This is a genomic window from Lachnoclostridium sp. An14, from assembly GCF_002160755.1.
GTDB lineage: Bacteria > Bacillota > Clostridia > Lachnospirales > Lachnospiraceae > Lachnoclostridium_A.
Window position 1 is genome coordinate 1 of record NZ_NFLE01000026.1, and the last position, 56,232, is coordinate 56,232.

The 56,232-nt window shown below is 53.8% G+C and carries 58 protein-coding genes and 1 pseudogene (1 of these 59 only partly in view); 43 read left to right on the plus strand and 16 right to left on the minus strand.

Annotation, left to right across the window (positions count from 1 at the left end; translation table 11 throughout):
• Window positions 1–418 precede the first annotated feature (418 nt).
• From B5E84_RS21310 to B5E84_RS13875, 8 genes and pseudogenes are all read left to right on the plus strand, one after another.
• Window positions 419–562 carry an ATP-binding protein gene (locus B5E84_RS21310; protein ID WP_330374267.1) on the plus strand — a complete coding sequence of 48 codons (144 nt, stop codon included), beginning with the start codon at window positions 419–421 and terminating at the stop codon, window positions 560–562.
• Window positions 563–567: 5 nt separating this feature from the next.
• Window positions 568–1,274 (plus strand): annotated as a pseudogene (locus tag B5E84_RS13845) (winged helix-turn-helix domain-containing protein).
• Between the two features lie 28 nt (window positions 1,275–1,302).
• A complete protein-coding gene (locus B5E84_RS13850) occupies window positions 1,303–2,169 on the plus strand; it encodes an EamA family transporter (RefSeq protein WP_087223754.1) in 867 nt (288 codons plus the stop codon).
• 64 nt (window positions 2,170–2,233) lie between these two features.
• Window positions 2,234–2,785: a helix-turn-helix domain-containing protein gene (locus B5E84_RS13855; RefSeq protein WP_087223756.1), complete on the plus strand. Its 552-nt coding sequence runs from the start codon at window positions 2,234–2,236 to the stop codon at window positions 2,783–2,785.
• Window positions 2,786–2,961: 176 nt separating this feature from the next.
• Window positions 2,962–4,413: a Na+/H+ antiporter NhaC family protein gene (locus B5E84_RS13860; RefSeq protein WP_087223758.1), complete on the plus strand. Its 1,452-nt coding sequence runs from the start codon at window positions 2,962–2,964 to the stop codon at window positions 4,411–4,413.
• A 20-nt stretch (window positions 4,414–4,433) separates the two neighbouring features.
• A complete protein-coding gene (locus tag B5E84_RS13865) occupies window positions 4,434–5,210 on the plus strand; it encodes an alpha/beta fold hydrolase (RefSeq protein ID WP_087223760.1) in 777 nt (258 codons plus the stop codon).
• 26 nt (window positions 5,211–5,236) lie between these two features.
• Window positions 5,237–6,577, plus strand: coding sequence for a D-serine ammonia-lyase (locus B5E84_RS13870; protein ID WP_087223762.1), 1,341 nt, complete (start codon window positions 5,237–5,239; stop codon window positions 6,575–6,577).
• Window positions 6,578–6,701: 124 nt separating this feature from the next.
• A complete protein-coding gene (locus B5E84_RS13875) occupies window positions 6,702–7,679 on the plus strand; it encodes a ComEC/Rec2 family competence protein (protein ID WP_087223764.1) in 978 nt (325 codons plus the stop codon).
• Here B5E84_RS13875 and B5E84_RS13880 read toward each other — a convergent pair.
• Together B5E84_RS13880 and B5E84_RS13885 are read right to left on the minus strand one after the other, a co-directional pair.
• Window positions 7,645–8,364 carry a DUF554 domain-containing protein gene (locus B5E84_RS13880; protein ID WP_087223766.1) on the minus strand — a complete coding sequence of 240 codons (720 nt, stop codon included), beginning with the start codon at window positions 8,362–8,364 and terminating at the stop codon, window positions 7,645–7,647. The two genes, B5E84_RS13875 and B5E84_RS13880, sit on opposite strands and share 35 nt — an antisense overlap.
• A gap of 31 nt (window positions 8,365–8,395) precedes the next feature.
• Entirely contained in the window at window positions 8,396–9,667 is a 1,272-nt protein-coding gene (locus tag B5E84_RS13885; RefSeq protein ID WP_087223768.1) for a CapA family protein, read from the minus strand.
• A gap of 195 nt (window positions 9,668–9,862) precedes the next feature.
• Here B5E84_RS13885 and B5E84_RS13890 point away from each other — a divergent pair, with 195 nt between their 5' ends.
• The 7 genes from B5E84_RS13890 to B5E84_RS13920 all read left to right on the plus strand — a co-directional run bounded on the left by B5E84_RS13890 (window position 9,863) and on the right by B5E84_RS13920 (window position 15,349).
• Complete coding sequence (locus tag B5E84_RS13890; RefSeq protein ID WP_087223770.1) at window positions 9,863–10,390, plus strand: nitroreductase family protein; 528 nt, start codon at window positions 9,863–9,865, stop codon at window positions 10,388–10,390.
• Window positions 10,387–11,334 carry an LD-carboxypeptidase gene (locus B5E84_RS13895; RefSeq protein ID WP_087223772.1) on the plus strand — a complete coding sequence of 316 codons (948 nt, stop codon included), beginning with the start codon at window positions 10,387–10,389 and terminating at the stop codon, window positions 11,332–11,334. Before B5E84_RS13890 ends, B5E84_RS13895 begins: the two co-directional genes overlap by 4 nt.
• Window positions 11,335–11,356: 22 nt before the next feature.
• Window positions 11,357–12,358 (plus strand): 3'-5' exonuclease, encoded by a 1,002-nt coding sequence (locus B5E84_RS13900; RefSeq protein ID WP_087223774.1) that lies wholly within the window; start codon window positions 11,357–11,359, stop codon window positions 12,356–12,358.
• A complete protein-coding gene (locus B5E84_RS13905) occupies window positions 12,355–12,999 on the plus strand; it encodes a TlpA disulfide reductase family protein (protein WP_087223776.1) in 645 nt (214 codons plus the stop codon). Before B5E84_RS13900 ends, B5E84_RS13905 begins: the two co-directional genes overlap by 4 nt.
• Entirely contained in the window at window positions 12,996–13,205 is a 210-nt protein-coding gene (locus B5E84_RS21505; protein WP_087223778.1) for a CD1871A family CXXC motif-containing protein, read from the plus strand. Before B5E84_RS13905 ends, B5E84_RS21505 begins: the two co-directional genes overlap by 4 nt.
• Complete coding sequence (locus B5E84_RS13915; RefSeq protein ID WP_087223780.1) at window positions 13,198–14,094, plus strand: 4Fe-4S binding protein; 897 nt, start codon at window positions 13,198–13,200, stop codon at window positions 14,092–14,094. The genes B5E84_RS21505 and B5E84_RS13915 overlap by 8 nt, the downstream gene beginning before the upstream one ends.
• A gap of 283 nt (window positions 14,095–14,377) precedes the next feature.
• Window positions 14,378–15,349, plus strand: coding sequence for a helix-turn-helix transcriptional regulator (locus B5E84_RS13920; protein ID WP_087223782.1), 972 nt, complete (start codon window positions 14,378–14,380; stop codon window positions 15,347–15,349).
• 112 nt (window positions 15,350–15,461) lie between these two features.
• Here B5E84_RS13920 and B5E84_RS13925 read toward each other — a convergent pair whose 3' ends face one another.
• The gene (locus B5E84_RS13925; RefSeq protein ID WP_087223784.1) at window positions 15,462–16,553 is read right to left on the minus strand and encodes a hypothetical protein; all 1,092 of its coding nucleotides are present in this window, start codon (window positions 16,551–16,553) and stop codon (window positions 15,462–15,464) included.
• A 353-nt stretch (window positions 16,554–16,906) separates the two neighbouring features.
• Here B5E84_RS13925 and B5E84_RS13930 point away from each other — a divergent pair, with 353 nt between their 5' ends.
• The 4 genes from B5E84_RS13930 to B5E84_RS13945 all read left to right on the plus strand — a co-directional run bounded on the left by B5E84_RS13930 (window position 16,907) and on the right by B5E84_RS13945 (window position 20,164).
• Entirely contained in the window at window positions 16,907–17,497 is a 591-nt protein-coding gene (locus tag B5E84_RS13930) for a DUF3793 family protein (protein WP_087223786.1), read from the plus strand.
• A 161-nt stretch (window positions 17,498–17,658) separates the two neighbouring features.
• Window positions 17,659–18,093 (plus strand): flavodoxin, encoded by a 435-nt coding sequence (locus tag B5E84_RS13935; protein WP_204248591.1) that lies wholly within the window; start codon window positions 17,659–17,661, stop codon window positions 18,091–18,093.
• Between the two features lie 314 nt (window positions 18,094–18,407).
• Entirely contained in the window at window positions 18,408–19,364 is a 957-nt protein-coding gene (locus B5E84_RS13940) for a nucleoside hydrolase (RefSeq protein WP_087223790.1), read from the plus strand.
• A complete protein-coding gene (locus B5E84_RS13945) occupies window positions 19,361–20,164 on the plus strand; it encodes a MerR family transcriptional regulator (RefSeq protein ID WP_087223792.1) in 804 nt (267 codons plus the stop codon). The genes B5E84_RS13940 and B5E84_RS13945 overlap by 4 nt, the downstream gene beginning before the upstream one ends.
• Before the next feature lie 35 nt (window positions 20,165–20,199).
• Here the strand turns inward: B5E84_RS13945 and B5E84_RS13950 are convergent, their stop codons facing one another.
• Complete coding sequence (locus B5E84_RS13950; RefSeq protein ID WP_242963382.1) at window positions 20,200–20,667, minus strand: hypothetical protein; 468 nt, start codon at window positions 20,665–20,667, stop codon at window positions 20,200–20,202.
• Between the two features lie 135 nt (window positions 20,668–20,802).
• Here B5E84_RS13950 and B5E84_RS13955 point away from each other — a divergent pair, with 135 nt between their 5' ends.
• Together B5E84_RS13955 and B5E84_RS13960 are read left to right on the plus strand one after the other, a co-directional pair.
• A complete protein-coding gene (locus B5E84_RS13955; protein WP_242963386.1) occupies window positions 20,803–21,495 on the plus strand; it encodes a DUF554 domain-containing protein in 693 nt (230 codons plus the stop codon).
• Between the two features lie 15 nt (window positions 21,496–21,510).
• A complete protein-coding gene (locus B5E84_RS13960; RefSeq protein WP_087223796.1) occupies window positions 21,511–22,086 on the plus strand; it encodes an HD domain-containing protein in 576 nt (191 codons plus the stop codon).
• 151 nt (window positions 22,087–22,237) lie between these two features.
• Here B5E84_RS13960 and B5E84_RS13965 read toward each other — a convergent pair whose 3' ends face one another.
• Entirely contained in the window at window positions 22,238–23,059 is an 822-nt protein-coding gene (locus B5E84_RS13965; protein ID WP_242963383.1) for an Rpn family recombination-promoting nuclease/putative transposase, read from the minus strand.
• Window positions 23,060–23,360: 301 nt separating this feature from the next.
• On the opposite strand from B5E84_RS13965, the gene B5E84_RS13970 reads away from it, so the two are divergent.
• From B5E84_RS13970 to B5E84_RS14040, 15 genes are all read left to right on the plus strand, one after another.
• Complete coding sequence (locus B5E84_RS13970; protein ID WP_087223798.1) at window positions 23,361–24,323, plus strand: beta-ketoacyl-ACP synthase III; 963 nt, start codon at window positions 23,361–23,363, stop codon at window positions 24,321–24,323.
• Window positions 24,324–24,503: 180 nt separating this feature from the next.
• The gene (gene acpP, locus B5E84_RS13975; RefSeq protein WP_087223800.1) at window positions 24,504–24,737 is read left to right on the plus strand and encodes an acyl carrier protein; all 234 of its coding nucleotides are present in this window, start codon (window positions 24,504–24,506) and stop codon (window positions 24,735–24,737) included.
• Entirely contained in the window at window positions 24,737–25,666 is a 930-nt protein-coding gene (gene fabK, locus B5E84_RS13980) for an enoyl-[acyl-carrier-protein] reductase FabK (RefSeq protein WP_087223802.1), read from the plus strand. The genes acpP and fabK overlap by 1 nt, the downstream gene beginning before the upstream one ends.
• Window positions 25,667–25,669: 3 nt before the next feature.
• Window positions 25,670–26,596, plus strand: a complete 927-nt coding sequence (gene fabD / locus B5E84_RS13985; protein WP_087223804.1) for an ACP S-malonyltransferase — start codon at window positions 25,670–25,672, stop codon at window positions 26,594–26,596.
• A 36-nt stretch (window positions 26,597–26,632) separates the two neighbouring features.
• Window positions 26,633–27,373 (plus strand): 3-oxoacyl-[acyl-carrier-protein] reductase, encoded by a 741-nt coding sequence (gene fabG / locus B5E84_RS13990; protein ID WP_087223806.1) that lies wholly within the window; start codon window positions 26,633–26,635, stop codon window positions 27,371–27,373.
• Between the two features lie 61 nt (window positions 27,374–27,434).
• A complete protein-coding gene (fabF, locus tag B5E84_RS13995; protein ID WP_087223808.1) occupies window positions 27,435–28,673 on the plus strand; it encodes a beta-ketoacyl-ACP synthase II in 1,239 nt (412 codons plus the stop codon).
• 12 nt (window positions 28,674–28,685) lie between these two features.
• Entirely contained in the window at window positions 28,686–29,138 is a 453-nt protein-coding gene (accB, locus tag B5E84_RS14000) for an acetyl-CoA carboxylase biotin carboxyl carrier protein (protein ID WP_087223810.1), read from the plus strand.
• 109 nt (window positions 29,139–29,247) lie between these two features.
• A complete protein-coding gene (fabZ, locus tag B5E84_RS14005; protein WP_087223812.1) occupies window positions 29,248–29,670 on the plus strand; it encodes a 3-hydroxyacyl-ACP dehydratase FabZ in 423 nt (140 codons plus the stop codon).
• A gap of 10 nt (window positions 29,671–29,680) precedes the next feature.
• The gene (locus B5E84_RS14010; RefSeq protein ID WP_087223814.1) at window positions 29,681–31,036 is read left to right on the plus strand and encodes an acetyl-CoA carboxylase biotin carboxylase subunit; all 1,356 of its coding nucleotides are present in this window, start codon (window positions 29,681–29,683) and stop codon (window positions 31,034–31,036) included.
• A gap of 24 nt (window positions 31,037–31,060) precedes the next feature.
• Complete coding sequence (locus B5E84_RS14015) at window positions 31,061–32,758, plus strand: acetyl-CoA carboxylase carboxyltransferase subunit alpha (protein ID WP_087223816.1); 1,698 nt, start codon at window positions 31,061–31,063, stop codon at window positions 32,756–32,758.
• Entirely contained in the window at window positions 32,758–33,852 is a 1,095-nt protein-coding gene (locus tag B5E84_RS14020; RefSeq protein WP_087223818.1) for an NAD(P)H-dependent flavin oxidoreductase, read from the plus strand. Before B5E84_RS14015 ends, B5E84_RS14020 begins: the two co-directional genes overlap by 1 nt.
• A 578-nt stretch (window positions 33,853–34,430) precedes the next feature.
• Window positions 34,431–35,474, plus strand: coding sequence for a BMP family lipoprotein (locus B5E84_RS14025; protein WP_087223820.1), 1,044 nt, complete (start codon window positions 34,431–34,433; stop codon window positions 35,472–35,474).
• 13 nt (window positions 35,475–35,487) lie between these two features.
• Window positions 35,488–37,017 carry an ABC transporter ATP-binding protein gene (locus tag B5E84_RS14030; RefSeq protein WP_143469240.1) on the plus strand — a complete coding sequence of 510 codons (1,530 nt, stop codon included), beginning with the start codon at window positions 35,488–35,490 and terminating at the stop codon, window positions 37,015–37,017.
• Window positions 37,002–38,039, plus strand: a complete 1,038-nt coding sequence (locus B5E84_RS14035; RefSeq protein ID WP_087223824.1) for an ABC transporter permease — start codon at window positions 37,002–37,004, stop codon at window positions 38,037–38,039. Before B5E84_RS14030 ends, B5E84_RS14035 begins: the two co-directional genes overlap by 16 nt.
• Window position 38,040: 1 nt before the next feature.
• Window positions 38,041–38,931 (plus strand): ABC transporter permease, encoded by an 891-nt coding sequence (locus B5E84_RS14040; RefSeq protein ID WP_087223826.1) that lies wholly within the window; start codon window positions 38,041–38,043, stop codon window positions 38,929–38,931.
• 47 nt (window positions 38,932–38,978) lie between these two features.
• On the opposite strand, the gene B5E84_RS14045 is transcribed toward B5E84_RS14040, so the two are convergent.
• Window positions 38,979–39,677 carry a Crp/Fnr family transcriptional regulator gene (locus B5E84_RS14045; protein ID WP_087223828.1) on the minus strand — a complete coding sequence of 233 codons (699 nt, stop codon included), beginning with the start codon at window positions 39,675–39,677 and terminating at the stop codon, window positions 38,979–38,981.
• 72 nt (window positions 39,678–39,749) lie between these two features.
• Here B5E84_RS14045 and B5E84_RS14050 point away from each other — a divergent pair, with 72 nt between their 5' ends.
• Entirely contained in the window at window positions 39,750–41,387 is a 1,638-nt protein-coding gene (locus B5E84_RS14050; RefSeq protein ID WP_087223830.1) for a sulfatase family protein, read from the plus strand.
• Window positions 41,388–41,519: 132 nt separating this feature from the next.
• Here B5E84_RS14050 and B5E84_RS14055 read toward each other — a convergent pair whose 3' ends face one another.
• The 4 genes from B5E84_RS14055 to B5E84_RS14070 all read right to left on the minus strand — a co-directional run bounded on the left by B5E84_RS14055 (window position 41,520) and on the right by B5E84_RS14070 (window position 44,391).
• Window positions 41,520–41,912 carry a cytidine deaminase family protein gene (locus tag B5E84_RS14055; RefSeq protein WP_087223832.1) on the minus strand — a complete coding sequence of 131 codons (393 nt, stop codon included), beginning with the start codon at window positions 41,910–41,912 and terminating at the stop codon, window positions 41,520–41,522.
• Between the two features lie 40 nt (window positions 41,913–41,952).
• Window positions 41,953–43,128: a metal-dependent hydrolase family protein gene (locus tag B5E84_RS14060; RefSeq protein ID WP_087223834.1), complete on the minus strand. Its 1,176-nt coding sequence runs from the start codon at window positions 43,126–43,128 to the stop codon at window positions 41,953–41,955.
• Between the two features lie 40 nt (window positions 43,129–43,168).
• Window positions 43,169–43,507 carry a cupin domain-containing protein gene (locus B5E84_RS14065; protein ID WP_087223836.1) on the minus strand — a complete coding sequence of 113 codons (339 nt, stop codon included), beginning with the start codon at window positions 43,505–43,507 and terminating at the stop codon, window positions 43,169–43,171.
• Window positions 43,508–43,764: 257 nt separating this feature from the next.
• On the minus strand, window positions 43,765–44,391 hold the full coding sequence (locus B5E84_RS14070; RefSeq protein ID WP_087223856.1) for an HAD family hydrolase: 627 nt from the start codon (window positions 44,389–44,391) through the stop codon (window positions 43,765–43,767).
• Between the two features lie 420 nt (window positions 44,392–44,811).
• Between B5E84_RS14070 and B5E84_RS14075 the strand changes: the two genes are divergently transcribed.
• Both B5E84_RS14075 and B5E84_RS14080 read left to right on the plus strand, forming a co-directional pair.
• Window positions 44,812–45,396 (plus strand): nucleoside recognition domain-containing protein, encoded by a 585-nt coding sequence (locus B5E84_RS14075; RefSeq protein WP_087223838.1) that lies wholly within the window; start codon window positions 44,812–44,814, stop codon window positions 45,394–45,396.
• Between the two features lie 174 nt (window positions 45,397–45,570).
• Entirely contained in the window at window positions 45,571–46,488 is a 918-nt protein-coding gene (locus tag B5E84_RS14080; protein WP_087223840.1) for a LysR family transcriptional regulator, read from the plus strand.
• A 109-nt stretch (window positions 46,489–46,597) separates the two neighbouring features.
• On the opposite strand, the gene B5E84_RS14085 is transcribed toward B5E84_RS14080, so the two are convergent.
• Complete coding sequence (locus B5E84_RS14085; RefSeq protein WP_087223842.1) at window positions 46,598–47,779, minus strand: amidohydrolase; 1,182 nt, start codon at window positions 47,777–47,779, stop codon at window positions 46,598–46,600.
• 171 nt (window positions 47,780–47,950) lie between these two features.
• Between B5E84_RS14085 and B5E84_RS14090 the strand changes: the two genes are divergently transcribed.
• Window positions 47,951–49,138, plus strand: a complete 1,188-nt coding sequence (locus B5E84_RS14090; protein WP_087223844.1) for an amidohydrolase — start codon at window positions 47,951–47,953, stop codon at window positions 49,136–49,138.
• A 349-nt stretch (window positions 49,139–49,487) separates the two neighbouring features.
• Here B5E84_RS14090 and B5E84_RS14095 read toward each other — a convergent pair whose 3' ends face one another.
• Window positions 49,488–50,666: an amidohydrolase gene (locus B5E84_RS14095; protein WP_087223846.1), complete on the minus strand. Its 1,179-nt coding sequence runs from the start codon at window positions 50,664–50,666 to the stop codon at window positions 49,488–49,490.
• 367 nt (window positions 50,667–51,033) lie between these two features.
• On the opposite strand from B5E84_RS14095, the gene B5E84_RS14100 reads away from it, so the two are divergent.
• From B5E84_RS14100 to B5E84_RS20645, 3 genes are all read left to right on the plus strand, one after another.
• A complete protein-coding gene (locus tag B5E84_RS14100; RefSeq protein ID WP_242963384.1) occupies window positions 51,034–52,287 on the plus strand; it encodes a hypothetical protein in 1,254 nt (417 codons plus the stop codon).
• Window positions 52,288–52,428: 141 nt separating this feature from the next.
• The gene (locus B5E84_RS14105) at window positions 52,429–53,616 is read left to right on the plus strand and encodes a M20 family metallopeptidase (protein WP_087223848.1); all 1,188 of its coding nucleotides are present in this window, start codon (window positions 52,429–52,431) and stop codon (window positions 53,614–53,616) included.
• Between the two features lies 1 nt (window position 53,617).
• The gene (locus B5E84_RS20645; protein WP_162612867.1) at window positions 53,618–53,791 is read left to right on the plus strand and encodes a hypothetical protein; all 174 of its coding nucleotides are present in this window, start codon (window positions 53,618–53,620) and stop codon (window positions 53,789–53,791) included.
• A gap of 239 nt (window positions 53,792–54,030) precedes the next feature.
• Here the strand turns inward: B5E84_RS20645 and B5E84_RS14110 are convergent, their stop codons facing one another.
• From B5E84_RS14110 to B5E84_RS14125, 4 genes are all read right to left on the minus strand, one after another.
• Window positions 54,031–54,597 (minus strand): GerMN domain-containing protein, encoded by a 567-nt coding sequence (locus B5E84_RS14110; RefSeq protein WP_162612868.1) that lies wholly within the window; start codon window positions 54,595–54,597, stop codon window positions 54,031–54,033.
• A gap of 29 nt (window positions 54,598–54,626) precedes the next feature.
• A complete protein-coding gene (locus B5E84_RS14115; RefSeq protein ID WP_242963385.1) occupies window positions 54,627–55,061 on the minus strand; it encodes a MarR family winged helix-turn-helix transcriptional regulator in 435 nt (144 codons plus the stop codon).
• A 183-nt stretch (window positions 55,062–55,244) separates the two neighbouring features.
• Window positions 55,245–55,766 carry a nucleoside recognition domain-containing protein gene (locus tag B5E84_RS14120; protein ID WP_087223862.1) on the minus strand — a complete coding sequence of 174 codons (522 nt, stop codon included), beginning with the start codon at window positions 55,764–55,766 and terminating at the stop codon, window positions 55,245–55,247.
• 63 nt (window positions 55,767–55,829) lie between these two features.
• Window positions 55,830–56,232, minus strand: partial view of a DUF885 domain-containing protein gene (locus B5E84_RS14125; protein ID WP_087223852.1) — the final stretch only. The gene runs 1,460 nt beyond the window's last position; 403 of the gene's 1,863 nt are visible here — the last part of the coding sequence; the start codon falls outside the window, past its right edge — the gene reads right to left on this strand; it ends in the stop codon at window positions 55,830–55,832.

Below are 56,232 nucleotides of genomic sequence, written 5' to 3' on the forward strand. Positions count from 1 at the left end.
ATTTGCAAATGTATTTCTATAGCCGTTACGAGCGCTTTATAAGCAAGCCATTGTGAGCACTGTGAGCCGTTGCAAGCGATGGATTTCCGGCTTGACGAATGGGAAATTTCTGATATAATAATATTGTTGCGGTTTCTGTGATGGAAACCGTGAGAATGCTTCCATAGTTAAATGGATATAACGGGGTCCTCCTAAGACTCAATTCCGTGTTCGATTCACGGTGGGAGCATTAAATATAATGAAAGACCGCCAAAGGTGAAATTGATCAGAGGATCAAAAAAGCCTGGGCGGTTTTTTGTTGTAAAAATGTTTTTTCAAAAAAATGTTTCACGTGAAACATTTTTTTGAATACAGCGCGTTCATATCAGCTGATCTTTGCAAATTTTAAAATTAGCACATGAATACACGTTAAAATTTTATTTGTGATAAAGCCAGAACCACAAAAGGCAGCGGAGTAGGGCTTTATGTGGTAAAATGGATTGCAGAACAGTACGGAGGAAAGGTGACAGCCGCAAATGAAGGCGGTCTGGCAATCCGGCTGTATTTTCCCATGGGAGAGTGATAGAAATGGAACGGATACTGATTGCGGAAGACGATGAAAAAATTGCTCCACTGGAGCAGGATTATTTGAAAATAAACGGATTTGAGACAGAGGTGGTAGGCAAGAGGCGCTGGTCATTCCCAGACTGCAAAGCGGGGAATTTGATTTGGCGCTTTTGGATGTAATGCTGCCGGGGATAAACGGATATGACATCTGCCGCAGGATTCGGGATGAAATAGATATTCCAATTTTAATGGTGACGGCCAGAACAGAGAGCGCGGATGTGATCCGTGGACTGGGGCTGGGAGCTGATGACTATATTACCAAGCCCTTTGATCCGTCTCAGCTGGTGGCCAGAGTGCGTTCTCACTTAAAACGATACCAGCGGCTGACCGCAGGGCGGGGAATGGGAGAAAATGAAAAACAGGCTGCGGATATTATTCAAATCCAGGATCTGGTGATTGAGACGAAAACATGGAAGGTGAGAAAAGGAGCTCAGGAAATCAAACTGCCGAACCGGGAGTTTGAGCTTTTGTGTTTCCTGGCGGAGAATCCCAACCAGGTGTTTTCAAAAGAAAAACTTTTTGAGGCCGTATGGGGATATGATTTTGTCTCTGACGCAGCTACCGTGTCAGTCCATATCAATCGTCTGCGGGAAAAAATCGAGGATGATTCCAGAAATCCAAAGATTATCGAGACGGTGTGGGGAGCCGGTTACCGGCTGAATACGTGATGGAGAAGGCGCAGAGGGGGAAAGAGAAATGTGGTTAATGTTTGCGGCCGGATCGGCTTTTTTTGCCGGCGTGACTTCTATTTTGGCAAAATGTGGGATTCGAAACACGGATTCCGATGTGGCGACGGCTATACGCACAGTGATTGTGCTGGCGTTTTCCTGGATTATGGTGTTTCTCGTGGGATCGCAGGGAACCATAGGAGAGATTGGGGCGAAATCCATGCTGTTTCTCATCCTTTCCGGCCTGGCCACAGGAGCGTCCTGGCTTTGCTATTTTAAAGCACTCCAGTTGGGAAATATCAATCAGGTGGTATCCATCGACAAGTCCAGCACCGTGATGACCATTTTGCTGGCACTCATTTTCCTGGGGGAGGGAATCACCCCTATGAAGGGAGTCATGGCCGCGCTGATTGCGGTGGGAACGCTTTTGATGGTGGAAAAAAGGGAGGCGGAGAAAGTGCCAACAGCGGGAAAAAGCTGGATCTTTCTGGCGGGTTTGTCCGCTTTTTTTGCAAGCCTGACCTCTATTCTGGGAAAAGTGGGAATCTCCGGGGTGGAATCTAATCTGGGGACGGCAATCCGCACCATAGTAGTTCTGATGATGGCGTGGCTGTTGGTATTTGTGGAAGAAAAGGGGAAAGAGGTTTTTCAGGTAAATCGCAGGGAACTGTGGTTTATCTGTCTCTCCGGCCTGGCTACAGGAGCGTCCTGGCTTTGTTACTACCGCGCGTTACAGGACGGGCCGGCCAGCGTGGTGGTACCGGTTGACAAACTGAGCATCCTGGTGACCATTCTGTTCTCCAGGATAATGTTTCACGTGAAACTTTCCGGACGGGAGGCTGTGGGATTGGGGTGTATGGTTTTGGGGACGGTTGGGATGGCAATGATGGCGTAAGAAAGTCCTTTGAAAAATCTCCCAGTATTGATATAATTGTAGAAAGAAGGGAGTAGTTATACAGATGCAGGATATTAATATCGGAGCGAAAGTACAGGAATTCAGGACGCAGAAAAAAATAAGTTTGCGTCAATTGGCAGGAAAAGCGGGAATGACCCCGTCCATGTTAAGTCAGATTGAAAATAATGTGGTAAATCCGTCTATTAATACATTAAAGGAAATTGCTAGAGCGTTGGAAGTGCCCATGTTTAAATTTTTTCAGGATGATTCTCTTCCCGAAAAAATGATCGTAAGAGATGGACAGCGAAAAATTATAGGAAATCCAGGGCAGGAAGTATTTTATCAGCTGCTGACGCCGGATACCAGCGGAGCGATTGAGTTTTGCTTGATGGAAATTCCACCTCATTCGGAATCAGCAAACCAACCCCATGAGCATGAGGGTGAGGAAGTGGCATATGTCATCGAGGGAAAAGTAAAAATCATCGTAGGATCAAGAGAGGAATGGCTGAATACCGGAGACAGTATTCGGATTCCGGCGTTAAGTCCTCATAAATGGGTAAATGAAGATGAGATTTCGGTGCAGGTTGTATTTGCGGTGACACCGCCGGGATTTTAGTAGATTTAACAAAATATACCAGTATTTTTTAGAACAAAGCGTTGACTTTTACTTTACATATGTTAAATTATACTTAACAGCTGAGTAACTCTCTGAGTAAAGCAAAAGGAAATACTGATTGGCCGGCCCTTTTGCAGTACAGAGGAAAAATGTTTTGTATAGCAGGAGGAATGGCTATGGAAAGTGAAAGAAAACTGGAGTTTATTGGGGGAAACGGAATTTCGTTGCTCCCTTTTATTGTATTCATTGTTATTACCATCGGTCTGTCGTTTATTAACGCCGCCGATCTGAACATGATGATAGCCTCTGGTGTAATCGGTTTAATCGCAGGAATGCTGTTTTGTAAAAATAAGGATCATTATTGGGACGTAGTGCTGGAAGGCCTTGGTGATAAAATGGCTATGACCGCCGTACTCATCTGGTTGGTTGTGGGAATTTACGGCACGATTTTAAGACAGGGACAGTTGGTGGAAGGACTTGTATGGCTTTCGGTAAAGCTTCATCTTTCCGGATCCGCATTCTGTGTAGCCGCATTCCTGTTTTCGGCAGCGTTTGCGTTGGCGACAGGTGCCGCTTTCGGTACAGTGGCAGCAATGACACCGATTCTATATCCGGTGGGAGTTATCATGGGCTGTGATCCGGCGGTGCTGGGCGGCGCTATCATTTCCGGGGCAATTTTTGGAGATAACATTGCCCCTGTTTCGGACACGACCATTGTTTCTACCACAGGACAGCTTTACACGAAGAAACAGGGTTCCGCGGAGATCGGCGGCGCAGTGAAAGACCGTTCCAAATACGTGATTCCCACATTTGCAATCTCCGTAGTTTTATGCTTCCTCTTTGGTGGCGCGTCTGGAAATACAGCCCTGGACGCCTCCGTGGCAGACAGCCTGGTGGCGGCTCACCAGAATCCAGCCGGACTGCTGATGATGATTCCCACAGTGATTGTCATTGGTATGGCAGTGATGGGAAATAATCTGTTTGTCACTCTGCCGGTAGGCATCATCGTTGCAACTGCTGTGGGATTGGGAGCCGGTTTATTCGGTTTGGAGGATCTGTTCCGGATCCAGGACGGCGTAGCGGAAGGTGCTCTTCCGGCAGGTGTAGCGGGAATGTTAAATGTCTGCATTCTTCTAATGGTAGTGGTTTCCATGGGAAATCTGTTGATTAAAAGCGGCTATATGGGGGAACTAGTGGAAAAACTGTCTGGAAATATCAAGACAACAAAAGGTGCGGAATTGCTGATCTTTTTATTCTCCACTGCGTTTTCCGTACTGATCAGTGCCATTAACACTATTCCAAATATCTGCGCGTCTCCGTTAGTAAACGCTCTGGGACAGAAGGCAAAGCTGCATCCATATCGCAGAGCAAATTTCCTGGCGGTGGCCTGCGATTCCTTTAATGCTTGTATGCCTTTTGGCGGTTCTGTGCTGCTGCTGCTAGGCTGTGTGAAGACGCTGGCGGCAGACGCCGCGTATATTACGGTACCGTCTCCCAGTGCATTTTTGACTACCTGTTTTTATCCCTGTGTGCTGTGGGTGGTAATGTTTATTGCTGTGCTGACTGGCTGGGGCCGTATTTATGAAGGACCGGACGGAAAACCTGTGAAGGAGATGCCGGAAGATTGATCGGGCGAGGAGGAAAAGACATGATAGAGGCGAATATTATAAACAGCCGTGGGAAGGACATGGTCTGTCTGGTGGAATACCGGGAGCCGGCGGTGAGAGGGAAAAACATCGTTCTTTACAAACACGGTTTCTGCGGCAATAAGATCACACCCCACAGAATGATGGTGAATCTGGGGCATGAGCTGGTGGAAATGGGATATACGGTCATCCGTTTTGACTGCGTCGGAGCCGGAGACAGCGAAGGTGACTGGTCCTATATGACGATTCAGGGAGAGATTGAGGATTATAAAAAGGTGCTGCACTGGGTGAAAGATGAGCTTCAGCCGGAGAAAATGATGGTATTGGCTTACAGTATGGGCGGCCTGGAGACAGCCATTTGCTGCCGTGAGGTGCCGTTGGAGGGAATCCTGTTTTGGAGCCCTTGCAGCAGCGGCTATGACTGTTTCCGTCATTTGCTGGGAGAAGAACGGTTTGAAAAAGGAATGGCGGGATTTGATGTGGACTTTATGGGAGACCGGGTAGGAAAAGAATTTTTCCGCGGTTTGCAGGATGAATCCCTGGACGGAGTAAAGGCCATCCGCGGCTTTGAGAAACCGGTATTTTTCATCCATGGAACGGCGGATACGGACGTCCTTCCCGCCAATTCCAAACGGTATGTGGAGGCGTTGCCAGGCTCGGAAGTACATTTTGTAGAAGGAGCCGGTCATGGATATGATGGCTGGGAGTTGCAGGATGAGCTGTGGAGCTATTCTAAAAAATACATTGAAAAAATTATGGGTCATATGGCGCCGCAATAAATTTGAGAGACAGAGAGGACAATGACATGAAACTGGAAGAGCTGGAACAAAAAAATTCGCTGATCAGAAAAATGGCCTGCGGACAGGAGATTACATGGATAAATCCGGAACTGACAGACAGTAAAAAGGCAATGAAGGGCATTTCTGTCACTCCGGAGGAAGTGGCGGACGCGGAGGCGCGGCTAAAACGGTTTGCTCCTTTTATAAAAATGTGCTTTGAGGAAACGGAGGAGACGGACGGTCTGATTGAATCTCCGCTGCGGGAGATTCCGGCCATGAAGGAGGCCATGAACAGGCAGGGAAACTGCGGTATTGAGGGCCGGATGATGTTAAAGATGGATAGCCATCTGGCGGTGGCAGGGTCCGTGAAAGCGCGAGGCGGCATTTATGAAATTCTCAAATATGCGGAAAGTCTGGCGCTGTCCCAAGGTATGATAAAGAAAAGTGACGATTACACCCGGTTTGCCAGTCCGCAGATGAAACAGTTTTTTTCCCAGTATTCTATTCATGTCGGTTCCACAGGAAATTTGGGGCTTTCCATTGGGATCATCAGCGCTGCTCTGGGATTCCAGGTAAATGTACATATGTCGGCAGATGCCAGGGAATGGAAGAAAGCGCTGTTGCGGTCAAAGGGAGTTCGGGTGATCGAGTATTCCGGTGATTACGGACGAGCAGTGAAAGAGGGACGGGCCCTTGCAGAGAAGGATCCCAGAGGATATTTTGTGGATGATGAAAATTCCAAAAATCTGTTTTTAGGCTATGCAGTGGCAGCGGGGAGGCTGAAAAAGCAGCTGGAGGAACAGCAGATTCCGGTGGATCCGGAACATCCGTTGATGGTGTACATTCCATGTGGAGTGGGCGGAGCGCCGGGAGGGATCACCTATGGACTGAAACTGGAGTACGGAGATAATGTTTATGTCTTTTTTGTGGAGCCGACCCAGGCTTGCTGTATGGTACTAGGAATGATGACGGGGCTGCACGATGAAATCTGTGTGCAGGATATCGGCCTTTCAGGAAAGACGGAGGCGGACGGTCTGGCGGTGGGACGGCCTTCCAAGTTTGTTGGCCGGACAATCAGCCGTATGCTGGCCGGGGAATTTACCATAGAAGATCGAAAACTGTATCAATACATGAAACTGCTGATGGATACAGAAGGGATTTTCATAGAACCCAGCGCCTGCGCGGCTTTTGAAGGACCTGCACGGCTGCATACTGACGGGGAAACCAGGGATTTTCTGCGAAAAAATGGACTGGAAACCAGAGAAACATCCACCACTCACATCGTCTGGGCCACAGGAGGTAGTCTGGTGCCGGAGGAAGTTCGGAACCAGTATTACGAAAGGACGGACAAAAACGAATTATCATAAGAAATAATCATTCATCACATGGCAGGGGCGTTTTAAATTTATAAATTGTTTAAATTTTCTCACCCAATTATTTAACTTCAAAGGCTACCATAAAAGAAATCAGATTATCAGGAGGGCCTTTGCCATGTGGAAGAAGAGGAAGAAAATGAGCCGCTGGGCGTCGATGGTGTGCGTCCTGGCGGCTGTTTTTATATGCGGATTTGCCGCGGAAACGAAAAACAACGCTTTTATAAAGGAAAATGCAGCAGAAACCAAGCTCCCAAAAACGCTTTGGATGCTTGCCTCGTCGGGAAATGCTCAGATGCTCAGCGCTGTGATGCAGACGGAGACCGGCGGATTGGTCGTGGTGGATGGGGGATGGGAGGCAGACGGAGACCGGCTTTGCAGCCTGTTAAAGGAGCATGGCGGTCATGTGATGGCCTGGCTGCTCACTCACCCCCATTCCGACCACGTGGGGGCGCTCTGCGACATTTTAAAGAATCGGGCGGGAGAACTTCAAATCGACCATATTTATTACTCTTTTGGGGATCCGCAGTGGTATGAGACGGCGTCTCCGAAAGATCCAGGCATGGCCCGTCAGCTCTTAGAGACATTTCAAACGCTGCCGAAGGGTGTGGCGTACGGCAATATTGGAAAAGGAGATGTGATCCAGGCGGACGGCATTTCCATTCGCGTGTTAAACGACCGATATGAGCTGCAAAGTGATCCGGTAAACAACAGCGGCATCGTCTACCAGGCGGAAATGGACGGCACGAAAATCCTGTTTCTGGGGGATATGGGATACGAGGGCGGGAAACGCCTTCTGGAGGAGTGCGGGGCCAAACAGCTGCGCTCGGAGATTGTTCAAATGGCCCACCACGGCCAGAATGGGGTGGGAAAGGAGGTGTATGAGGCTGCGGCACCGAAACTCTGCCTCTGGCCCACACCCGCCTGGCTCTGGGACAACGACGGAGGCCAGGGGCCGGGCAGCGGGCCCTGGGATACCCTGGAAACCCGCCGGTGGATGGAAGAACTGGGGGCGGAGGCGCAGGCCTGCACAAAGGACGGCGACATCGCTGTGGATCCGGTTACCCGATCAGTCCGGTATATAAAATGGCGATGACCAGGGATGGCAGCAGGTTGGCAACTTTGATTTTTACGGGGAAAATCATGTTTACTCCCACACAGAAGATGAGCATGGAGCCAATCATGGACATATTGTCGATCATTGCTGTGGTGAGAAAGGCCTGGATTCCCCGTGCCAGAAGGGTGATGCTGCCCTGAAACAAAAACAGCGGGATAGCGGAAAAAATGGCACCCACGCCGAACGCGGCGGAAAAAATAGCCACAATGATACCGTCCAGAATCGCTTTCGTAAACAACATGGACGGATCTCCTGCCAGCCCGTCCTGCAGAGGGCCAATGACAGCCATGGCGCCTATGCAGATGGTGAGAGTGGTCATTACAAAGCCGTCGATGAACATGGAATCCTTTTCCCGTCCAGCCCGTTTCCGTAGCCAGTCGCCGAAAACGACAAACCGTTTTTCAATGTTCATCCATTCTCCCAAAACGGCGCCTGCCGCCAGGGACACGGCGCACAGCATGGTGCCGCCGGAGGTCAGTGCTGCCCCGTCAATAGAGAGCATTTTCTCCAGGGCCCCGGCAATTCCGATAAACATGACCGCTAGGCCAATGGCCTGCATGATGGTGTCCTGAAACCGTTGGGTCAGCCCTTTCTTACAGATCATTCCGAAAATTCCGCCGGCGATCACTGCGCCGGTGTTTGCGATTGTACCAATTCCTATCATGTTTAAAATCCCTTCTCTTCCTATGTCTCATTTATGTCCGGGGCGCGACGGTCCCGTTTTCCCCGATGGAAATGTCAAAGGAAATGCTTTCTATGTACTGGTAAAAATTCGCGATTTCCCCGGCGTCCGTGAGTTTCCTGGTGTATCCGGCAGAGGATGTGCCGGGAATCAGGCGCAGGGACGCGTTAAAAGGCGCGGTGTCGGAATCTTCCTCAAGCGTCAGCTCCAACAGCATGGTTTTGGGAATGCTGCTTCCGAAAATAAAGTTCCCCAGGCTGTAAACAATAGGTTTTCCGTCATAGTATTCCAGACCCTGGAGTACATGAGGGTGGCTGCCGATTACCAGGTCGGCGCCTGCGTCAATGCAGCGGCGGCCCAGGGTGGTTTGGTGATCCACCGGCATTTCTGCCCGTTCTACGCCCCAGTGAAGGTAGACGATGAGGTAGTCGCAGAGAGGCCTGGTTTCCTCGATGGTCTGGCGCAGCAGGGTATCGTCGTAGGCGGTGAGCATACCGGGAGTGCTGGAGCCGGCGGTCCAGGAGGCTACAGGAATGACGCGGGAGGCGCCGATAAAGCCCACGCGGATGCCGTTTAGCTCCACAATCCGCGGCTTTCTGGCCTCCTCCGAATTGGCGCCGGCGCCCACGTGGAGAATGCCGGCCCCGTCCAGGGTGGAGCAGGTGTCTAAAAGGGCGTCTGTCCCGAAGTCCAGGGCATGATTGTTTGCAAGAGTGACCAGATCCACGCCCAGCTCATTCATCATGGACACCTTTTCCTCCGGCAGGCGGAAGGTATACTGTTTGTCCGGGGCAGCCTGGCCGCGGCTGCTGAAGGGAAACTCCTCGTTGGCGACAAAGTAGTCGGCGGAGGAAATGTCGTTTAAATAGCCTTCGTCCAGCACGCCGGTGATGGATCCGGCCTTTTCGTACGCGTTCAGGACGTGGTCGGAAAACAGGATGTCGCCGGCGAACAGGATGCGGGCGGAGGAGAGAGTGTCTGAATTGAGAGAATTGGTTCCGATTTCCGTTTCTTCCGTTTCCGCTCCGCCAGTTCCATTTTCACGATCGCTATCTTCACCGAATGCCTGCGGTTCGGACAGCGGCGATTCGGATGACGGTACATCGGAAACGGAGATTCCGGAGCCGGATACTTCTCCGGGTTGCAGCTCTGCTGAATTCTCAGCTCCCGTCTCCGTTTCCGCAAAGGCGGCTGTAAGCTCCGGATCGTGATATTTTGAGGACTTGCAGCCGGCAATCGCGGCTGCCGCAGCCAGAAAGAATAAAATTTTCACAGGTAATTTCATGTCTGTTCTCCTTATCCGTCAGTGATGTGGACACAGGTCTATTTTCCAATATGTGGGGGCATTCGTCAATGGGGGAAACTTTTTATTTTTCACTTTCCTCTATTTTTAGCGGATGTAAAAATGAGAAGAGGAGACTGGCGCCCGCCCCCCAAATCGTCTATAATGATCCTATCGAACCAAAAAGGAGGTCATTCTATGGAAAATCAACTTCTCACCCTGTTTGCCCAGCGCCGTAGCGTGCGCGCCTATACGGATGAGCCTATCCCGGAGGAGAGTTTAAAGGCCATTCTCCAGGCTGGTCTGCTTTCCCCGTCGGGGAGAGGACTGCGGCCGTGGGAGCTGGTGATTGTACGGGACAGACGGACATTAGACCGGTTGGCAGAGTGCCGGGACGGGGCGGCTCAGATGTTAAAGGGGGCGTCCTGCGCCGTCGTCGTTTTGGGAGATTCTGAAAAAACGGACGTGTGGACAGAGGACTGTTCCAACGTGATGATGAATATGCACCTCATGGCGTCTGCCCTGGGTGTAGGGAGCTGTTGGATCCAGGGACGCTTGCGCACTGCCGGCGGTGTGAGCACGGAGGAGATCGTGCAGGAAATCCTGGGTTTCCCGGAGCATCTGAAACTGGAGGCCATTCTGTCTCTGGGAATGCCGGCGGCACAGCCGGAGGCCCGCAGCCTGGATGAGCTTCCGGAGGAAAAACTCCACTGGGAGAAATTTTGAGACGGGGAGACCGGGTCGCCCTCGTCCGCTGTTCCAATCCTCAGCCGTCCCAAAATAGAGACCGCTTTAAGGCCCTGGCGGAAACGCTCCGCCGCCTGGGATTAGAACCGGTGGAAACGCCGTTTCTCTATGGGGGCGGCGCCCGGGAGAGAGCGGAGGCGCTGATGGACTGCTACCGGGACGAGAGCATTCGCGCCCTGTTTGACATTTCCGGCGGGGATATGGCAAATGAGGTTTTGCCCTATCTGGACTATGACATCATTCGGGAGAATCAGAAACCGTTTTGGGGCTACAGCGACCTGACCACGGTGATCAATGCCATCTATGCCAAAACCGGCGCCCCGTCCATGCTGTACCAGGCCCGCAACCTGTTGGGCTGGACCATGAAAGGAAATCTGGACGGGGAAACCGCCCGTCTGCAGCAGGATCGTATGGGACGTTTTCTTGCGGGAGACGAGGCGGCGCTGACCGGATTTCCGTATCGGATGGTGCGGGGCACTGCCATGAAGGGAACGGTGGTGGGAGGAAATATCCGCTGCCTGCTAAAGCTTGCCGGGACGCCTTACTGGCCGGATTTGCGGGGAAACATCTTGCTTTTGGAGGCTCACGGCGGGAAAGAGCCGCAGATGCGGACGTATTTGAGCCAGCTGAAGCAGTTGGGAGCCTTTCAGCAGGCGGCAGGAATTCTCCTGGGAACCTTCACCGTGCTGGAGGAAGAAGGAAAAGGGCTGTCCATGGAGGACCTGGTGCTGGAATACGCGGACGGCGGTTCTCTGGAAACAGAAAGTTCCAGTCCGCTGCGGAAAGACATCCACGCCCATCCGAAAACGGACGGCATTCTTCCCATCGCCAAAACCTGCCACATCGGCCACAGCGCCGCCGCCATGGGCATCTGGATCGGCAGAGAGCTGGAATTATCCGCTGCGCCTTGTCATTCCTGCTGATATATTATATAATGCAGACATTATGAAAGAGTTTGTAGTATTTGATTTAGAATGGAACCAGAATCCCTACGGGAGAGAGACGGCAGTGGAAAGTCTGCCCTTTGAAATCATAGAAATCGGCGCGGTAAAGCTGAATGAAAAGCTGGAAATCATTTCCAGTTTCTGCCGTTTAGTGCGGCCCCAGGTCTATCCGGAGCTGCACTTTAAAATTGCTGAGGTCACCCATATGACCATGGAGGAGCTGCGGAAAAAAGGGAAACCGTTTCCGGAGGTGATGAAGGAGTTTGAGGAGTGGTGCGGAAAATGCGCCGTCTACTGCACCTGGGGGCCGATGGATCTGACGGAGCTGCAGCGGAATGTGGCCTATTTTGGGCTGGAAAATCCATTTCCAAAGCCATTGCTCTACTACGATGTACAGAAACTGTACAGCCTTTTCCGGGAGGAGGGAAAGGAAAAGAAAGCGCTTGATACGGCAGTGAAGGAGCTGGGCCTGAAGGAGGACCGGCCCTTTCATCAGGCCTTTGACGATGCCTGCTACACAGCGATGGTGATGGAGCGTCTGGACTGGGAAAAAGCGGAGCCATACATTTCCATGGACTATTATCAGCTACCGGAAAACCGGAAGGAGGAGGTGCTGCTCCGTTTCCCAGGATACACAAAGTACGTTTCCAGGGCGTTTGAGACCAGAGAAGATGCCATCGCGGATAAAAAAGTGACGGACATGGTGTGCAGCCAGTGTAAACGCACCATGCGAAAGAAAATTCGATGGTTTCCTGCCAGCCAGAGGGCCTATTTGTGCCTGGCCTTCTGCAAGGAGCACGGCTTTTACAAAGGAAAAATCCGCATCAAAAAGGCAGAGGACGGTCGCGTGTTCGCGGTAAAGACCATCAAACCGGTGGACGAGGCAGGAGCGGCGGAAATCAGCCGCCGCAAGGAAGAAAACAGGATCAAGCGCAACGAGAGGAACCGGCAGAAACGCCAGGAAAAGAGAAGACATCAAAAGGAGGCAAAACAGAGCGAATGACAGTATTTAGAAAAAAACCTGGAAACGGAAGACCCGCGGGAGCGCGAAAAGACAGAGGCAGAGGGACGGAAGCGGCAGCTTTCGCGGCGGTGGTGTGCGCTGTTTTATTAGGAATGTCCGGCTGCGGCCAGTCCAAGACGGCGGCAGAGGAAAGCGGCGGCAGCCGCCAGGTCATGGTGTTTGAGGATTTTACCGCCCAGGATCTGGACGGAAATGAGGTGGATGAGAGCTTATTCGCCGACTATGATCTGACGATGATCAACCTGTGGGGAACCTTCTGCGGCCCTTGCCTGCAGGAGATGCCGGATCTTGGAGAAATCGCGGACGAGTACAAGGACAAGGGCTTTCAGATTGTGGGAATCTGCACGGACGCGGTGGGAAACGATGGGACATCTCTGCCGGACGTGGTGAGCGAGGCGAAGGAGATCGCGGAGGAAACAGGAGCCGATTATCTCCACATTCTTCCCACGGGAGAAATTTTCACAGATCTGCTCCCCAGAGTCAGCGGCGTGCCCACCACAATTTTTGTGGATCGGGAAGGAAAACAGGTGGGCTTGGCCGATATGGGAGCCAAGAGCAAGGACGGCTGGCTGAAGGTAATAGATGAAAAGCTGGCCCAGGTGCAGCAGGAGGCAAAATGAGAGAGCGGGGAGAAACGGAAACGGGGATAAAGGACGGAAAACAGCAGAAGTATTCGCCGGTTTTCTGCCGGTCTCTGCCGCTTGTTCGCGCGGTACTCCTCCTGGCTGGGGCACTTCTTCTGACCATTGGAGTGTTCCGGGGAGAGGCCGCTCTGGTATTTACAAAAGCCGCCAATATCTGTCTGGAGTGCATCGGCATTGGGTAAGAGGAAAAAGGGCAGCGCAATCCGCCATTGGTGCCAGGCCGCCTGGTTTGCCCTTACCAATGGCTACGCCGTGGGATTTCTGGAAGGACGGATCTACCGCGGAACATCGAAAACCATCTGTGTGCCGGGGCTGAACTGCTATTCCTGTCCCGGCGCTTTGGGGGCCTGTCCCATCGGCGCCCTGCAGGCCGTCATAGACAGCGGAAAATTCAAATTTTCCTGCTATGTGTTCGGGTTCCTGCTGTTGTTTGGCTCCCTTTTGGGGCGGTTTATCTGCGGCTGGCTGTGCCCCTTCGGGCTGGTTCAGGACCTGCTGCACAAAATTCCCCTCTTTCGGAAACGGAAAAACCTCCCCGGCCACCGGGTGCTCATCTGGCTGAAATACGCGGTCCTGGCGCTGTTCGTTCTCATTCTCCCCGCCGCCGTAGCTGTGACGGTGACGGGAATGGGAGAACCCTGGTTCTGCAAATACATTTGCCCCAGCGGAACGCTTTTTGGAGGTCTGCCCCTGCTGGCGGCGGATCCCGGTCTGCGCGGGGCGGCGGGAGGGCTGTTTGGCTGGAAATTATTCCTGCTTTTGCTGGTGGTGGTACTGTCCGTAAAATGGTACCGGCCATTCTGCAAATACGTGTGTCCTCTGGGAGCCATATACGGGTTTTTCAATCCCATCGCCCTGTACCGGTTCCGGATCGACGGGGAAAAATGCGTGAAATGTTCTGCCTGTCAAAAAGCCTGCGGGATGGACATTCCGGTGTGGGAAAAACCAAACAGCATGGAGTGCATTCGCTGCGGCGACTGCCGCCGGGCCTGCCCCACTGGGGCGATTGTGTGCGCTGTAGGCGGACATAAGGCGGGGAAAATGGTCAAATCCGCGAAAGGCGGAAAATAGATCCCATATAGATCGAATCAATCATCTCGAATACTTAGATTTCTGCTGCGCAGTATATGAAACAGAAACTGCCGCTGGAGGCAAACGGTTTGTTTTTATGATGAAGAAATGGATACCGTTTGCTTTCAGCGGTTTTGTGTTTTTGGAAATCAAAATGGAGACCGGCCGCATTTTCCCGGATCATGGGAAGTCAGCGGAAGAAAACAGCAAGTAAGGTCAGGAAACTGGGATCCGGTTTCGTTATAATACCATTCAGAGAACATAATACGAGGAGGCCGATAAAATGTATGAATGGCAGAAACAAATCCAACAGATCGTAAACGAAATAGACGGCTGCCTGGCAGACCGGCGGGATGAGGCGCTCACTCTCCGTGACCTGGCGGGAAAGCTGGGATATTCGGAGTTTCATATGACCAGAAAGTTTCGGGAAATCACGGGAATGGGGTTTCGGGACTACCTCCAGGGCAGAAAGCTGGCGTTTGCGCTGAAGGAAGTGCGGGACAGCGAGAAAAGTATGCTGGATATTGCTCTGGACTATGGATTTTCCTCAAATGAGGCATTTACCAGGGCCTTTAAGCGGAGCTACGGGGTAACGCCCAGCCAGTATCGGAAATCTCCCCGGCCGGTGGTTCTCCGCACAAAAATCAGTCCCTTTGACCGCTATTTTCTGGGGCTGGGGGAGATCGGCATGGTGAAGTCGTCGGAGGATGTGAAGATCTATTTTGTGACCATACCAGCCCACAAATTTCTGCACATTAAAAATTACGAGAGCAATGGCTACTGGGATTTCTGGCAGCGGCAAAACCGCATTCCGGGACAGGATTATGAGACCGTTTGCGGCCTGTTGGACAGCATCGGGGGGAAACTGGATGATGACGGCGGTCAGGAGATCAACTGCGGCAGCGGCCAGATCATGGCTTACATCAACGACCCGAAAGGCCGCCTCTGCGCTTGGGGGATTCCGAGGACGGAGTGCTGGGGGATTCGGCTGCCTGCGGATTACAGCGGGGAAATACCTTCCCAGATGTACCTGGCGGATGTCCCGGAAGGGGAGTACCTTGTATTTGAGCACGGGGCATTTGACTACGAGCAGGAAAATTGTACGGTGGAGGAAAAAATTGAGGAGGCAATGGCCGGGTTTGACTATGAGGGCGCTGGCTGCCGGCTGGACACTGCGCCGGGGAGAGTGATGTATTTTTACTATGATCCGCAGCGGTATTTTAAATATGTGCGGCCAGTGCGGAGGGAGAAATGAGGGGAGAAAAACGAAAAAAGAGCTGCGCCGCAAGGAGGCGCACTCCGCGAGGAGGAAAATGGCTGCTGGCGCAGCCGCGCTCCGGCGCGAGTGTGCGCTAAGCGCACACTTTTTAAATGATTTCCACAGAAACGCCGTTTTCCCGTTTCCAGTAAAACTGTAACCGCCATTCTACCTGCTCTGCCGGTTCAAAATGCAGAGAGGAGCAGGCCAGCCGTGTCGAGGTTTGCTTGCTGCCGGCGCGGTTCGTTTCTGTATTTTCATTCGTTCTGGCCCCGGAGGAGCCACAGATGACGGCGATTGACGCCGCGGCCTTTCTGCCGGAAATGGACTCCGATTTTGCACGCGGCCGGTCGCTTTCCGCGCAGTCGAGTACGGCGAAGGCTTTCTCAGACAGCTCCGGGGTCACGGTATAAGTCATTTCCACGTAGTGAGACGGAAAATCGTAGAGCGAAAAAGCAGGGGCAAGGTCTTCTATACCAGATTTTGAGGGAGAGCCGTGATCCAGCGTCCGCGGCTGCAAATCCCCCACGGTCAAGGTGTGTTCCTGGCCTGTGGGAGGAAAGACAAAGGAAAAGGAGACGCCAGGCTCCGCCGCCTGGAAATGGGGCCCCGGGACGGCGGTCGGATTCTGGTCCAGAAAGACCGACAGCGTCTGTACCTGAGGCCGCCGCTTGGCTGCCCACGGAAACGAGGTGCGGCAGATCATCCATCCGCAGGAGGGATCCAGGCGGTAATGTTCCACGGCCTGCAGGGCATCTAACTGACAGAGAACCTCATCCGGCCATAGCGGGTTATAGGTGACTCCGCAGCTGTGAGAGGGGCGCAGCTTTCTGCCATTGACCACCGCCTCGGCGGTAAAGTCAAATGTCAGGGGATTTTCCGCGTCCATAATCAGGAGATCTTCTCCGGTGAATTCCTTGAGGTGTTCATTTTCTGGAGTCAAATCCCATTTTTCTACAAATTCCCGGATTCGTTCCGGCTCGATCCGCATACAAAACTCGACTACCAGTCCCCGGGCGCAAAGATACACTGCCGGGACGCGCCAGAGCGAGCCGCCCCAGTGAAACTCCCGGTCTACGGCAATTTCCTGTCCTTTTCGCTCTCTCCCGTGACTGCCGCAGAAATTTCCGTCAAAATAGACAGTCCACGGCGAGGGGCGGCGGGAAGAAATCCGTTTGCTGTTTTTACTGTTTTGATTCATGAAATTCTGGCCTCCTTTTGGGTGCTGCTGTGCCACAGCGCCCACGTTTCTTTTTGTGCTGTGTATCCATATTTCTCTGCCACTGATTATATCAGGTTTCCCGCTGGCCAACAATTCCCTTGTCGGCTTTCTTGTCTGTCTTTGTCTGTATACGGTTTATTTCTGATGTCTTACTTTATAGTTATAGATTTGGATAGAAATCCCTCACGTACAATAAATAATGAAAATCATTCTCAAAAATATTGACAAATCAATTTCTCTATGCTATCTTATAACAAGAAGTTAGTTAGGACTAACAACAAAGCAAACCACTAATCCAAGAAAATCACCAAAAACGGAATCGGAGGAAAGAAATGACTGCGACTGCGTTTGAGCGGCAGCTGGCACAGCACGGGTCTCCGGCCCTGGCTGGGATCAAGCCGGCGAATATTATCACATTTTCAGCAAAGGATGACGAAGATGGCTGCGGCCTTCGGGAGCTGACGGCCATATATAACCGGAGATTTCAGGGACAGGACCTGGCGTTTCAGCTGTTGTGCGAATGTCCGCGCAGCCGCATTCTTATGGTCTACCGTCCCTCTCTGTTAGAGTTTCACGTGAAACATCCAGAGGTAAAAGCGGTGCTGAAACAGATGGGCTACGACACCGGCCGCACCGAGGTCATGTTAAAGCAGCTGGGCCGCAGAATCCGGGAGTCCAGGCTGAAAGGCGGTTTCCCCCATGAGATCGGCCTGTTTTTAGGGTATCCGGTGGAAGATGTGGTGGGTTTCATGGAAAACAAAGGGCAGAATTATCTCTATTCCTGCTACTGGAAGGTATATTCCGACGTGGAGCGGGCAAAAGCCTGGTGCCGCCGCTGGGAAAAGGTTCGGGACGGCCTGTTGAAGGTAGTGGATTCAGGAAGAAGTATTTATGATATGTTCTACACAGAGACTGTGGCATAAGAACGCATCCCAATAAATATAAGACTTTCACCTGGCAGCGGCAGAAAAAAAACAAAATGCCGGGGCGTGCCGATGGCTGGACTCCACGGAGCGCCGCTGTAAAAGGTGAAAGCCGCGAAAACAAAATTTTAAATACAAAAAGATCAAACAGGAGGATGAGAATCATGAAGATCGGAGTAATCTATTGGTCCGGAACGGGCAATACGGAAATGATGGCGAACGCGATCGCTGAGGGCGTAAAGGCAGGCGGAGCAGATGCGGAGGTTATGAATGTTTCTGAGACTACCGCTGAGGCCGCTCTTGGCTATGACGCTCTGGCCCTTGGCTGTCCCGCTATGGGAGCGGAGCAGCTGGAGGAAAGCGAGTTTGAACCTTTCTTTACCGAGCTGGAGCCCGGATTAAAAGGAAAAAATGTGGCTCTGTTTGGCTCTCACGAGTGGAGCGAGGAAGGCCAGTGGATGGACGACTGGACGGAGAGAACCCTGGGAGACGGGGCAAACCTCTGCGGCGGAGCCGGGTTAAAGATATTCTCTACTCCCGATGAGGAAGGGCTGGAGAAGTGCAGGGCATTAGGCAAAGCGTTAGTTTCCATGTAAAAGTGAAAGTAAGGATTTGACGCGGACATAGCTGCCTGCTCGATTAACCTCAAAATAAATTTCCCAATAACCTGAAATCCAAAAAACAACGAGATCAACACAAACCAACACAACGAAATTCAGACCATTGACTCCCCCGGAGTGTTCATCGCAGGCGGAATGTCGCCAGAAAGCGAGGGCTCCGGGGGAGTTTTATTGGAATCGGCCATTTCTGCCTCTCCTTCCTCTATTTTTCTTTCAAACTCCCCAAATATCTGCTACAATAGGGAATAGTCGGGCAAAACGGCCGGACAAGAGCAAAGGAGGTCATCTCTATGACGAACCGGAAAAAGCTGATTATTGATACGGACTGCGGTTCCGACGACGCGATGGCCATTGCCATGGCCCTGCGGGATCCGCGGTATGAGATTCTGTGTTTCACCATTGTGGCAGGAAACGTGGATGCCAGGCAGGCGGCGTCCAACACTCTGGCCACCATTGAGCGGGCGGGCAGCTATGAACCGCCGGTGTATATCGGGGCAGAGCGAATGCTGTTAAAAGAGCTGGCCTTCGCTTACGAGACCCACGGAATGGATGGAATGGGGGATCTGGGAATCCGTCCGGAGCGGCTGTCACCTGCAAAAGGCCATGGCGTGCTGAAACTTTTAGAGATTCTGCGGGAAAGTCAGGAGGGGGAAATCGACCTCATCACTCTGGGACCTCTCACCAACCTGGCTCTGGCCATCCGCCTGGAGCCGGAAACGGTAAGGCGGGCAGGGCGCATCGTGATGATGGGAAGTGCCGGAATGGGCGGCGGAAATGTGACGGCTACGGCGGAGTTTAATATTTGGCAGGATGGGGAGGCGGCGAAAATTGTGCTGGAATCCGGCCTGCAAAATATGATGCTGGTGGGCTGGGACGCCTGTCTGGGCGACTGTATGCTCAATGAGCGGGAGATTGGACGGCTGCGGGATAGCGGGGACCTGGGCCGTTTTACTGTGGACATCAATCGGGCGCTTATGGAGCTGAACCGGCAGCGATTTGGGGAAGACTGCCTGGATATGGCGGATCCGGCAGCCATGGCCGCCGCCCTGTGCCCGGAGTGCGTCCGGGAGGTGGGAGAGTATTACTGCGAAGTGGATACCTCCTGTGGGCCTGGTTACGGGACGGTCCTTGTGGACCGGTACGGATTTTCTGGAAAGGCGCCGAACGTATCCGTCTGCAGCGGACTGTGGCCGCAGCGGTATAAGGACTATATTTTTCAGACATTGGGGAGCTGTGAAAAAAGATGAAACAGGAACTGTTTATCGGAGAGATTGCAGAGCTTTTGGGAGTCAGCAAAGATACTCTCCGCATTTACGAAGAACAGGGCTTGATTTGCCCGAAACGGGATGAAAACGGGTTTCGGCGCTACGGCGAGGAAGAACTTTATCGTCTGATCACCGTCAAGGTTTACCGGGAAAACGCGTTCCCCATGAAGGAAATCCGGCGCCTCATGGAGAAGACCAGCCGCCGGGGTACCATGGAGCTTTTGGAGGCCCAGATTCAGGCGGAGCGGATGGAGATTCTGCGTCATCAGAGGAATATGGAGCGGCTGGAGCTGGCAAAAACCTACTATCTGGACGAGTCGGAGTCCTTTGGATATTATCAGGCGGAGAATTGCTACCGCGTTTCGCCCCTGAGAGACAATTATTTCGATGTGCTGCTGGACTGGTTTCGCTGCAGCAGAAAGGATCCGGACATGACGGTCTGCTATCTGAATGCGGAATACAGCTTAGAAGGCGGTTTCGACCGGCCGGAAACTGCTTATGTGATGATCAAGGAAAGCGATGCCCGCTATCTTCAGCGGGAGGAGCTTTTAAAGGAAGAAAACAGGATTCCCGGCGGATCCTGTTTAAAAGCGGTTCTGTATACAGAAAAACCGCTTCCGGACAAAAAGAGTCTGGAAGCGGTCTGGGAACGGGCAAAAAAAACAGGAGTGAACCTTGTTGGCAGAGCCTGTACCCATTTTCAGTACGTCGTCTATGAATCGGAGGAAAAGCCCTGCTACATGACAGAGGTACTCCTGCCTCTGGCTGTGTGTGATGAGTGATGCAGTGCCGCCAGAGGACGGAATATCGAAAGCGATTAATATTGAACGTAACGCTGCCCGTGGGCGAGAGTTCCGTTGCTGTTCCACTCATTGTAAACATAAGGGGAACGGTCTCCGGTGCCGTTTTCCGTAAACGTATAGGTCACGCCATGGTAGTCAGAGGCTCCGATTACCATGGTACAGCTGTCTTTCGCAAATTTGTAGACATTTCCGTTGATCTTCATGATGCCCTCATTGAGCTCTCCCGTATCGCTGGCAAAGTACCAGGTATTGTCTCTCTGGATCCAGCCAGTGCGCATGATGCCGTCATCACCAAAGTAGTACCACTGGTCATTTTCCCGCAGCCAGGAATTGCGGTAGTCGGAGCCGTCGCCGTGCTGATATTTATAGCCCTGGGGCGTGTGTACCCAGCCCGCCGCGAACGCGGTGAGGGAATTTGCGGCTGCCAGCGTCAGAGCGAGGGCGGCTGCGGCAAGATATTTTTTGTTCATGTGTCTTCTCATAATGTACCTCCTTGGGTCGATTGAAATCTTTGCATTCAGTATAGGGTATGGAGTAGGTCTATAGGCAATAGATGTAAGAAATCTGTAAGGAGACGTAAGAGGAGAGAAAGAAATTCAGAAAGGATTGTAATGAATATGCCTATAGGAGTTTTATGTAATTGCGCAACTGTGGTTCTTGGCGGATTGCTGGGGACTGCCTTTGGAAAACATTTGAAAGCGGAGATGAAGGAAACGCTTACTGTCGTTTTTGGACTGGTGGCCATCGCCAACGGCGTGGTGTCAGTGATTAAGGTTCAGGCTATGCCTCCGGTAGTAATGGCGGTGATCGCGGGAGCCTTTTTGGGAGAAATTCTCAGCCTGGAACGCCGGGTAAAAAGCGGCCTCCACGGAGTCCTTGCCCATCTTCCCATAAACACGTCCAGTCTGGATATGAATGAGTACGTAACTATCGTGGCCATTTTCTGCGCCAGCGGATTTGGCATATACGGGGTGTTAATGGAGGGAATGTCTGGAGATCCCAGCATTTTGTTTTCCAAATCGGTGATGGACCTGTTCACGGCGCTGATTTTTGCCGGCGCTATGGGGGTGGCGGTGAGCCTGATCGCCGGGCTGCAGCTGGTGATATTCCTGGTGTTATTTTTCCTGGCAAAGCTGGTGGTGCCGCTGACGACGCCGGAGCTGTTAAACGATTTTATGGCCTGCGGCGGTGTTCTCACCATAGCAGCCGGCCTGCGGGTCAGCAAAATCAAAAATGTCCCCCTTACCAACCTTCTTCCGTCTTTGATTTTTGTGATGCCGCTCAGCAGTGTTTGGGCCTCCATCTTTTAAGGAGGGGATGAGGACATGAGCGCGGCAGAGAGCTGGCTTTCTTTTATAAAAGAAGTGGAAAACCTGAAAAATATCCGCCGCAGCGCCTGGACCTCCGACGGGAGTCAGGAAACCACAGCCGCCCACTCCTGGCGGCTGGCGCTGATGGCTGGGCTGCTGTCAGAGGAGGACGCCTATGAAGGCTTAAACAGCCGGCGGGTGCTTATGATGGCCTTGGTGCATGACCTGGGAGAGCTTTATGACGGGGACATTTCCGCCGTGCTGCGGCCGGATCCGGGGGAAAAGTATGAGACGGAAAAGGCAGCTGTGTGCCGGGCAGTTTCCATGTTGGAAAAGAAAAGGCAGGAGGAGATTCTGGAGCTTTGGGAGGAATATGAAAGAGGAGAGACGGCTGAGGCCCGTTTTGTGAAAGCTTTGGACAAGGCGGAGACGATCATCCAGCACAACCAGGGACAGAATCCCCCGGATTTTGATTATGAGTTTAATCTGGAATATGGAAAACCGTATTTTCAGGAGGAAGGGCTGTTGCGGGAGCTGAGGGAACGCATTGACGGGGAGACACGGGAGAAATGCCGCAGGGAGAGAGGATGAATGTCCGAGGAGAAAGGAAAACCTGCGGAAAATCGCCATGGAGCGGTACTCTACAGATTAAACCAGAAACAGGGATCACAGGAACCAACGATAGAAATGTTTGTTCCTGTGATCCCTGTTTTGTTTTAATAAACGTGGCAGAACAACCGGTTTACTGTAGCCTCTCGTAAGCCTGGATCGTTTCCGCCACAAAGTCCGCTTTCAGCTCCAGTTTATCGGCAATAGCGTCAACGGAAAGACCAGTGCCGTAGAGTTCAATAATTTTGAAGGTGAGAGTGCGTCCTTCCTCCCGCCCGATCTCAATATTCTCCCGATCTCTCTGAGCCAAAGTCATAAATTCAACCTCCATTTCCTCACTGGCCTTCACTTCCAGCACTCTTTTATGAATCAAGCGGATAAACGGGCTCCTGGCCTGCGCAGCGAAACTATTGGTGGTGTGTTCCACGTAGATCAGAAAATCCCGCACTCCTTCCTCCGCGGCCTCCAGGTCTCCGCGGGTGTTTAAAAACAGCTTAACGGTCTCATCCCCCAGTGCAAGGGAGGGATTCTCCCGGCAGGTATTCTCAAAGGTATACCGGTATCGCCCCTCATAAAACGGATCAAAGGTGCAGATAAAAATAACGTAGGTCCGTTTCAGGGCGGAATAGGGCTCGCCCGCTGAAATCTGGTCCAGATCCAGATTTCCCTGGTAATACCTGGCCCGCTTTGGAAGATCCCGCCGGCGCCCCCGCTGCATTTCCACGTTGTAAACCGTGCCGTTTTCGTCGTTTACATACACATCCAGGCGGATGCCCTTTCCTTCATATAGAATATCAATGGTTTTCTGAGATTCCGGCAAAATGACCTGCCGGATGGAGATGCCAAGGAGCTGTTCCAGCACCTGCCTGCAGATTTCCGGATCGCTCATCACCTTGGCGAACAGAAAATCGTCCTCCAGATTCAGCTCCTGGATGGTTTTTTCCTTTCGGTTCACGAAACCTTACCCTCTCTTTCTTAGATTATAACATGATTGGCGCGATGCGCCAGCCCCCTTTCCGATTATAACAGGAAAAAGTCCTCCTTTCGGTCGATACGCTGCTCATACGGAAATTATTGGAAACGATTTCCGGCCCGTTGTTCCTCCCGGTCTTCCCTGTCGGATCCTGTCGCTCATTTCCTTCCGATTTCCCCAGGTTTCCCGCCAATTTCACTTGACAAACACCAGGCCATTGACTATTATTATTTTGAATATCAAACTTTTAACTGCAAACGCTTATTTTAACAGGAAAAACGCTATGAAAATGAGAATACTAGGAACCGGCTCTTACGTGCCGGAACGCATTGTGACAAACGATGACCTGGCAAAGATCGTGGAGACCAACGACGAGTGGATCAGCACCAGGACAGGGATCCGGGAGCGGCGGATCACCCAGGGCGAGGGAACCAGCGCGCTGGCGGCCAAGGCAGCCGGGCGGGCATTAGAGCAGTCCGGGGTAAAACCGGAGGAAATCGACCTCATCCTGCTGGGTACCTCCACGCCGGACAAATGTTTCCCCAGCGGAGCCTGCGAAGTCCAGGGCGCCATCGGGGCGGTGAACGCCGTGGCCTACGACATCAGCGCGGCCTGTTCCGGCTTTATTTTCGCCCTGAACACGGCTCAGGCCTTTTTCGAGGCCGGGATCTACAAAAAGGCCCTGGTCATCGGCTGCGACGTCCTCAGCAAGATCGTGGACTGGGAGGACCGCAGCACCTGCGTGCTGTTTGGAGACGGAGCCGGGGCGGTGGTCGTTTCCGCGGAGGAAGGCCAGGGCTACCGTGCGGTCATGGGTTCTGACGGCAGCCGCGCGGCATCCATGGAATGTCCCTCCAGAACCAACGACAATTTCCTCACGGGAAAACTTCCCACTGTAGGCTTTACCACCATGGAAGGCCAGGAGATTTTCAAATTCGCGGTGAAGAAGGTGCCGGAGTGCACCGGAGCGCTGCTGGAGGCCAACGGCCTGGAGAAAGAGGAAATCAAGTATTTCGTGCTGCATCAGGCAAATTACCGGATTGTGGAGGCCATCGCGAAACGGATGAAACTGCCGGTGGAGCGTTTCCCCATGAATATCGCGAAATACGGCAACACCTCCGGAGCAACCATCCCGATTCTGTTAGACGAGTTAAACCGGGAAGGAAAGCTGGCCCAGGGCGACAAGATCGTCGTTTCCGGCTTTGGAGCCGGCCTCACCTGGGGAGCTGCGCTGCTGGAGTGGTAGAAAGCCTGCGCCCCGCACAGGGAAAAGGACTGCCGGCGCAGACGCGCTCCGGCACTGGCGCGGGCAGCAGAGCACACTTTCATATTTTGCGCAAAAATAGATAGAAAACGGCGCGGCCGTTTGCTATAATAGAGTATTGAAAGAAAAAAACAAAATAAACCAAAAAAGGAGATTAAAACCATGTTAGAGAGAATGAAAGAGATGATCGCAGAGCAGTTAGGAGTAGACGCTGAGAGCGTAACGGAGGTTTCCTCCTTCAAAGAGGATCTGGGCGCTGATTCCCTGGACCTGTTTGAGCTGGTGATGGCTCTTGAGGACGAGTATTCCGTAGAGATCCCCGCTGAGGAGCTGGAGAAACTGACCACTGTTGGATCCGTTATGGATTATCTGAAAGCAAAGGGTGTTGAGGACTAATGAATACGAGAATCACAGAACTTCTCGGAATTGAGCATCCGATCATCCAGGGCGGAATGGCCTGGGTGGCGGAGTACCATCTGGCAGCCGCCGTTTCCGCAGCAGGCGGACTTGGCCTCATCGGCGGGGCGAACGCTCCCGGCGAGGTGGTGCGGGACTACATCCGCAAGGTCAAGGAGAGAACGGACAAGCCCTTCGGCGTCAACGTGATGCTCATGAGCCCTCACGCCGACGATGTGGCGAAGGTTGTGGTGGAGGAAGGCGTAAAGGTGGTTACCACCGGAGCCGGAAATCCGGGAAAGTACATGGATATGTGGAAAGCGGCAGGAATTAAGGTCATTCCCGTCGTAGCCAGCGTAGCTCTTGCCAGAATGATGGAGAAGGCCGGCGCTGACGCCGTAGTGGCGGAAGGCACCGAGTCCGGCGGACACATCGGCGAGGCGACCACCATGACCCTGGTGCCCCAGGTGGTGGACGCGGTAAATATCCCCGTAATCGCTGCCGGCGGCATCGCTGACGGCAGGGGAGTGGCAGCTGCGTTTATGCTGGGCGCAGAGGCGGTGCAGATTGGTACCCGTTTCGTGGTTGCGAAGGAGTCCATCGTGCACGAGAACTACAAGCAGAGGATCATCAAGGCGAAGGACATCGACTCCGTTGTCACCGGCAGAAGCCACGGCCACCCCGTGCGCTGCTTAAGAAACCAGATGACCAGAGAGTACACGAAACTGGAGCAGGAGGGCAAAACCTTCGAGGAGTTAGAATACTTAACCCTCGGCGCACTGAGAAACGCGGTTGTGGAAGGCGACGTGGCTCACGGCACCGTGATGGCGGGCCAGATCGCAGGAATGATCGACAAGGAGCAGTCCTGCAAGGAGATTATTGACGAGATGATGGCGCAGGCAGAAGCGCTTTTAAAAGGAGCCAGATAAAAAATGAGTAAGATTGCATTTATTTTCCCAGGCCAGGGCGCGCAGAAGGCCGGCATGGGCAAGGACTTTTACGAAGGAACCGAGACCGGAAAAGCGGTGTTTGACAGAGCCAGCGAGCTGCTTGGATTTTCCATGCCGGAGCTGTGCTTTACGGAAAATGACCGTCTGGACATCACCGAGTACACCCAGGCGGCCATGGTGACCACCAGCATCGCCATGATGAAGGTGCTGATGGAGGAGACCGGCATCCGGCCGGACGTGGCTGCAGGCCTGAGCCTGGGAGAATACTGCGCTCTTTACGCCGCAGGCGTGATGAGCGCAGATGATGCAATCACCACCGTCAGAAAGAGAGGCATCCTGATGCAGGAGGCAGTCCCGGTGGGAATCGGGGCCATGGCCGCCGTGCTGGCTATGGATGCGGAAAAGATCGAGGAAGTGCTGAAGGACATCCCGGACGCATGGATTGCCAATTACAACTGTCCTGGACAGATCGTAATTTCGGGCAAAAAAGAGGCTATTGAGCTGGCCTGTGAAAAGCTGAAGGAAGCCGGGGCAAAACGGACCATCATGCTCAACGTGAGCGGACCGTTCCACTCCGGAATGTTAAAGGAAGCAGGAGAAAAGCTGGGCGAGTTCCTGGACGGCGTGGAGATTGGCCGGCCGGAGATCCCTTACGTGGCAAACGTGACCGCTTCCTATGTAATGGAAAAAGAGGAGGTCAAAGACCTTCTGGCAAAACAGGTTTCTTCCTCCGTGCGCTGGGAGCAGAGCGTGAGAGCGATGCTGGCAGACGGGGTAGATACCTTCATCGAGATCGGACCGGGCAAGACCCTGGCCGGTTTCATAAAGAAGATCACAAGAGATGTAAAAGTCATTAATATAGAGACGCTCGACGGGGTGAAGGCCTTAAAGGAGAGCGGGTTAGAATAGGTTCCCGGTTTGGGGAAACGGTTTAGGAGGTAGGATATGCTGGAGAACAAGGTAGCCCTGGTGACCGGGGCCAGCCGCGGAATCGGCCGCGCCATCGCTGAGAGGCTGGCGAAGGACGGCGCCACGGTGATCGTAAACTACAACGGTTCCAGAGAAAAAGCAGAGGCTGTCGTACAGGAGATTGAGGGCTTTGGCGGAAAGGCGGAGGCCTATCAGTGCAGCGTGGCGGATTTCGCGGGCACAGAGGAGATGATGAAGTACGTCATCGGAAAGTACGGCAGGATCGACATTCTGGTAAACAACGCGGGAATCACCAGGGACGGCCTTCTCATGAAGATGTCCGAGGAGGATTTTGACGCGGTTATCGCCACCAACTTAAAGGGCGCCTTCAACTGTATGCGCCACGTGGCACGTCAGATGATCAAGCAGAAGGGCGGACGGATCGTAAACATTTCCTCCATCTCCGGAGTGATGGGAAATGCAGGCCAGATGAACTACGCCGCCTCCAAGGCCGGCGTCATCGGCATGACAAAGACGGCAGCGAGAGAGCTGGCCAGCCGCGGCATCACGGTAAACGCCATCGCCCCCGGATTCATCACCACGGATATGACGGATGTGCTTTCCGATTCCGTGAAGGAGGGCATTCTGGCGCAGATCCCCATGAAATCCATGGGCGAGCCGGAGGACATCGCGGGAACTGTGGCGTTCCTGGCCTCCGATGACGCGAAGTATATCACGGGACAGGTAATCAACGTAAACGGCGGAATGGCGATGTAAGCCGTTTTCCCCGCTGGAGGGCCGCTTTTTAAGCGGCTGAGAGTGCAAGGAGAAAGTTTTTATGAAAAAAAGAGTAGTAGTGACCGGTCTGGGCGCCATTACGCCCATCGGAAATGACGTGGAGAGCTTTTGGAACGGCTTAAAGAACGGTACGGTGGGAATCGGCCCTGTAACCACTTTTGACACCACGGAGTACAAGGCGAAACTGGCTGCCGAGGTAAAGGATTTCGATCCGAAAAAGTACATGGATATGAAGACCGCCAGAAGAATGGAGCGTTTCTCCCAGTTCGCGGTAGCTGCCGCCAAGGAGGCGCTGGAGGACGCGGGCATTGATATGGAGAAGGAAGAACCCTTCCGCGTAGGTGTGTGCGTCGGCTCCGGAATCGGCGGCCTGGAGGCCATCGAGAGAGAGTATAAGAAACTGCTGGAGAAGGGACCGGGCCGGGTAAATCCCCTGTTAGTGCCCCTGATGATCAGCAATATGGCGGCTGGAAACATTGCCATCCAGTTCGGCTTAAAGGGAAAGAACACCAACGTGGTAACGGCCTGTGCCACAGGCACCCACTCCATCGGTGAGGCGCTGCGGGCGATTCAGTACGGCGAGGCGGATGTGATGGTAGCAGGCGGAGCGGAGGCCAGCATTACCCCGGTGGGCCTGGCCGGATTCGCGGCTCTGACCGCTTTAAATACCACAGAGGATCCGAAACGTGCCTCCATCCCCTTTGACAAGGAGAGAAACGGGTTCGTGATGGGCGAGGGAGCCGGAATCGTGGTTCTGGAGTCCTTAGAGCACGCGAAAGCCCGCGGCGCGAAGATCTACGCGGAGGTGGCCGGATACGGCGCTACCTGTGACGCTTACCACATCACCTCCCCGGCGGAGGACGGCAGCGGCGCGGCCAAGGCCATGGAGATCGCCATCGCGGATGCCGGGATGAAACCGGAGGACGTGGACTATGTAAACGCTCACGGCACCAGCACCCACCACAATGATCTGTTTGAGACGAAGGCCATCAAGCTGGCTTTAGGCGATCACGCCTATGACGTAAAGATCAACTCCACCAAGTCCATGATCGGCCACCTGTTAGGCGCGGCCGGCGGCGTGGAGTTTATCGCCTGCGTAAAATCCATTCAGGACGGCTACGTGCACGTGACGGCCGGTCTGGAGGTAGATGACGAGGAATGCGATCTGGACTACACGAAGGGACAGGGCGTGGCCATGGATGTAAACTGTGCCATTTCCAATTCCCTGGGCTTTGGCGGTCACAACGCAACCCTTCTGGTAAAGAAATTCGCGGAGTAGGAGGCAGAGGCTATGGAAATTAATGAAATCATTCAGTTAATCCAGGCGGTGTCGGAGAATTCCCTCACCAGCTTTGAGTTAGAGCAGGGCAATACGAAGATCTCCATCAAGAAAAAAGGACCGAAGGTAGTCCGTGTAGCCGGCGCGGCTGCGGAGACTGCCGTGGAGACCATCGCTGTGGCTGAGGCTCCCGCCCCCGCGGCTGCCCCGGCAAAGGCAGAGATCCATTCCGACAAGGTAGTGACCTCTCCCCTGGTGGGAACCTTCTACAGCGCGTCCTCTCCGGACGCGGAGCCGTTCGTAAAAGAGGGCGACACCGTGAAGAAGGGACAGGTGTTAGGCATCATCGAGGCCATGAAGCTGATGAACGAGATCGAGAGCGAGTACGACGGCGTTGTAGAGGCCGTTTTGGTCGGAAACGAGGAGGTTGTGGAGTACGGTCAGCCGTTATTCCGCATCCGGTAACTGAAAAGACTGGAAATGCTGGAGCGGGATTCTTTTACAGGGTCCCGTTTTCAAAGCTTAGATATGGCCGGACGGCGGAGACGCCGGGACGGCAGGAGGAGAAGAAGATATGCTGGGAGTAAAGGAAATTGAGGCGATCATCCCTCACAGACACCCGTTTTTATTGCTGGACTGCATTGAGGAGCTGGAGCCGGGGGTAAGAGCCGTAGGATACAAGGCGGTAACATTCCATGAGGATTTCTTCCGGGGGCATTTCCCTCAGGAGCCGGTGATGCCGGGCGTGCTGATCGTGGAGGCCCTGGCTCAGGCCGGAGCCGTGGCGATTTTAAGCGTGCCGGAGAACAAGGGCAAGGTGGCCTATTTCGGCGCCATCAACAACGCCAAGTTTAAGAAAAAGGTGGTTCCCGGGGACAAGCTGAAACTGGAGTGCGAGATCATCAAGCAGAAGGGACCGGTAGGAGTCGGCAAGGCAACGGCTACCGTGGACGGCAAGGTTGCCGTTGCGGCGGAGCTTACATTCATGATTGGTTAAGGTGAGACCTATGTTTAATAAAATTTTAGTGGCAAACAGAGGCGAGATCGCGGTGCGCATCATCCGCGCCTGCCGGGAAATGGGGATCAAGTCTGTAGCCGTCTATTCTGAGGCGGATAAGGACTGCCTGCACACGCTGCTGGCGGACGAGGCCATCTGCATCGGCCCGGCTCCGTCGGGACAGAGCTACCTGAACATGGAGCGGATTATTGCCGCCACGGTGGCTATGAAGGCGGACGCCATTCATCCCGGTTTCGGATTCCTTTCCGAGAACGCCAGATTCGCGGAGCTGTGCGAAAAGTGCAACATCACCTTTATCGGCCCGTCCGCGGAGATCATCAATAAGATGGGAAATAAATCCGAGGCCAGAAGGACCATGATGGAGGCTGGAGTTCCCGTAGTGCCGGGTACGAAGGAGCCGGTGTACGACGCGGCCAAGGGCCTGGAGCTGGCAAAGCAGATCGGGTTCCCGGTGATGATCAAGGCATCCTCCGGCGGCGGCGGAAAGGGAATGCGGATTTCCTGGGGCGAGGACGACTTCGAGTCCAATTTCCAGAACGCTCAGATGGAGTCGGTGAAGGGATTCTCCGACGACACCATGTATATCGAGAAATATATTGAGAAACCCCGCCACATCGAGTTTCAGATCATGGCGGACAAGCACGGCCACGTGGTGCACCTGGGAGAGAGAGACTGTTCCATCCAGAGGCGGCACCAGAAGGTGCTGGAGGAATCTCCCTGCCAGGCCATTTCCGAGGAACTGAGAAAGGAGATGGGCGAGACCGCTGTCCGGGCCGCGAAGGCTGTGGGCTATGAGAACGCGGGCACCATCGAATTCCTTCTTGACAAGAACAAGAATTTCTACTTTATGGAGATGAATACCCGTATCCAAGTAGAGCATCCGGTGACGGAGGCGGTGACGGATCTGGACCTCATCAAGGAGCAGATCAGCGTGGCGGCCGGAGAGCCCTTAAGCTTTACCCAGGAGGACGTGGTGATCCGCGGCCATGCCATCGAGTGCCGGATCAACGCGGAGAATCCGGAGCGCAACTTTATGCCCTGTCCCGGACTGATCACCAACGTGCACGTGCCGGGCGGAAAGGGCGTGCGGGTGGACACCCACATTTACAACAACTACAAGGTTCCGGCCAACTACGATTCCATGCTGTTAAAGCTCATCGTCCACTCCAAGGACAGGGCCACGGCCATCGCCAAGATGCGCAGCGCCCTGGGCGAGCTGGTGATCGAGGGAATTGACACAAACCTGGATTTCCAGTATGAGATTTTAAACAACGAGGCATTCCAGGAGGGAGATACGGACACGGGATTCATTCCCCGCTATTTCCCGGATTACTGCAAAGAGTGAGCATAAGGGGAAAGGAGCGTTATCATGTTAAAAAATATGTTTAAAAAGACATATACGTTGCTGGATACGAAGTATAAAAAGACGGATGAACCCAGCGTTCCCCAGGGGCTCTGGAGACGGTGCAACAAGTGCGGACAGCCCATTTACGTGGACGACGTGAAGGCGAATTACTACATCTGCCCCAAGTGCCACGGATATTTCCGGGCGCACGCTTACCGCCGGATTGAGATGACCATCGACGAGGGAACCTTTGAGGAGTGGAATAAGGAAATGCCCTTTGAGAATCCTCTGAAATTCCCCGGCTATGAGAAAAAGGTAAACGCCACCAAGGAAAAGACGAAACTGAACGAGGCTGTGGTGACCGGAAAGGGCAAGATCCTGGGAAATGATGCCGTAGTGGCAGTCTGCGACGCCCGTTTCTTCATGAGCAGCATGGGCCACATCGTGGGAGAGAAGATCACCTACGCGGTGGAGCGGGCTACGGCGGAAAAGCTGCCGGTGATCATTTTCGCCTGCTCTGGAGGCGCCAGAATGCAGGAGGGAATCGTATCCCTGATGCAGATGGCAAAGACCTCCGCGGCGTTAAAACGCCATCATGAGGCGGGGCAGCTGTTTATCAGCGTGCTCACTGACCCCACCACCGGAGGCGTGACGGCCAGCTTTGCCATGTTAGGGGACATTATCCTGGCGGAGCCCAATGCCCTCATCGGTTTCGCGGGCCCCAGAGTGATTGAGCAGACCATCGGGCAGAAACTGCCGGAGGGATTCCAGCGCTCTGAGTTTTTGCTGGAGCACGGTTTTGTGGATAAGATCGTGGAGCGGGAACATATGAAGGAGACTCTGGCCAGCATTCTGGCCATGCACCGGAAACCGGAGAATGCCGCCGCGGTCCTTTCTGCGGAGGGAGCCGGCACAGGGGCTCCCAGCAAGAGAGCTGCGCAGCGGGACGCCTGGGATACGGTACAGCTTTCCAGAAACGCGGACCGTCCCACGGCGATGGACTATATAGACGCCCTGTTTGACAACTTTATGGAGTTCCATGGCGACCGTTATTTTAAGGATGACGGGGCTGTGGTAGGCGGAATCGCCACCTTCAAGGGGATCCCGGTGACGGTGATCGGCCAGCAGAAGGGAAAGAACACCAAGGAGAATTTAAAGAGAAACTTCGGAATGCCGTCTCCGGAGGGCTACCGCAAGGCTCTGCGCCTGATGAAACAGGCGGAGACCTTTGGGCGTCCGGTGATCTGTTTCGTGGATACGCCCGGTGCGTTCTGCGGCATGGAGGCGGAGGAGAGAGGACAGGGCGAGGCGATTGCCAGAAACCTGTTTGAGATCTCGGATCTGAAGGTGCCGGTGCTTTCCATCGTAATCGGTGAAGGCGGCAGCGGCGGCGCTCTGGCCATGGCAGTGGCCAATGAGGTATGGATGATGGAGAATGCCATCTATTCCGTGCTTTCCCCGGAAGGTTTTGCGTCCATTCTCTGGAAGGACAGCAAGAAAGCTCCGGAGGCATCCAGGGTGATGAAAATCACCGCCAAGGATTTGTATGACTTGAAGATAATCGAGCGGGTGATCGTCGAGGACGAGCCGGCTTCAGCAAACAATATGACAGTGATCGCTGACGAGATCCGCCGCGGCCTGGAGGAATTCCTGGCAAAACGCCTGTCTATGACGGGTGAGGAGCTGGCAGCGGAGCGGTATGAAAGATTCAGGAGAATGTAATGGAGAGATTTAAGCCATTAGTGATTGGTGATTTGACAGCGAAAAGACCGGTGATCCAGGGAGGAATGGGCGTAGGTATCAGCCTCCATTCCCTGGCCGGAGCTGTGGCGAAGGCAGGCGGAATCGGCCTGATTTCCACGGCTCAGATCGGTTTTAAGGAGCCGGATTTCCGGAAAAAACCCCTGGAGGCGAATCTGCGTGCCATCGGCCAGGAGCTGAAGAAGGCGCGGGAGATCGCTCCCGAGGGGATCCTGGGCTTTAATATTATGGTGGCGACTCACGACTACGCTCTGTATGTGAAGGAGGCAGTAAAGGCCGGCGCTGACATCATTGTTTCCGGTGCTGGACTGCCGGTGGATCTGCCGGGACTGGTGGAAGGCTTTAAGACGAAGATCGCCCCCATCGTTTCCACGGCCAAGTCCGCAAATGTAATCTGCAAGCTGTGGGACCGGAAGTTTAAGCGGGTGCCGGATCTGGTGGTCATCGAGGGCCCCCTGGCCGGCGGCCATCTGGGATTTTCCAGAGAGGATCTTCACCAGCTGGGTGTGGACACGGAAAATGTGCCGGAGACCTACCACAGAGACGAGTATGAGGCGGAGATCAAAAAGATTTTCCAGGTGGTAAAGGGCTTTGGAGAAAAATACGGCGTGAAGATCCCGGTGGTGGTAGCCGGAGGCATCTATGACCACGAGGATATGAAACGGGCGATGGAGCTGGGCGCCGACGGCGTGCAGGTGGCCACCCGGTTTGTGACCACAGAGGAGTGCGACGCGCCTATGGCTTATAAGCAGGCCTACATTGACGCGAAGAAAGAGGACATTGTGATCACCAAGAGCCCGGTGGGAATGCCTGGGCGGGCCATCCGGAATTCCTTCTTAGAAAATGTGGGGAAGACGCCCTTTAAGCTGGAGTGGTGCTACCAGTGCCTGGAGCACTGCGACCGGAAAACCATCCCCTACTGCATTACTAAGGCGCTGATCGACGCGGCTGAGGGAGATACGGAAAATTCCCTTCTGTTCTGCGGCAGCAACGCTTACCGTGCCGAAAAGATCGAGACGGTGGATGAGGTGATGCGGGAGCTTTGTGGGGAATGATGGCGGAGTGAATGAGAATAGAGGAGCTGCTGCGCGGATGGTGCGGCGGCCCTCTTTTTTATTTAACAGGAAACTTCGTTTCCTGTTAAATAAGAATGCTCCGCAAGGAGGCGTACTCCGCGCAAAGGAAAATGGCTGCTGGTGCAGTTATGGCCTGGAGTGGCTGTATGCTGTCTTGTATAGGCGGTGTTTCACGTGAAACTTTCTTTCCTTCTAAAAAGCTTTGTTTTCTTGTCATAGGACTTTGAGGGCTTATATATGTGTCTGTTTCCCATATATAGTGTGTTGTCCACAAAGTTATCAACATATTGTGTATAACCTTTTTTAAAGCCTTCAGCGGGAGGCACACTTCATGCAAAAGAAACTGGCTGCTGCGGCAGTCGTGTTTCGGTGCGAGGGGATTGTTGCATCACACTTTTTTATTCTTTTTATTCCATTTCCGGCCCCATTCCAGGCTCATACATTTTTCCCCAAGACCGACAAATGTCGGTTTTTTTTGACACCCCACCTGTTATAATTTTCCTTATAAAAGGCATGGCACCTATTAAATCAGCTCATGCAAAGAGGAGGAGAAACATATGAAGAAAAGAGGATGGAAAGCGGTATCTTGTCTCACCACGGCGGCTCTCGTAGGGATGATGCTGGCAGGCTGCGGAGGCGGCGCGGAGCAGACGCAGGCGGCTGCGGAAAATGGGGAGGCAGCGGCAGATGACAAGGTAAAGGTCACTTTCATCACTACGGAGACCGGCCTGGGAGACCGTTCCTTCAACGACAGCACCTGGGAAGGCGTACAGAGAGCGGAGCAGGAGCTGGGAGTGGAGATTTCCCTGATCGAGCCGAAGTCTGTGGCGGATACGGGAACCTCTATCATTTCCGCGGTAAACAGCGGTTCTGACCTGATCCTGGGCTTTGGCGCGTCCTGGACCGACGCTTTTGACGAGTATTGCGAGCGTTTCCCGGATGTATATTTCGGCGGCTTAAACTGCAGCGCTCAGGCGGACAATCTCCAGGTGGCAAAGAGCGCTGACCATGAAGGAAGTTTCCTGGCGGGAGCTTTGGCTGCCATGATGAGTGAGAGCGGTACCGTAGGCTGTATCGGCGGCCAGGACGCGGATAATATCAACCGCTTTATCGTCGGTTATGAGGAGGGGGCGCAGTACATCAATCCGGAGGTTGAGGTCTTAAAGTCCTATGTAGGCTCCTACACCGACCCGGCAAAGGGTAAGGAGTATTCCCTTCAGCTCATGGGCGCTGGAGCGGACGTGATTTTCCAGGTAGCAGCGGGAACGGGAGAAGGCGTGTTTGAGGCCGCCAAGGAGAACGAGGGCCTGTACGCCATCGGTGTGGACTCCGACCAGGACTACATCGTAGAGGGAAAGATTCTCACCAGCGTGGTGAAGAACTGCGGAAACATCGCCTACGACATGATCAAGAGCGTGCAGGACGGAACCTTTGAGAGCGGCGAGAAGGTGTACAACCTGGCAAACGGCGGCGTGGGCCTGACGGAAATGCAGTACACAAAAGATCTGATCGGAGAGGAAAACCTTGGGAAACTGGATGAGATCAAAGAGAAGATCATTTCCGGGGAAATTCAGGTAACTGACATATTTGAGCAGCAGTAATGGGGGAAATACAGTGAGTCTTGCGCTGGAAATGCAGCATATTACAAAGATATACGGAGAGGTAAGGGCCAATGATGACGTGAGCATCCAGGCGGCTGCCGGAGAGGTGCTCTGCATCATCGGAGAAAACGGGGCGGGGAAATCCACGCTGATGAACGTGCTGTACGGTATGACCCGCCCGGACGGCGGAACGATCCGCATCGGCGGGAAAGAGGTCAGTTTCCGTTCCAGCCGGGACGCCATGCGCCACCGGATCGGAATGGTGTTTCAGCATTTCATGCTGGTAAAGGAGCTTTCCTGCCAGGAAAACATTATTATCGGAATGGAGCCGGCAAAGCATTTCGTCATTGACCGAAAGGCGGCAAAAACAAAGATTGAGGCGCTGATGGATCAGTACGGAATGCGGGTAGCCTTAGAGAAACCGGCGGGCGAGCTGAGCGTGGGGGAACAGCAGAAACTGGAGATCATCAAGGTGCTGTACCGCGGGGCGGACATCATCATCCTGGACGAGCCCACGGCGGTGCTGACGCCCCAGGAGACGGCGGAGCTGTTTGTAAACATCCGCCAGCTGGCGGCCGCGGGAAAAACGGTCATTATGATCACCCACAAGCTGGACGAAGTCATGCAGGTGGCGGACCGCATCGTGGTTATGCGTATGGGAAAGGTGGTAGGAGAGACGAAACCGGCGGATACGGACGTCCACGGCCTCTCCGTGGCCATGGTGGGAGCGGAGATTCCCCCCATGCGGGAGCGGAAGGAGACTAGAAAGGAAAAGGCCCTGGAGGTCTGCGGCGTTACCTGCCGCAATGAGGACGGCATTGCCGTGCTGGATTGCCTTTCCATGGTGGTAAATAAGGGAGAAATCTTAGGGATCGCTGGGATCTCCGGAAACGGCCAGCCGGAGCTGGCGAGAGTGGTCACCGGCCTTTTAAAGCCTCAGGAGGGCAAAGTTCTGCTGATGGGAGAGGACATCACCGCCCACGACCGGAAAAAACGGATTCAGGACGGCATCAGCTTTATCCCGGAGGACAGAAATTCCACGGGAGCCTGTCTGGACTGGAGCATTGAGGACAACTGTATCGCCGGGTACCAGGACCGGTTTACAGGCCGCCTGGACGTGATCGACCGGGAAAAGGCCAGAACCTTTACGGAGAGTATGATTCAGGCCTTCCGCATCAAGACCCCGGACGGCCGTCTGCCCATCAGCTCTCTGTCCGGCGGAAACTGTCAGAAAGTGATCGTCGCCAGGGAAACGGCCTTCCAGCCGGAGCTGGTGGTGGCGGCAGAGCCCACCCGCGGCGTGGACATCGGCGCCATCAGCGCCATTCACAATCACATGATCGAGCTGCGGAACGAAGGGACGGCTGTGCTGCTCATCTCCTCATCCCTGGATGAGATTTTTGAGTTAAGCGACCGGATCGCCGTGATGTTTGAAGGAAAACTGACGGCTCTGCTGGATCCGAAACAGGTGACGAGGGAAGAAATCGGCCTTTATATGTCAGGGGCAAAACGGGAGGAGGAATTGCAGTGGGAAAAATCGTGAGAGCGGCCGCCAGGCCGGTGGTGACCATCCTGATCACTCTGGCTATCGGCGCGGTCATGATCATCAATGCAGGGGAATCTCCCGCGAAGGCCTACGGAATCCTGTTTTACGGGGCCTTCGGGACCGGGATCGGGATTTTAAATACGTTGGCGAAGGCTACGCCCCTGATTTTCACCGGACTAGCAGCAGCCTTGGCCGACATCGTGGGCGTGTTCAACATCGGCGTGGAGGGACAGCTCTATCTGGGCGCCCTGGCGGCGGCTGTGGTAGGAGTGTATGCCGGAGGACTTCCGGCGGGACTTTTGATTCCCTTATGTATTCTGGCTGCCATGCTGGTTTCCGTGCTCTGGGCCATGATACCGGGATATTTAAATTACAAGCTGAAAATCAACATTTTCATTATGTTTTTCATGATGAATAACATGGCGGCCCTGTTTACGGAGTATCTGGCAAACGGCCCCTTTAAGGGAAATATCACTGAGGCGGCTACGGACAAGGTGGACAAGGCTGCCAGGCTTTACCGGTTTTCCGTCTACTCCGATTTAAACGCCGGGTTTCTCATCGCCATCGCCCTGGTGGCTGTGCTCTGGTTCGTGTTAAAAAAGACGAGGACGGGCTACGAGTGGTACGCCCTGGGAAAAAATAGGACCTTCAGCGAGTACATCGGCCTGCACGCCGGCAAAAAGGCCCTGTGCGTGCTGGCGGTTTCCGCCATGATTTCCGGGCTGGCCGGGGCGGAGCAGGTGCTTGGAACCATGGGCCGTTTTTACGCCAACTTCTCCAATGACCTGGGCTTTACCGGTATTTCCATCGGCCTTCTGGCCGCCAACAATCCCATCGGCGTACTCATTTTCGCCATTTTCTTTGGGGCGTTAAACAGCGGCGGAATCCTGATGGCCGCCGGTACCAATGTTCCGGGAGATTTAATAGAAGTGCTTCAGTCGTTAATGATCCTCATGGTTTCCGCGGACTTTGTGATCCGAAAGTGGAAACCGAAGGCAGTGAAAAAGGAGGGGAAATAGAATGGAAAATATTTTAAATACGGCGTTCCGTTCCCTTCCGCCCCTGCTGCTTGCAGGACTGGGAGGAATGATCACCGCCAGAGTGGGACTGTTAAACCTGGGACTGGAAGGCATGATGTTAGTGGGGGCCTTTACGGCGGTGATTGTAAATTATTTCACCGGTTCCGCCTTTGCGGGGCTTTTGGCCGCCATTCTCGTCTGCTCCATCATGGGGCTGGTGTTCGCGGTATTTTACCTGAAATTCAAGGTGGACAATATCATCATCAGCGTGGCCTTTAATATGTTTGCCGTGGCCATCACCCAGTACCTGTTAGGAGTGCTGTTTGGCACCAGCGGAGCCTTCGCCTCTGACCGGATCCGAAAGCTGCCTGAGGTGGCGATCCCGTTTTTAGACCAGGTGCCGGTGCTGCGGGCGTTAAATTCACTGTCCATCGTGTTCTGGCTGGCCTTAATCATCACCGCGGTGATGTCCTTTGTCATCAACCGCACCACCTGGGGGCTGCACATCCGGGCCACCGGTTTAAATGACAACGCGGTCAACACGGCGGGCGTAAATGCCACCAGAGTGCGCTACATCTGCGTGATTTTAAGCGGGAGCCTGTGTGGGATGGCAGGGGCTTACCTGTCCACAGGCTATCTGGCCATGTTTACCAACAACATGACTGCTGGCCGTGGCTACCTGGGCAATATCGCCTCCATCATCGGAAACAGGACCGCCGGCGGAGCTTTGGCGGGATCTCTGCTCTTTAGCTTTACGGAGGGAATTACTATGAAGATCCAGACCTTCGGATTCCCGTCCCAGCTGATTCAGCTGGTGCCCTATCTGGCGGCCTTCGCGGTGGTCATCGCCAGCGCCTGCCGGAAACGGAGCCGCCGCCGGGCAAAGGCGTGAGCAGTGCTAAAAAGCCAAATGAAAACGAAAATAAGCAGAAGGAAATCTTAGATGCCGTATGCGGCCAGCCGTTTCGCCTGTTCCGCGTCAATATAGAGCTTTCCACGGCTGGTGTGGATCAGCCCTTCCCGTTTAAACGCGCTTAACATCCGATCTATGGAGCGGACGTTTTTTACAATGGCCGTTCCGATCTCCTGGTGAGTTTCCCAGATGCGGACCGGCCCTTTGTAATCCTCGTCGTGACAAGCCTTTTTGTAGATCAGATAGAGGTGATAGAGATACTGTGCTCCTGCCGCGTCGGAGGAGGACGAGGTGTAATGGGTCAGCATATCCCGGTTCATATACTGTTTTTGGATGATCTGGGCGATAATGGCGTTGTAAAGCCTGGGGCGGGCGGTCTGCCAGCGTAGGAATTCCCGGCCATCGATGGTGAGAAGGGTGGCGGGAGTTTTGGCCATGATGTTGGCCTGGCGTTTCATAGGAGTGGGGGAAATAAGCTCGATCAGCCCCACAAATTCTCCCGGTGTCAGGTGGTACGGGGTAGAACACCAAAATTCTGCGCTGGAGCCGGTGCTGGCGACGACGCAGATGCCATCCAGAAGGAGAAACAGGTTCATATCGGATAAGGTATGGGCTGGCACAACAGTTTCTTTCGGCTTGTAGTGCCTAAGAGTGAAATGTTTCAGGGAATCAGCCCCCAAATCCTGAAAAATAGATACATAGGGGGAGTCGGGTAGGGAACGCATACGTGAAACCTCCTGAAAATAGACTTAACATAAAGTATAACACAGATAATTTGCGAAAAAAAGAGGTAGGAAATGAAACAGGACAGACCAAATATTTTACTGATCACCTGTGATCAGCTGCGCAGTGATTTCGTAAACTGCTGCGGGGGGACGTTTATGCAGACCCCCAATATCGACCGGCTGGCCAGGGAGGGCTGTGTATTCGAGAATGCCTATTCTCCCAATCCTGTGTGCATCCCGGCCCGCCACAATATGATCACGGGTCTGACGGACCGGCATCACGGGTTTGACGACAACTATTTCGACGCGCAGGCAAAAGCCTGCCCTCATAATCTGCCCACCTTTGCTCAGATTTTAAACGACAGCGGGTATGAGACCATCGCCATTGGAAAAATGCACTTTCAGCCGGAGCGCCGGGCCACGGGTTTTGACCATTTCTTAAATATGGACGAGCTGCCCAGGGTGCGGGAGGAGGACGACTACGCCATGTATCTGAAGGAGGCGGGCTACGGCCATCTCCAGAGCGTCCACGGCGTACGCACCTGTATGTATATGCAGCCTCAGCGCTCTATGCTGCCGGAAAAGCACCACGGTTCTGCCTGGGTGGCGGACCGGGCCCTCGAATACCTCCGGTCCACAAAAGGCCGCACGCCATTCCTTCTGTGGGCGGGCTTTATCCATCCTCATCCGCCCTTTGACATCCCGGAAGGCTGGCAGGATCTGTACAAGGGAAAGATTCCGGAGCCGGCGAAAACGGTCACGCCGCTTTCGGCCCTGGCAGAGGAAAATAAGCAGTTGGGCTGCGCCTTTAATGACGAGGTGAAAACCAGGATCCGGGAGCTTTACGCTTCGGCGGTGACCTTTGCGGATTATCAGATCGGAAGGATTCTGGATACTATGGAGGAACTGGGGCTGATGGACAATACCCTGATCATCTTCACCAGCGATCACGGGGAAATGTTAGGAGATCTGGACACCTACCAGAAATTTCTCCCCTACGACGCGTCCGCCAAAATCCCTTTTGTGGTGCGTTATCCGAAACGGCTGCAGGCCGGGGAGCGGAGGCAGTATTTTGTGGACTTAAACGACATTCTCCCCACCTTCCTAGACGAAGCAGGGCTGGAGTATCCGGCGGAGTACGACCTGCCGGGAGAGTCCATTTTTATTGCCAACGGCAGGAAAAACCGCCGCTACCAGTACATCGAGCACCAGCGGGACAACAAGCGGTGGTGCTGTATCCGGGATGAGCGCTACAAGTACGTCTATCATTACGGCGACGGCGAGCAGCTGTTTGACATGGAAAATGACCGGGCGGAGACTACCAACCTGCTCTACGGGGGCTGCGAAACGGAAATTCCAGAGGAGATCCGGGAGGTACGGGATCGCCTGAAGGAGACGCTTTTAGCCTACGAGCGGCGGTATGGCCTGAAGGGCTACGCTGGGCCGGAGGGCTTTAAGCAGATGGAGCGGTACGTACCCCATCCCTACTACGAGACCAACTTCCCCATATTCCCCACCAGAGCCCTGGAGGAGGAACAGGCGCAGTTTGACGACTACAGCAGCGAGATTTTGGAGGCAGTGAAGGATGAACCTTCCGTGAAGTTTTCCAAAAATCACGCGGAGGAAATTTTAAAGGAGTTTGGCGGCTATTCCGAGGAACGGTTTCAGGATTTTGTGAGACGGGCGAAGGAGCAGGGGTGCTGGGAGTAGAAGAAAAATAAAATAGACATGAGAAAAAGAGGGCCTGCGTCCCAACGTCATTACTAACTGAATGACATGGGGTTGTGCCCTCTTTTTTGCCATGAAAAACAGCATTTCCGATGAAATTCTTCCACCCAACCCCTAAATCCACCACTCCGGCGTCAGCTCCCCCAGGCGTAGGATCGTATTTTCCTGATAGTTAATCATGATTTCCACATCCCGGTAGCTGTCCGGCATCAGCTGGGCGATAAATTCGCGGCAGGCCCCGCAGGGCGGGCCGGTGTTTCCGTCCGGCATGAGGGCCAGCACCCGTTTTACGGCGTTTTCCCCGCAGGTGATCATGTGAAATAAGGCGTTTCGCTCCGCGCAGATGCCGAGGGAGCAGGCAGTATCTACGCAGACACCCACGTAAATGCGGCCGGAAACGGATTCCACAGCCGCGGCCACGCATCCGGCACTGATTTTATCAGAAATGTCCCGGTCATTCTGCACGGCCTTCGCGGCGGCGTACAGGTCTTTCCAAATCGGTTCCATAAACGGTCTCCCAGAATTCTTCCAATCTCAATCCGTTTGCCTATTTCCGATGCACAATCTCTCCGCCTAACACCGTCATCTGGCAGTCCATCACCGTCTCCAGGTTCTTCGTGGGATCCTCGGCGAATACGGCTAAGTTGGCCCGCTTGCCGGTTTCAATGGAGCCGTGGGTCTTTTCCACGCCGCACATCTCAGCCGCGGTGATGGTTCCGGCCCGCAGGGCATCCCAGACGTCCATTCCGGCCTTTGTCATCAGGATCATCTCGTAGGCGGTCTTGTCGTGGCGGTTGAAGGGGGTTCCGGCGTCGGTGCCGAGTACGATCTTCACACCGGCCTTGTAGGCGTTTCGGAAAGTGTTTAAATGGTCGTCAAAGGTGGCGTTTACCTTGCGCACAGCGTACTCCGGGATGCCGGCGGCAGTGCCGTTTACCTTAATCCAGTACATGGCAGCCAGAGTGGGAACGTAGTAGACGTTGTGCTCCTTCATCCACTCAAAGCACCAGTCGTCCATGTAAAATCCGTGCTCGATAGAGTCCACGCCGGCCCGCAGGGCGTTTTTGATGCCGGTCATGCCCTGGGAGTGGGTGCAGGATTTGGCTCCCACTTTATGGCCCTCGGCGATGGCGGCCCGCAGCTCCTCCTCGTCCAGCTGGGGAGAACCGGGTTCCACGCCCTCCGTCATCACGCCGCCGGTTCCCATGACCTTGATCCAGTCGGCTCCGGCTTTCAACTGCTCTCTGGCGGCCTTGCGGCAGTCGTCCGCCCCGTCTGCTTCGCGGCCCATCTGCCAGCCGTGACCGCCGGTCATGCAGATACATTTTCCGGAAACCACCATATCCGGAGCGGCGATTTTCCCGGCCCGAGCGGCGTTGCGAAGGTCCACGTCAATGTAGTTGATGCCGCCCACGTCGCGGATAAAGGTGACGCCGGTGGACAGGTGCTGGCGAAGGTGATCCAGAGCCAGCAGGGTCACCTGACAGTCTGTGCGGTTGTAGTTGACCGCCGGATCCGGAGGCAGGCAGATGTGAGTGTGGCAGTTAAACAGGCCGGGCATCACGTAGCCTCCATTTAAGTCAATGACTTCCGCGTCCCTGTCCGCGCAGGGACAGTCGCCCACCTGGGTGATCACGCCGTCCTCCGTCAGGATGGAACCAGGCGTCACCGTTTTGTCAATGACGTTTACGATGCTGCAGTTTGTAAATAATTTCTTCCCCATATGTTTTACCCCTCTTTCTTAAAATTGACGGATTCTTTGATCATTCATAGAGAATGATGGCGGAGAGCAGCATATCCTCGTCTCCTGTATTTTCAATGCCGTGAAAATCTCCCGGTTTCATATAGCCGGTCTGGCCTGCGTGGATGGGAAAGCTCTCCCCGTTTAAGGTAAAAATGCCTTCGCCCTTGATCACGTAGTAAAGCTCCAGGTTCCCTACGTGCTGATGGGAGCCGATGGAGGTGCCGGGATGCAGGATCACGGACATCACCGACTTTGCCCGGCCTTCCAGGTCCGGATCTTCCATGGCGATGTGGATCTCGCCAGTGCCCTTGCCGCCTGCGCGGTTTTCAAACGGGATCACTTTTTCTGTGTAGATCATGTTCAGTCCTCCTCATGTCATTTCTTTTCATCATACGATGTTGAGGCCAAAAGGTATTTTGACCCCTTTGATACCGGATTGCTTCCCACTACGTGCTCCCGCAATCCTGGGAAACATAAATAATCCGCTCATTTTTCTACGAAAAATGGCTGCTTATTCATGTTTTTGGCGGGGCCCAAGGTAAAAAATCCTCTTGCAAGCAAGCTTGCATCGGATTTTTGGCCTTTTGACTCTGGTATCATCATACAAAAATACGGTTAAAAAATCAACAGCTCCAGAAGATCCTCCGGGCGTTCAAACACGTAATCCGGCTCTGTAATCCCATCCCCCGCAACGCTGCCCCATTTGGCGTATCCAAAGGCCATATTGGCGTTTTTAGCGGCCTGGTAATCGGAAAAGGCGTCGCCGATGTAAATGGCCTCCTGGGGGGCAATTCCCAGCTTTTCGGCGCATTTTAACAGCGGTTCCGGGTCTGGCTTGTGCTTTTTGGTGTCTTCGGCCAGCACAGCCGCGGCCATATACCGGTCCAGCCCTTTAGAGCAGAAGTCAATTTCGTACTGCTCGGCGGTTTTCGCAGATACCACAGCCTGAAGGCAGTGCTGGTCGATAGCCGGAAATACCTTCTCAAATCCGGGGTAGAGAGCGGCTCCTTCCTCGTATTCGTTTACGTATTTCACCCAGCGGGCGTAGACGGCCTCCTTGTCCTTTACCTGCAGCTCCTCCATCACCTTCATGCCGGGATAGGGGGCAAACTTCAATACCTGCTCAAAGGTCCAATCCTCGCCGGTTTCCTCCTTGATAATGCGCATTAGGGGATACATATTCATGTTTAGGGTGTTTAAAATGGTGCCGTCAATGTCGTAGATCACTGCTTTGAAACCCATGGATCCTCCTCCGTTTTTGATATTTGCCCCGGCGGCCGGGCCGGCGAAACGAAACAAAAACAGAGCGGAAATCAGAAACGAAGTCTCGGTCTGCCGGGCCGCCGGACGATGAAACTGTAATAGAGATATTATATTCTTTCTTTTCGGCCCGGTCAATCCCGCCGCCTGTCTGGAATGCCCTTCCGTCCGCCGCATATAGTAACCGTTCAGCCATGCCATTTATAATTTGACGGATTTTCAAAATTGGCTAACGTGAGACGTTATTAGCCGTCAAATGATTCATGTCGGGCGTCCGCCCTATAGAAACATATGGCAAAGTACTGCTTAGGGAGCAAGCTCCCACGCAGTGCTTTGCCATGTGTTTCTGCATGGCTGAACTGTTACCGCATATAATGAATAAAAAACGGGCGGAAAATCGGTATGCTAAACTATCTATGGGCGGCCATGATGGCTGTGGGAATTGTATGGGCGGCGTTTCATGGAAATCTGGATGCGGTGACGGAGGCAGTGCTTTCCTCCGCCAAGGAGGCGGTATCCTTAAGCATTACCATGCTGGGGATCATGGCATTCTGGAGCGGGATTATGGAAGTGGGAAACGGGGCTGGCCTTATCGACGCCCTGGCGGCGAAAATGACTCCTGTCTTAAACTTTTTGTTTCCCAGGCTGGAAAAAGACCACCCCGCCAGAAAGCAGATCGCGGCCAACATGATTGCCAATATGCTGGGGTTGGGCTGGGCGGCCACCCCCGCCGGGCTGCGGGCCATGGAGGAGCTGAAACGGACCAGCCATCTGCCCCCGGACACCGCCACCAAAGAAATGTGCACCTTCCTCATATTAAACATCTCGTCCCTGCAGCTCATCCCTATCACCATGATCGCCTACCGCAGCCAATACGGCAGCGTAAATCCCGCCGCCGTCACCGGCCCGGCCCTGATTGCCACCATGGTGAGTACAGCGGCGGCGGTGGTGGTGTGCAGGGGGATGGATGGGAGATGGAGAGGATGAGGATGAAAACGGGGAGAGGAAAAATGTGTCGGATAACGGTTGAAACCGAAGGATAGGAAAGACTATAATAGAAAACAACGAATTATTCAGAGAAAACCTGAAAACGGTTTTTCAGAAATACGGCTTATCAACGAAATAAGACGGAAGATCACTCAAAAGACAGGAGCCTGACCCATGCTTGATTTTCGACTATACACCTTCCTAAACCTATGTAAAACCATGAATTACACCCGCACCGCGAAAGAGCTCTGCATTACCCAGCCGGCGGTGACCCAGCATATTCACTTTTTAGAGGAGCACTACGGCTGCAAGCTGTTTTCTTATGAGAAAAAGGTGCTGCGCCTGACGCCCCAGGGAGAGATTTTGAAAATGCAGGTGCACGCCCTGGACTACCGCAGCCGGAAACTGGAGGAGCTTTTGCGGGAGCCGGAAAAAATCCGTCTGCGGGTGGGGGCCACGAAAACCATCGGGGACTACCTGGCAGCGCCGGTGATCTCCTCCTTTTTAAAGAAGAATCCCGGCAGCCAGGTTTCTCTGCTGGTAAATAATACGGCGGACCTTCTGCGGGGCCTGGATGAGGGAGAGCTGGATTTTGCCATGATCGAGGGCTTTTTTGACAAAGGAGAATATGGCTGCCGTCTGATGCGCCGGGAGCCTTTTGTGGGGATCTGTTCGCCGGAAAATCCCCTGGCTGACAGCCCGGTGCCGGTCCGGCGGCTTTTGGGAGAGCATTTGATCGTGCGGGAACAGGGTTCCGGCACCAGGGCGGTGCTGGAGCATTTCCTGGAGGAGCACAACTGCACCGTGGACGGGTTTCGGGCAGTGACGGAGGTGAGCGACTTCCGGCCGATAAAAGAGCTGGTGCGGGAAAATCTGGGCGTTTCCTTTTTGTACCGGACTGTGCTGGAGGAGGAGCTGGCGCGGGGAGAGCTGGCAATTTTGCAGCTCACGGACGAAAGGGGCAAAAAAATCCGCCTCAGCCACGAGTTTAACCTGGTATACAGGACGGAAAACGGGTTCCGGGAGCGCTGGGCAGACTTTCTTTCTCTGTCTGCGGAAATGCCGGCGGATTCGGAAACACCGCCGGTGTAACGTCATTTCCCCGTGTGGGATTTCATCTGTATGGTATCAGGGAATCAAAGGGATTTTGACTCCCTGATACCGGATCGCGGGGTGTTTTGCGTTTTCGCAGTCTGATAGGTCATTCATTTAAAAAGTCAAGGGCATACTGGGCGTAAAAGGCCACGGAGTTTACGAGGCAGTCCTCGTCGATCTGGAAACGGCCGGAATGGTGGGGCTCATCCGTTCCTTTCTCCGGATTGCCGATGCCCACAAAGGCCAGGAGAGAGTCGGGAACGGCGTGCATCATGTAGGAGAAATCTTCTCCGCCCATCATGGCCGGCTGCTGGCCAATTCCGCTTTCTCCCAAGAGCTTTTTCACCGTGGCGGCGCCTCTGGCGGCCGCCTTTTCCGGGTTGTTGCAGGGGAGCATGGCGTCGTAGACATACTTCTCCGTCACCTCGCAGCGGTACGCCGCCGCTGTGTTTTCCACTACCCGGTGCATGGCCTGGGGAATGTCCTTCAGGAAATAGTCCACGTTGTAACAGCGCATGGTGCCCTCTAAGGTGGCGTCAGCAGCGATCACGTTGAAACGGGTGCCGCAGTCGATGTGGCCTACGGTGATGACCACCGGCTCTGCGGCTGGAAACTCCCGGCTGACAATGGACTGAAGGTTTACAACGGCAGCGGAGGCGGCAAGACCGGCGTCCACACCCTGGTGGGGCAGAGCGCCGTGCCCCGGTTTTCCGCTGATGCGGTAGCGGAACATATTGGCGGCTGCCATGCGGGGGCCGGCTTCCACGGAAATCGTGCCGCTTTTTACTCCGCTCCACAGATGGATTCCCAGAGCGCCGTCCACTCCCTCCAGGCAGCCGCAGGCCACCATATCCTTCGCTCCGGTGCCCGTCTCCTCTGCCGGCTGAAACAGCAGGCGCACAGTGCCTCTGATCTGATCTTTGCAGGCCAGCAGCACTTTCGCGGCTCCTAAAAGAGTGGCCGTGTGGCCATCGTGGCCGCAGGCGTGCATTTTTCCATCTTCGCAGGATTTAAAGGGGCTTTCGATCAGCTCCTGCACACTCAGAGCATCCATATCCGCCCTCAGAGCGACGGTTTTCCCCGGCTGTCCTCCGTGGATTTCACACATCACTCCCGTTCCAAAGGAGCCCACCATCTTCGGCTCCAGTCCCATGCCCTGCAATTCCTCGAAAATCCGCCTGGAGGTGGCAAACTCCTGTTCGCTTAACTCCGGATGCTGGTGAAAATAGCGGCGCATTTCGATCACATAGTCTTTATTTTCAAGTGCCAGTTCCATGATTCGTTCCATATCGGTCATTCTCCCTTCCCGCTCGAGGCGAGCAATATATGTTCTGATTATAGGCTTGCGGCAGTGATATTTCAAGAAAATTTTGGTGTTTTCTGGAGGATTTTGGTTGCTGGAATGGAGATTTTCTTATATGATAGGGGGAGAAAATGTTATGGAAGGAGAGGATCTGACATGAATTTCAGAGACTTAGCAGAACAGAATGAGCAGTGGATCATTGAACAGAGAAGATATTTCCACGAGTATCCGGAGCTTTCTTTAAAGGAAGTCAACACCACAAAGGAGTTAGGCAAGCGCCTGGAGGAACTGGGCCTGGAGCCGAAGTATTTTGATGATATTACCGGCGTGATGGCGGAGATCAAAGGAGGAAAGGCCGGTGAAGGCGCGAAAACCGTGGCCCTGCGGGCTGATATTGACGCCCTTCCGGTGGAGGAGCACACAGGCCTGGAGTTCAGCAGCAAAAACGCTGGCGTAATGCACGCCTGCGGCCACGACTGCCACATCGCCATGCTGTTAGGCGGCGTGAAAATGCTGATGGAGAAAAAGGATGAGCTGAAGGGAAATGTGCGTATCCTGTTCCAGCCGGCGGAGGAAGTTGCCGTGGGCGAGCGCGCGTTTATCGAGAGAGGGGCGGTGGACGGAGTGTCCGCCATCTACGGCACCCATATCTGGGGCGATTTTGACGCTCCTTACATGAGCTTTGAGTCCGGTCCGAGAATGGCCAGCTGCGATAAATTTACCATCGAGATCGAGGGTTCCTCCGCTCACGGCTCCGCGCCGCATCTGGGCGTGGATGCCATCACCACCGCGGTTCACGTTATTTCTGAGGCTCAGGAGATCGTGTCCCGCATCAATGACCCCTTAAATCCCCTGGTAGTGACCTTCGGAACCATCACCGGCGGACAGCGCTGGAACATCATTCCCAATAAGGTAGTGATGGACGGAACGGTGCGCACCATGTCCCCGGAGATGCGTAAGAAAACGGACGAGATGCTGCGCGCTATCGTGGAGCACGTGACGGCGATTCATGGGGCAAAGGGCACCTACAAGATGGAGTACCTGGCAAACCCGCTGATCAACCGGAGCGATGACCTGTGCCGTCTGGCAGAGGATGCCGCTGTGAAACTCTACGGCGAGGGCTGCTTAAAGCATCTGGAGAAGATGATGGGAAGTGAAGGATTCTCTTTCTACATGGACGAGGTTCCGGGCGTGTACGGATTTGTAGGCAGCCGGGATCCGGAGAAGGGCTATACCGCCACCAACCACAACGACTGCTACACCGTGGATGAGAGCCTGTTAAAGAGAGGCGCCGCCATGTACGCGCAGTTTGCTTATGATTTCCTGGAGGAGAATGGGGACTGAGCTCCGCAATCATGAAATAAAATATAAAAAAGCCGGCCGCCCGGTTTGTGAATCGGGCGGTACGGCTGAAGAAGGAGAATCCATATTTTGTGGGATTCTCCTTTTTGTTTTTATAATTTTTATGAATAGAAAATGGGATTCCTCATGCCGAGAAAGTCTCCGGCGGAGACTCGCATTCTTTCACACTAATGTTCCTCCGCCATGCAAATACCTGAAACAAAGCAGCTTGCAGATATTTCACGGACTCACGGATTCACCGTTTCACGTGAAACATGATCCCTAATTCACACATTTCCAGGCATTCAATCTGTTTCCAAATGCCCCTGAAATCTGCCGTGATTTCTCCAAATCACTCATTCAAATAATCCATCGCATACTGCGCGTACATCGCGGACGCGCCCGGAAGGGCATCCTCATCCACGTTGAACCGGCCGGAATGATGGGGCTCTGCGGAGCCTTTTTCCGGGTTGGAGGTGCCGACGCTCACGTACAGGGAATCCGGCACTTTGTCCATCATAAAGGAGTAGTCCTCGCCGCCCATCTGCGCCGGGGAGAATCCGATTCCGTCCTCGCCGAAAAGCTTTAACACGGTGGCCTTTCCGCGGGCAGATGCCTGGTCCGGATTGTAGCAGGGGAGAGTGATGGCGTCTGCTCTCTCCACTACCAGCTCACAGCGGTAAGCGTCCGCCACGCCGCGCATCACCCGCTCCATGGCAGCCGGAACGGCCTTGAATACCTCCGGATCAAAGCAGCGCACCGTGCCCTCTAAGGTAGCCTCGGCGGCGATTACATTGAAACGGGTGCCGGCCTCAATGCGGCCAACGGTGATGACTAAGGGCTTGTCCGCCGGAAATTCCCGGCTTACCAGGTGCTGCAGATCCAAAGCCGCCGCGCAGGCCGCGAGCCCGGCGTCGATTCCCTGGTGGGGCAGAGCTCCGTGGCCCGGCTTTCCGATAAACTTATATTTAAACCAGTTGGCAGCGGCCAGTCTGGGGCCGGCTTCCACAGAGAAGGTGCCAGCCTTCAAATTGCTGTTTACGTGGGTTCCCATAGTGGCGTCCACCCCGTCCAGACAGCCGGCCTCAATCATGGCTCTCGCGCCGTAAGCCGTCTCCTCCGCCGGCTGGAACAGCAGGCGGACGGTGCCGTTAAAGTCCTCTCTGCAGGCATTTAAAATCTTTGCGGCTCCCAGCAGGGTGGCAGTGTGGGCGTCGTGGCCGCAGGCGTGCATCAGTCCGTCCACCGTGGATTTATAGGGGACGTCGTTTAACTCCTGTACGCTTAAGGCGTCCATATCGGCTCTTAAGGCGATGGTCTTCCCAGGGCCCTTTCCCGTGATGTCGCACATAACGCCGGTGCCGCTGGTGCAGACCACCTTCGGCTCCAGACCCATTTTCTCAAGCTCCTCACAAACCCGTTTGCAGGTATTTTCCTCGTGCTCGCTGACTTCCGGATGGCTGTGGAAATGGCGGCGCATCTCCACGATGTAATCCTTGTTTTCCATGGCGAGCTGTAATGTTTTTTCCATAAGTAAGCTCCCTTCCCGGCACCTGGGGTGCCGTCTTAATATGACAATGATTATAAGTCTTTCTTTTCTCAAAAGCAAGAGTTCTCCTTAAAATGTCTGAAAATTTAACTTAAAGTTTCGATTTCTTTTGATTTCTACATTTCGACAGAATTGTTGAAAACGTATAGACTTTTAGAAGAAAAAAGGCTATAATAAGTTAATTAAATAAAGCGGCAAAGGCTCTCACGTTCCGGTCTGAAAAAACAGGCCGGGGCGTAAAGATAAATATTGCGGTATCCGACCCAAGACGGATGGCGCAAAGCAGCTTTGGGCGCGTCAGCGTCCGGAGAGCAGGTTATTGGGATTTTATAAAAAGGAGGAATTAAGTATGGAACAACTTACGGCGTTAATTGTCGCATCGCCAATCGTTGCCATGTTAGTGCTGTGTATTACATACGGCATTGGTGACTTCATTGGAACCCTGACAAAAGCATGGATTCCGTCCGTATTCGTGGTTGCAGTCCTGTTCCTGTTAGGATACTGGACGTTTTTCCCGAAGGATATTGTAGCTCTTGCAGGTATGGGCGCTCCCTTAGGAGGAACCCTGGCTATTATGATCTGTATTACCCATATGGGTACATCCATCAGCCTGGATGAGCTTAAAAAGCAGTGGAAGATCATCGTGATCTGTCTGGCCGGACTGGCTGGCATGATCGCTGCCTGTCTTCTCATCTGCCCGCACTTTGTAGACTTTAACTACATCATTTCCGGCCTTCCGCCGTTAACCGGAGGCATCGTGGCTGCTACCATGATGCAGGAGGCCGCTCAGAACCTGGGTCTGGAGAGAGCTGCCGTGCTGGCGATCTGTATGTACGTTTGCCAGGGCTTTGCCGGTTATCCCCTTACGGCCATCATGTTAAAGAGAGAGGGCCGCAACCTGTTAAAGGATTACAGAAGCGGCAAGGTGAAGAAGGTTGCTCACACCGGCGAGATCGACGAGGTGAACGGCAAATTTGCCACTGAGACCAAAAAGAGAAAGAAACTGATCCCGGATATTCCGAACAAGTACTACTCCACGGCAGTTTCCTTAGCTACCATCCTTGTTGTTGCATACCTGTCCTCTCTTATCAGTACCTGGACCGGCACCTTCATGGGTGTGTATGCCATCAACCAGGCGGTTATCGCTCTGATCCTGGGCATTGCGGCTACGGAGCTTGGTTTCCTTCGTCCCAATGTATTAAAGGAGAATGGCTGCTTTAACTTCATCATGTTCATCCTGATGATGTACGTATTCAGCGGATTAAACAGTGCTACTCCGGCTCTCCTGCTGGAGATCCTTGGACCGCTGGTGTTCATTATCGTTGTAGGCGTTGCAGGAATGTGTATCGTAGCTACCATCGCAGGCAAGATCTTAAAGGTCAGCACGTACATGGCTATCGCTACCAGCCTTACGGCTCTCTACGGATTCCCGCCGAACTACGTTCTCACCGACGAGGCCTCCAAGGCACTTGCTTCCAACGAGGACGAGAAAAATTACTTAATGGATAATATGCTTCCGCAGATGATCGTAGGCGGATTTGTAACGGTTACGATTACCTCTGTTATCATTGCCAGCGTATTTATCCCGATGCTCCGCGCGTAAAATCAATAGGTATCTTGGGCAGATTTTCGGCAGCGGCGCGTTAGCTGGAAACATCCCGCCGGAAACTTTGCTTGCCGGCGGGATGTTTTTTGTATATAATGAGGATATGAGATTCGTTTTCAGAAAGGATGGGGATTTTTTATGAATTTTAAGGAATTAGCGGAACAGAATGAGCAGTGGGTCATTGATCAGAGACGGTTTTTCCATCAGTATCCGGAGCTTTCCTTTGAGGAGTACAACACCACGAAGGAAATCGGGAAACGGCTGGAGGAAATGGGGCTTACTCCCCATTATTATGAGGACTACCCCGGACTTTGGACCATGATCGAGGGCGGAAAGGCCGGAGCCGGAGCGAAGACCATCGCCTTGCGGGCGGACATCGACGCTCTGCCGGTAGACGAGCACACCGGTCTGGAATTTTGCAGTAAAAATCCCGGCGTCATGCACGCCTGCGGCCACGACTGCCACATCGCCATGCTTCTTGGGGGCATCAAGCTGCTTTTGGAGAAGAAGGACGAGCTGAAGGGAAATGTGAAAATCATTTTCCAGGCGGCGGAGGAGTCCTGCTATGGAGCCAGATACTACATTGACCACGGTTTCTTGGATGACGTGGACGCCATCTACGGCGCCCATATCTGGGGAGATTTTGACGCGCCCTATATGAGCTTTGAGTCCGGCCCGCGTATGGCCAGCGCCGACAATTTCACCATCGAGGTGGAGGGCGTTTCCGCCCACGGCTCCGCGCCGCATCAGGGTGTGGACGCCATTTTAGCGGCGGCACATATGCTGACGGAGATCCAGGCCATCGTGTCCAGAATGAACGATCCCTTAAACCCGCTGGTGGTGACCATCGGCGAGATCCACGGCGGCCAGCGTTTCAATATCATTGCCAATAAGGTGGTGATGGAGGGAACTACCAGAACCCATTCCGCGGAAATGCGCATGAAGACCGAGGGGCTTTTGAGAGGAATTGTGGAGCACGTGGCGGAGTCCTTCGGGGCCAAGGCCACTCTGAAATTTGACTATTATCCCGGCCCGGTGATAAACGACAATGAGGATTTAAACCGCATTGCCAACGCCGCGGCGGTGAAACTCTACGGCGAGGAGAGCTTAAAGAGCCTGCCAAAGATGATGGGCAGCGAGGACTTTGCCATGTTTATGGAAAAGGTGCCGGGAATCTTCGGCTTTATCGGCAGCAGAAATGAGGCGCTTGGCTATACGGCTAAAAACCACAACGATCACTACACCGTGGACGAGAGCGTGCTGAAACGGGGCGTGGCCATGTATGCCCAGTTTGCCTATGACTATCTGGAGGAGATGTCAAAATAAGATGTTTGTAATCACGTGTTGTTCTACGGCGGACATGGACAGGGAATTTTTCCGGGAGAGGGAAATCCCCTTTGTCTGTTTCCACTATCGGATGGATGGAAAAGAATATCACGATGATTTGGGAGAGAGTATGCCCGTCGATGAATTTTACGCGAGAATAGAAGCGGGCGCCTGAGCAGAAATACAGAGAAATGAAAAAGAAAACCCCGGACGCATTCTCCAGCCGGCCGTTTCTGGCCGGGATGGGGGAATGGTCCGGGGGTTTTGCTTGTGTAGTAGGAAACTGCGTTCCCTATGACATAAAAGCCTCTGGCGGGAGGCGCACTCCGCGCAGAGGAAAATGGCTGTTTACGCAGCCGCGCTCCGGCGCGAGAGTGCGCCAAGCGCACACTTTTGTATCAGCGGACAGGTAGGTTATTCCGTGATCAGCGTCTCAAAATCGCTCTGGAACCGCACATTCTCCGCGAAGGTGGTGCCGTTCTCCTGAATGGTCAGGGAGCGGATGTTTAAGTTCTCCGTAAAGGTGTTTCCGATGGCGGCGGCAACGAGCTGGTTGTCGATGGAATCGCCGTCCGGGATGACGGAGAGGTCTAAGACGGCGGATTCTGCCGTAGTCACAGAGGCTGCCTCGCCAGGGCCGCCGGAATTGTTCTCGGACTCGCCGGTGGTCTCAAAGGACAGCACCTCGCAGCCCTCCGGAAGAACGCCGTACTCCACCAGCTTTTCCACCAGGGCCTCGGCATCCGTGGCGGCGATGCCGTCCATCATCTGGCGCAGGCCGGTTTTGTTCTCGTCGGGAACGTAGATGGATGCCATTTCCAGAACCTCTGCCGTGGGATCCGGCACTTTATCGGAAGCACCGCCGGTGGACTGTTCCACGTTGATTCCATCCGCGGGGCTGGTCTCTTTCTGAGTGGGGGAACAGGCCGCCAAAGATACGGCAAGCAGGGCTCCTGTAACACATAATGCAAGTTTTTTCATTTTGTAGATTGCCTCCTTCATTCATTGGGTTAAAAGCTGCTGAACCAGTCTTTAAGCTTTTCCAGCGCTTTTACCAGGGCCGCCATCTCCTCCGGGGTCAGAGCGGAACGGATTCCGTCGATCATCTCCTGGTGGAAACGGGCGTGATGAGCGTAGGCTTTTCTGCCTTTCTCTGAGAGGGAAATGTAGACCACGCGCCGGTCCTCACGGCCTCGCTCGCGTGTGACGTATCCTTTTTTGACCAGGCCGTTCATGGCAATGGTCAGAGTGCCCACCGTAACGGAAAGCTGTTTGGCGATGGTGGACATATTTTTCGGTTCTCCCAGTCCGATCACTTCTATGACGTGCAGGTCGTTGCTGGTAATATCGCGAAATTCCTGGGCTGCCACCGCCTTCTGTTCAATATCCATGATGTCCCGAAACAGATGGACTAATACGTCGTTCAGCGTTTGATTGCTATCCACTTTTTTCCCCTTTGTTTTAGATGTGAATCCTGTGTATCTAAAGTCTCCAACTGATTATACATGATTTTTCCCGGCATTACAACTATGTAAAATTTAGGAAATTCTTACGTTCCTGTGTCTTTTTTGTGTCTTATGCCTCAGGAAACGGTGGCCTTTATGGCATAAAAGCCTCCGGCGCGGATGTTACGCCGCGGCCAGCAGAAGGGACGCGGCCACCCCGGCGGCGGTGGCGATGAAGGCGCCGGCTAAGGTGTAGCGGGTTTTTGTGATGCCCACGGAACCGAAGTAGACGCTGATGCAGTAAAATACCGTTTCCGTGCAGCTCATGAGGATGGAGGCGGCCATGCCGGTAAAGGAGTCCGTGCCGTACTGGCGGAAGATGTCTAAGAGCAGGCCGGTGGCGGCGGAATTGGAAATGAGACGGACTAAAAGCAGGGGAACCAGGGGCGGCGGGATGTGGACGAGGGCGGCGGGAGCGGTGAGGATTTCCCCCAGAAAATCGAGAAACCCAGAGGCCCGCAGCACTCCCACGGCGGTCATCAGGCCTACCAGGGTGGGGAGAATGCCGGCCACGGTTTTCAGGCCGCCGGCGGCCCCCTTTAAAAAGTCATCGAACACGGGACGGCGGGAGAGAATGCCGAAACCGATGATGTAGAACAGCAGCAGGGGAACGATGATGTTGGACAGAAACAGCAGGAGGGACATAAAAACACCGGGGAATGCCATTTTTACCAATGTATTCCCCGGCGCGCCGGTTCATGACCGGTTTTAAGAGGCAGCCTGGGAGAGGGACGAGGTGGCCATCCAGGCCTTCATGTAGCTTTGGAGAATGGGGAAGGGCGCGGGGCCCGTTTCCAGAAGGAGGGTGTGAAAGCTCTTTGCGTCGAAGGAGGTCCCCAGGGTTTCCTTCGCCTCCTCCCGCAGGTTTTTAAATTCCAGCCAGCCTACGTAGTATTCCAGGTAATTGGAGGGGTTATCTATCATCACATCGTACATCCGGTCCACAGTGTCCCGGTCGGTGATGCCGTAGGTCTCCTCCAGAAACGCGGCGGTCTGATCCCTGGTCCAGCCGTAGTAGTTGATGTTTAAGTCTAAAATGGCGTGGATGCCTAAGGTGACGGCCTGGTTGTGCATCTGGAGTTTCTGCAGGTCTGGGGACAGGCCGTTGTCA

Bases quoted from the DNA above. Each gene is read 5' to 3' on its own strand.
- B5E84_RS13875 (WP_087223764.1), top strand. From the start codon at position 6,702: ATGTGGAAGAAGAGGAAGAAAATGAGCCGCTGGGCGTCGATGGTGTGC.
- B5E84_RS21505 (WP_087223778.1), top strand. From the start codon at position 12,996: ATGAGAGAGCGGGGAGAAACGGAAACGGGGATAAAGGACGGAAAACAG.
- fabD (WP_087223804.1), top strand. From the start codon at position 25,670: ATGAGTAAGATTGCATTTATTTTCCCAGGCCAGGGCGCGCAGAAGGCC.
- B5E84_RS13955 (WP_242963386.1), top strand. From the start codon at position 20,803: ATGCCTATAGGAGTTTTATGTAATTGCGCAACTGTGGTTCTTGGCGGA.
- B5E84_RS13920 (WP_087223782.1), top strand. From the start codon at position 14,378: ATGTATGAATGGCAGAAACAAATCCAACAGATCGTAAACGAAATAGAC.
- B5E84_RS14110 (WP_162612868.1), bottom strand. From the start codon at position 54,597: ATGAAAAAACTTGCATTATGTGTTACAGGAGCCCTGCTTGCCGTATCT.
- B5E84_RS14085 (WP_087223842.1), bottom strand. From the start codon at position 47,779: ATGGAACGAATCATGGAACTGGCACTTGAAAATAAAGACTATGTGATC.
- B5E84_RS13905 (WP_087223776.1), top strand. From the start codon at position 12,355: ATGACAGTATTTAGAAAAAAACCTGGAAACGGAAGACCCGCGGGAGCG.
- B5E84_RS14095 (WP_087223846.1), bottom strand. From the start codon at position 50,666: ATGGAAAAAACATTACAGCTCGCCATGGAAAACAAGGATTACATCGTG.
- B5E84_RS14040 (WP_087223826.1), top strand. From the start codon at position 38,041: ATGGAAAATATTTTAAATACGGCGTTCCGTTCCCTTCCGCCCCTGCTG.
- B5E84_RS13890 (WP_087223770.1), top strand. From the start codon at position 9,863: ATGGAAAATCAACTTCTCACCCTGTTTGCCCAGCGCCGTAGCGTGCGC.
- B5E84_RS13925 (WP_087223784.1), bottom strand. From the start codon at position 16,553: ATGAATCAAAACAGTAAAAACAGCAAACGGATTTCTTCCCGCCGCCCC.
- B5E84_RS14065 (WP_087223836.1), bottom strand. From the start codon at position 43,507: ATGATCTACACAGAAAAAGTGATCCCGTTTGAAAACCGCGCAGGCGGC.
- B5E84_RS13880 (WP_087223766.1), bottom strand. From the start codon at position 8,364: ATGATAGGAATTGGTACAATCGCAAACACCGGCGCAGTGATCGCCGGC.
- B5E84_RS13865 (WP_087223760.1), top strand. From the start codon at position 4,434: ATGATAGAGGCGAATATTATAAACAGCCGTGGGAAGGACATGGTCTGT.
- B5E84_RS14025 (WP_087223820.1), top strand. From the start codon at position 34,431: ATGAAGAAAAGAGGATGGAAAGCGGTATCTTGTCTCACCACGGCGGCT.
- B5E84_RS14015 (WP_087223816.1), top strand. From the start codon at position 31,061: ATGTTAAAAAATATGTTTAAAAAGACATATACGTTGCTGGATACGAAG.
- fabK (WP_087223802.1), top strand. From the start codon at position 24,737: ATGAATACGAGAATCACAGAACTTCTCGGAATTGAGCATCCGATCATC.
- B5E84_RS13855 (WP_087223756.1), top strand. From the start codon at position 2,234: ATGCAGGATATTAATATCGGAGCGAAAGTACAGGAATTCAGGACGCAG.
- B5E84_RS13885 (WP_087223768.1), bottom strand. From the start codon at position 9,667: ATGAAATTACCTGTGAAAATTTTATTCTTTCTGGCTGCGGCAGCCGCG.
- B5E84_RS13970 (WP_087223798.1), top strand. From the start codon at position 23,361: ATGAAAATGAGAATACTAGGAACCGGCTCTTACGTGCCGGAACGCATT.
- B5E84_RS20645 (WP_162612867.1), top strand. From the start codon at position 53,618: ATGTTTGTAATCACGTGTTGTTCTACGGCGGACATGGACAGGGAATTT.
- B5E84_RS14070 (WP_087223856.1), bottom strand. From the start codon at position 44,391: ATGGGTTTCAAAGCAGTGATCTACGACATTGACGGCACCATTTTAAAC.
- acpP (WP_087223800.1), top strand. From the start codon at position 24,504: ATGTTAGAGAGAATGAAAGAGATGATCGCAGAGCAGTTAGGAGTAGAC.
- B5E84_RS13930 (WP_087223786.1), top strand. From the start codon at position 16,907: ATGACTGCGACTGCGTTTGAGCGGCAGCTGGCACAGCACGGGTCTCCG.
- B5E84_RS13960 (WP_087223796.1), top strand. From the start codon at position 21,511: ATGAGCGCGGCAGAGAGCTGGCTTTCTTTTATAAAAGAAGTGGAAAAC.
- B5E84_RS14080 (WP_087223840.1), top strand. From the start codon at position 45,571: ATGCTTGATTTTCGACTATACACCTTCCTAAACCTATGTAAAACCATG.
- fabZ (WP_087223812.1), top strand. From the start codon at position 29,248: ATGCTGGGAGTAAAGGAAATTGAGGCGATCATCCCTCACAGACACCCG.
- B5E84_RS14010 (WP_087223814.1), top strand. From the start codon at position 29,681: ATGTTTAATAAAATTTTAGTGGCAAACAGAGGCGAGATCGCGGTGCGC.
- B5E84_RS14050 (WP_087223830.1), top strand. From the start codon at position 39,750: ATGAAACAGGACAGACCAAATATTTTACTGATCACCTGTGATCAGCTG.
- B5E84_RS13870 (WP_087223762.1), top strand. From the start codon at position 5,237: ATGAAACTGGAAGAGCTGGAACAAAAAAATTCGCTGATCAGAAAAATG.
- B5E84_RS14075 (WP_087223838.1), top strand. From the start codon at position 44,812: ATGCTAAACTATCTATGGGCGGCCATGATGGCTGTGGGAATTGTATGG.
- accB (WP_087223810.1), top strand. From the start codon at position 28,686: ATGGAAATTAATGAAATCATTCAGTTAATCCAGGCGGTGTCGGAGAAT.
- B5E84_RS14020 (WP_087223818.1), top strand. From the start codon at position 32,758: ATGGAGAGATTTAAGCCATTAGTGATTGGTGATTTGACAGCGAAAAGA.
- B5E84_RS13900 (WP_087223774.1), top strand. From the start codon at position 11,357: ATGAAAGAGTTTGTAGTATTTGATTTAGAATGGAACCAGAATCCCTAC.
- B5E84_RS14120 (WP_087223862.1), bottom strand. From the start codon at position 55,766: ATGTCCCTCCTGCTGTTTCTGTCCAACATCATCGTTCCCCTGCTGCTG.
- B5E84_RS13850 (WP_087223754.1), top strand. From the start codon at position 1,303: ATGTGGTTAATGTTTGCGGCCGGATCGGCTTTTTTTGCCGGCGTGACT.
- B5E84_RS13860 (WP_087223758.1), top strand. From the start codon at position 2,962: ATGGAAAGTGAAAGAAAACTGGAGTTTATTGGGGGAAACGGAATTTCG.
- B5E84_RS13940 (WP_087223790.1), top strand. From the start codon at position 18,408: ATGACGAACCGGAAAAAGCTGATTATTGATACGGACTGCGGTTCCGAC.
- B5E84_RS14055 (WP_087223832.1), bottom strand. From the start codon at position 41,912: ATGGAACCGATTTGGAAAGACCTGTACGCCGCCGCGAAGGCCGTGCAG.
- B5E84_RS13945 (WP_087223792.1), top strand. From the start codon at position 19,361: ATGAAACAGGAACTGTTTATCGGAGAGATTGCAGAGCTTTTGGGAGTC.
- fabF (WP_087223808.1), top strand. From the start codon at position 27,435: ATGAAAAAAAGAGTAGTAGTGACCGGTCTGGGCGCCATTACGCCCATC.
- B5E84_RS14060 (WP_087223834.1), bottom strand. From the start codon at position 43,128: ATGGGGAAGAAATTATTTACAAACTGCAGCATCGTAAACGTCATTGAC.
- B5E84_RS14045 (WP_087223828.1), bottom strand. From the start codon at position 39,677: ATGCGTTCCCTACCCGACTCCCCCTATGTATCTATTTTTCAGGATTTG.
- B5E84_RS14090 (WP_087223844.1), top strand. From the start codon at position 47,951: ATGAATTTCAGAGACTTAGCAGAACAGAATGAGCAGTGGATCATTGAA.
- B5E84_RS14105 (WP_087223848.1), top strand. From the start codon at position 52,429: ATGAATTTTAAGGAATTAGCGGAACAGAATGAGCAGTGGGTCATTGAT.
- B5E84_RS14100 (WP_242963384.1), top strand. From the start codon at position 51,034: ATGGAACAACTTACGGCGTTAATTGTCGCATCGCCAATCGTTGCCATG.
- fabG (WP_087223806.1), top strand. From the start codon at position 26,633: ATGCTGGAGAACAAGGTAGCCCTGGTGACCGGGGCCAGCCGCGGAATC.
- B5E84_RS13950 (WP_242963382.1), bottom strand. From the start codon at position 20,667: ATGAGAAGACACATGAACAAAAAATATCTTGCCGCAGCCGCCCTCGCT.